The 55,586-nt window shown below is 63.0% G+C and carries 57 protein-coding genes (2 of these 57 only partly in view); 20 read left to right on the forward strand and 37 right to left on the reverse strand.

The features are described 5' to 3' along the window. The 13 genes from ACE3PP_RS01720 to ACE3PP_RS01780 form a co-directional block, all read right to left on the reverse strand. A protein-coding gene (locus ACE3PP_RS01720) for a C69 family dipeptidase (protein ID WP_374377446.1) crosses the window boundary here: on the reverse strand, window positions 1-462 show its 5' portion. The gene continues 966 nt to the left of window position 1, outside the view; 462 of the gene's 1,428 nt are visible here — the first part of the coding sequence; its start codon is at window positions 460-462; the stop codon falls past the left edge of the window. Between the two features lie 38 nt (window positions 463-500). Continuing rightward, entirely contained in the window at window positions 501-1,397 is an 897-nt protein-coding gene (locus ACE3PP_RS01725; RefSeq protein WP_374377447.1) for a bifunctional 5,10-methylenetetrahydrofolate dehydrogenase/5,10-methenyltetrahydrofolate cyclohydrolase, read from the reverse strand. Window positions 1,398-1,579: 182 nt separating this feature from the next. Next, window positions 1,580-2,242 (reverse strand): transaldolase family protein, encoded by a 663-nt coding sequence (locus ACE3PP_RS01730; RefSeq protein WP_374377448.1) that lies wholly within the window; start codon window positions 2,240-2,242, stop codon window positions 1,580-1,582. Then, window positions 2,239-3,183 carry a carbohydrate kinase gene (locus ACE3PP_RS01735; protein WP_374377449.1) on the reverse strand — a complete coding sequence of 315 codons (945 nt, stop codon included), beginning with the start codon at window positions 3,181-3,183 and terminating at the stop codon, window positions 2,239-2,241. Before ACE3PP_RS01735 ends, ACE3PP_RS01730 begins: the two co-directional genes overlap by 4 nt. 2 nt (window positions 3,184-3,185) lie before the next feature. Further along, window positions 3,186-4,034 carry a fumarylacetoacetate hydrolase family protein gene (locus ACE3PP_RS01740; RefSeq protein ID WP_374377450.1) on the reverse strand — a complete coding sequence of 283 codons (849 nt, stop codon included), beginning with the start codon at window positions 4,032-4,034 and terminating at the stop codon, window positions 3,186-3,188. Window positions 4,035-4,042: 8 nt separating this feature from the next. Further along, complete coding sequence (locus ACE3PP_RS01745; RefSeq protein WP_374377451.1) at window positions 4,043-4,786, reverse strand: SDR family oxidoreductase; 744 nt, start codon at window positions 4,784-4,786, stop codon at window positions 4,043-4,045. 29 nt (window positions 4,787-4,815) lie between these two features. Continuing rightward, window positions 4,816-5,868: an ABC transporter ATP-binding protein gene (locus ACE3PP_RS01750; protein WP_374377452.1), complete on the reverse strand. Its 1,053-nt coding sequence runs from the start codon at window positions 5,866-5,868 to the stop codon at window positions 4,816-4,818. A 5-nt stretch (window positions 5,869-5,873) separates the two neighbouring features. Further along, window positions 5,874-6,914, reverse strand: a complete 1,041-nt coding sequence (locus ACE3PP_RS01755) for a carbohydrate ABC transporter permease (protein WP_374377453.1) — start codon at window positions 6,912-6,914, stop codon at window positions 5,874-5,876. Next, entirely contained in the window at window positions 6,911-8,017 is a 1,107-nt protein-coding gene (locus ACE3PP_RS01760) for a carbohydrate ABC transporter permease (RefSeq protein ID WP_374377454.1), read from the reverse strand. The genes ACE3PP_RS01755 and ACE3PP_RS01760 overlap by 4 nt, the downstream gene beginning before the upstream one ends. A gap of 83 nt (window positions 8,018-8,100) precedes the next feature. After that, complete coding sequence (locus ACE3PP_RS01765) at window positions 8,101-9,588, reverse strand: ABC transporter substrate-binding protein (RefSeq protein WP_374377455.1); 1,488 nt, start codon at window positions 9,586-9,588, stop codon at window positions 8,101-8,103. A 124-nt stretch (window positions 9,589-9,712) separates the two neighbouring features. Further along, entirely contained in the window at window positions 9,713-10,534 is an 822-nt protein-coding gene (locus ACE3PP_RS01770; RefSeq protein ID WP_374377456.1) for an amidohydrolase, read from the reverse strand. Then, window positions 10,534-11,565 carry an aldo/keto reductase gene (locus tag ACE3PP_RS01775; RefSeq protein WP_374377457.1) on the reverse strand — a complete coding sequence of 344 codons (1,032 nt, stop codon included), beginning with the start codon at window positions 11,563-11,565 and terminating at the stop codon, window positions 10,534-10,536. Before ACE3PP_RS01775 ends, ACE3PP_RS01770 begins: the two co-directional genes overlap by 1 nt. Window positions 11,566-11,568: 3 nt before the next feature. Then, window positions 11,569-12,351 carry a GntR family transcriptional regulator gene (locus ACE3PP_RS01780; protein ID WP_374377458.1) on the reverse strand — a complete coding sequence of 261 codons (783 nt, stop codon included), beginning with the start codon at window positions 12,349-12,351 and terminating at the stop codon, window positions 11,569-11,571. 117 nt (window positions 12,352-12,468) lie between these two features. Here ACE3PP_RS01780 and ACE3PP_RS01785 point away from each other — a divergent pair, with 117 nt between their 5' ends. Continuing rightward, window positions 12,469-14,001: a UxaA family hydrolase gene (locus tag ACE3PP_RS01785; protein ID WP_374377459.1), complete on the forward strand. Its 1,533-nt coding sequence runs from the start codon at window positions 12,469-12,471 to the stop codon at window positions 13,999-14,001. Window positions 14,002-14,023: 22 nt separating this feature from the next. On the opposite strand, the gene ACE3PP_RS01790 is transcribed toward ACE3PP_RS01785, so the two are convergent. The 7 genes from ACE3PP_RS01790 to ACE3PP_RS01820 all read right to left on the reverse strand — a co-directional run bounded on the left by ACE3PP_RS01790 (window position 14,024) and on the right by ACE3PP_RS01820 (window position 21,549). Then, window positions 14,024-15,100 (reverse strand): BMP family protein, encoded by a 1,077-nt coding sequence (locus ACE3PP_RS01790; protein WP_374377460.1) that lies wholly within the window; start codon window positions 15,098-15,100, stop codon window positions 14,024-14,026. A gap of 134 nt (window positions 15,101-15,234) precedes the next feature. Continuing rightward, window positions 15,235-16,680, reverse strand: a complete 1,446-nt coding sequence (locus ACE3PP_RS01795) for an amidase (protein WP_374377461.1) — start codon at window positions 16,678-16,680, stop codon at window positions 15,235-15,237. Between the two features lie 6 nt (window positions 16,681-16,686). Next, the gene (locus ACE3PP_RS01800) at window positions 16,687-17,484 is read right to left on the reverse strand and encodes an ABC transporter ATP-binding protein (protein WP_374377462.1); all 798 of its coding nucleotides are present in this window, start codon (window positions 17,482-17,484) and stop codon (window positions 16,687-16,689) included. Then, the gene (locus ACE3PP_RS01805) at window positions 17,481-18,263 is read right to left on the reverse strand and encodes an ABC transporter permease (RefSeq protein ID WP_374377463.1); all 783 of its coding nucleotides are present in this window, start codon (window positions 18,261-18,263) and stop codon (window positions 17,481-17,483) included. The genes ACE3PP_RS01800 and ACE3PP_RS01805 overlap by 4 nt, the downstream gene beginning before the upstream one ends. Window positions 18,264-18,318: 55 nt before the next feature. After that, window positions 18,319-19,323, reverse strand: coding sequence for an ABC transporter substrate-binding protein (locus ACE3PP_RS01810; protein WP_374377464.1), 1,005 nt, complete (start codon window positions 19,321-19,323; stop codon window positions 18,319-18,321). A gap of 98 nt (window positions 19,324-19,421) precedes the next feature. After that, complete coding sequence (hisD, locus tag ACE3PP_RS01815) at window positions 19,422-20,747, reverse strand: histidinol dehydrogenase (RefSeq protein ID WP_374377465.1); 1,326 nt, start codon at window positions 20,745-20,747, stop codon at window positions 19,422-19,424. Window positions 20,748-20,781: 34 nt separating this feature from the next. Beyond that, entirely contained in the window at window positions 20,782-21,549 is a 768-nt protein-coding gene (locus ACE3PP_RS01820) for an SDR family NAD(P)-dependent oxidoreductase (protein WP_374377466.1), read from the reverse strand. Window positions 21,550-21,621: 72 nt separating this feature from the next. Between ACE3PP_RS01820 and ACE3PP_RS01825 the strand changes: the two genes are divergently transcribed. The 8 genes from ACE3PP_RS01825 to ACE3PP_RS01860 all read left to right on the forward strand — a co-directional run bounded on the left by ACE3PP_RS01825 (window position 21,622) and on the right by ACE3PP_RS01860 (window position 28,881). Further along, on the forward strand, window positions 21,622-22,917 hold the full coding sequence (locus ACE3PP_RS01825) for a hypothetical protein (protein WP_374377467.1): 1,296 nt from the start codon (window positions 21,622-21,624) through the stop codon (window positions 22,915-22,917). A gap of 112 nt (window positions 22,918-23,029) precedes the next feature. Next, window positions 23,030-23,476, forward strand: coding sequence for an Rrf2 family transcriptional regulator (locus ACE3PP_RS01830; protein WP_374377468.1), 447 nt, complete (start codon window positions 23,030-23,032; stop codon window positions 23,474-23,476). Window positions 23,477-23,595: 119 nt separating this feature from the next. Then, window positions 23,596-24,453 carry a sulfate ABC transporter permease subunit CysT gene (cysT, locus tag ACE3PP_RS01835; RefSeq protein WP_374377469.1) on the forward strand — a complete coding sequence of 286 codons (858 nt, stop codon included), beginning with the start codon at window positions 23,596-23,598 and terminating at the stop codon, window positions 24,451-24,453. After that, window positions 24,450-25,310, forward strand: a complete 861-nt coding sequence (gene cysW / locus ACE3PP_RS01840; RefSeq protein ID WP_374377470.1) for a sulfate ABC transporter permease subunit CysW — start codon at window positions 24,450-24,452, stop codon at window positions 25,308-25,310. The genes cysT and cysW overlap by 4 nt, the downstream gene beginning before the upstream one ends. Window positions 25,311-25,329: 19 nt before the next feature. Next, complete coding sequence (locus ACE3PP_RS01845; protein WP_374377471.1) at window positions 25,330-26,376, forward strand: sulfate/molybdate ABC transporter ATP-binding protein; 1,047 nt, start codon at window positions 25,330-25,332, stop codon at window positions 26,374-26,376. Beyond that, window positions 26,376-27,206, forward strand: a complete 831-nt coding sequence (locus ACE3PP_RS01850; RefSeq protein WP_374377472.1) for a sulfite exporter TauE/SafE family protein — start codon at window positions 26,376-26,378, stop codon at window positions 27,204-27,206. The genes ACE3PP_RS01845 and ACE3PP_RS01850 overlap by 1 nt, the downstream gene beginning before the upstream one ends. Window positions 27,207-27,219: 13 nt before the next feature. Then, on the forward strand, window positions 27,220-28,122 hold the full coding sequence (locus ACE3PP_RS01855) for a Gfo/Idh/MocA family protein (protein ID WP_374377473.1): 903 nt from the start codon (window positions 27,220-27,222) through the stop codon (window positions 28,120-28,122). A 12-nt stretch (window positions 28,123-28,134) separates the two neighbouring features. Next, window positions 28,135-28,881: an SDR family NAD(P)-dependent oxidoreductase gene (locus tag ACE3PP_RS01860; RefSeq protein WP_374377474.1), complete on the forward strand. Its 747-nt coding sequence runs from the start codon at window positions 28,135-28,137 to the stop codon at window positions 28,879-28,881. On the opposite strand, the gene ureG is transcribed toward ACE3PP_RS01860, so the two are convergent. The 7 genes from ureG to ACE3PP_RS01895 are packed head-to-tail and all read right to left on the reverse strand — an operon-like array spanning window position 28,878 to window position 33,865. Beyond that, window positions 28,878-29,534 (reverse strand): urease accessory protein UreG, encoded by a 657-nt coding sequence (gene ureG, locus ACE3PP_RS01865; protein ID WP_374377475.1) that lies wholly within the window; start codon window positions 29,532-29,534, stop codon window positions 28,878-28,880. The two genes, ACE3PP_RS01860 and ureG, sit on opposite strands and share 4 nt — an antisense overlap. Continuing rightward, window positions 29,531-30,292: an urease accessory protein UreF gene (locus ACE3PP_RS01870; RefSeq protein WP_374377476.1), complete on the reverse strand. Its 762-nt coding sequence runs from the start codon at window positions 30,290-30,292 to the stop codon at window positions 29,531-29,533. Before ACE3PP_RS01870 ends, ureG begins: the two co-directional genes overlap by 4 nt. Beyond that, window positions 30,219-30,695 carry an urease accessory protein UreE gene (locus ACE3PP_RS01875; RefSeq protein ID WP_374377477.1) on the reverse strand — a complete coding sequence of 159 codons (477 nt, stop codon included), beginning with the start codon at window positions 30,693-30,695 and terminating at the stop codon, window positions 30,219-30,221. Before ACE3PP_RS01875 ends, ACE3PP_RS01870 begins: the two co-directional genes overlap by 74 nt. Before the next feature lie 2 nt (window positions 30,696-30,697). Beyond that, on the reverse strand, window positions 30,698-32,407 hold the full coding sequence (ureC, locus tag ACE3PP_RS01880) for an urease subunit alpha (RefSeq protein WP_374377478.1): 1,710 nt from the start codon (window positions 32,405-32,407) through the stop codon (window positions 30,698-30,700). Next, the gene (locus ACE3PP_RS01885) at window positions 32,404-32,721 is read right to left on the reverse strand and encodes an urease subunit beta (protein WP_374377479.1); all 318 of its coding nucleotides are present in this window, start codon (window positions 32,719-32,721) and stop codon (window positions 32,404-32,406) included. Before ACE3PP_RS01885 ends, ureC begins: the two co-directional genes overlap by 4 nt. Before the next feature lie 10 nt (window positions 32,722-32,731). Next, window positions 32,732-33,034, reverse strand: a complete 303-nt coding sequence (locus ACE3PP_RS01890; RefSeq protein WP_374377480.1) for an urease subunit gamma — start codon at window positions 33,032-33,034, stop codon at window positions 32,732-32,734. A 12-nt stretch (window positions 33,035-33,046) separates the two neighbouring features. Then, on the reverse strand, window positions 33,047-33,865 hold the full coding sequence (locus ACE3PP_RS01895) for an urease accessory protein UreD (RefSeq protein ID WP_374377481.1): 819 nt from the start codon (window positions 33,863-33,865) through the stop codon (window positions 33,047-33,049). 263 nt (window positions 33,866-34,128) lie between these two features. Between ACE3PP_RS01895 and pncA the strand changes: the two genes are divergently transcribed. Further along, on the forward strand, window positions 34,129-34,746 hold the full coding sequence (pncA, locus tag ACE3PP_RS01900) for a bifunctional nicotinamidase/pyrazinamidase (protein ID WP_374377482.1): 618 nt from the start codon (window positions 34,129-34,131) through the stop codon (window positions 34,744-34,746). Here the strand turns inward: pncA and ACE3PP_RS01905 are convergent. Next, entirely contained in the window at window positions 34,743-35,294 is a 552-nt protein-coding gene (locus tag ACE3PP_RS01905; protein WP_374377483.1) for a chloramphenicol phosphotransferase CPT family protein, read from the reverse strand. The two genes, pncA and ACE3PP_RS01905, sit on opposite strands and share 4 nt — an antisense overlap. 213 nt (window positions 35,295-35,507) lie before the next feature. On the opposite strand from ACE3PP_RS01905, the gene ACE3PP_RS01910 reads away from it, so the two are divergent. The 7 genes from ACE3PP_RS01910 to ACE3PP_RS01940 are packed head-to-tail and all read left to right on the forward strand — an operon-like array spanning window position 35,508 to window position 43,113. Further along, a complete protein-coding gene (locus ACE3PP_RS01910) occupies window positions 35,508-36,350 on the forward strand; it encodes a xanthine dehydrogenase family protein subunit M (RefSeq protein WP_374377484.1) in 843 nt (280 codons plus the stop codon). Between the two features lie 4 nt (window positions 36,351-36,354). After that, on the forward strand, window positions 36,355-39,096 hold the full coding sequence (locus ACE3PP_RS01915) for a molybdopterin-dependent oxidoreductase (RefSeq protein WP_374377485.1): 2,742 nt from the start codon (window positions 36,355-36,357) through the stop codon (window positions 39,094-39,096). Continuing rightward, on the forward strand, window positions 39,093-40,613 hold the full coding sequence (locus tag ACE3PP_RS01920) for a 6-hydroxynicotinate reductase (protein ID WP_374377486.1): 1,521 nt from the start codon (window positions 39,093-39,095) through the stop codon (window positions 40,611-40,613). Before ACE3PP_RS01915 ends, ACE3PP_RS01920 begins: the two co-directional genes overlap by 4 nt. Next, complete coding sequence (locus ACE3PP_RS01925; protein ID WP_374377487.1) at window positions 40,610-41,512, forward strand: UPF0280 family protein; 903 nt, start codon at window positions 40,610-40,612, stop codon at window positions 41,510-41,512. Before ACE3PP_RS01920 ends, ACE3PP_RS01925 begins: the two co-directional genes overlap by 4 nt. Further along, the gene (locus ACE3PP_RS01930) at window positions 41,499-42,083 is read left to right on the forward strand and encodes an amino acid synthesis family protein (protein ID WP_374377488.1); all 585 of its coding nucleotides are present in this window, start codon (window positions 41,499-41,501) and stop codon (window positions 42,081-42,083) included. Before ACE3PP_RS01925 ends, ACE3PP_RS01930 begins: the two co-directional genes overlap by 14 nt. After that, window positions 42,080-42,664, forward strand: coding sequence for an amino acid synthesis family protein (locus ACE3PP_RS01935; RefSeq protein WP_374377489.1), 585 nt, complete (start codon window positions 42,080-42,082; stop codon window positions 42,662-42,664). The genes ACE3PP_RS01930 and ACE3PP_RS01935 overlap by 4 nt, the downstream gene beginning before the upstream one ends. Continuing rightward, window positions 42,664-43,113, forward strand: coding sequence for a MarR family winged helix-turn-helix transcriptional regulator (locus ACE3PP_RS01940; RefSeq protein WP_374377490.1), 450 nt, complete (start codon window positions 42,664-42,666; stop codon window positions 43,111-43,113). The genes ACE3PP_RS01935 and ACE3PP_RS01940 overlap by 1 nt, the downstream gene beginning before the upstream one ends. Before the next feature lie 152 nt (window positions 43,114-43,265). Here the strand turns inward: ACE3PP_RS01940 and ACE3PP_RS01945 are convergent, their stop codons facing one another. The 3 genes from ACE3PP_RS01945 to ACE3PP_RS01955 all read right to left on the reverse strand — a co-directional run bounded on the left by ACE3PP_RS01945 (window position 43,266) and on the right by ACE3PP_RS01955 (window position 45,947). Further along, window positions 43,266-43,799 carry a hypothetical protein gene (locus tag ACE3PP_RS01945; RefSeq protein WP_374377491.1) on the reverse strand — a complete coding sequence of 178 codons (534 nt, stop codon included), beginning with the start codon at window positions 43,797-43,799 and terminating at the stop codon, window positions 43,266-43,268. A 142-nt stretch (window positions 43,800-43,941) separates the two neighbouring features. After that, window positions 43,942-44,709, reverse strand: coding sequence for a hypothetical protein (locus ACE3PP_RS01950; protein ID WP_374377492.1), 768 nt, complete (start codon window positions 44,707-44,709; stop codon window positions 43,942-43,944). A gap of 29 nt (window positions 44,710-44,738) precedes the next feature. Continuing rightward, window positions 44,739-45,947 (reverse strand): Enamidase, encoded by a 1,209-nt coding sequence (locus tag ACE3PP_RS01955; protein ID WP_374377493.1) that lies wholly within the window; start codon window positions 45,945-45,947, stop codon window positions 44,739-44,741. A gap of 177 nt (window positions 45,948-46,124) precedes the next feature. On the opposite strand from ACE3PP_RS01955, the gene modA reads away from it, so the two are divergent. From modA to modC, 3 genes are read left to right on the forward strand one after another with little or no spacing between them, the layout of a single operon-like run. Then, entirely contained in the window at window positions 46,125-46,910 is a 786-nt protein-coding gene (modA, locus tag ACE3PP_RS01960) for a molybdate ABC transporter substrate-binding protein (RefSeq protein WP_374377494.1), read from the forward strand. A gap of 5 nt (window positions 46,911-46,915) precedes the next feature. Next, entirely contained in the window at window positions 46,916-47,617 is a 702-nt protein-coding gene (gene modB, locus ACE3PP_RS01965; protein WP_374377495.1) for a molybdate ABC transporter permease subunit, read from the forward strand. Next, window positions 47,607-48,704: a molybdenum ABC transporter ATP-binding protein gene (gene modC, locus ACE3PP_RS01970; RefSeq protein ID WP_374377496.1), complete on the forward strand. Its 1,098-nt coding sequence runs from the start codon at window positions 47,607-47,609 to the stop codon at window positions 48,702-48,704. Before modB ends, modC begins: the two co-directional genes overlap by 11 nt. Here the strand turns inward: modC and ACE3PP_RS01975 are convergent. The 6 genes from ACE3PP_RS01975 to ACE3PP_RS02000 all read right to left on the reverse strand — a co-directional run. Continuing rightward, a complete protein-coding gene (locus ACE3PP_RS01975) occupies window positions 48,701-49,111 on the reverse strand; it encodes a carboxymuconolactone decarboxylase family protein (RefSeq protein ID WP_374377497.1) in 411 nt (136 codons plus the stop codon). The two genes, modC and ACE3PP_RS01975, sit on opposite strands and share 4 nt — an antisense overlap. A 19-nt stretch (window positions 49,112-49,130) precedes the next feature. After that, window positions 49,131-50,630, reverse strand: coding sequence for a sugar ABC transporter ATP-binding protein (locus tag ACE3PP_RS01980; protein WP_374377498.1), 1,500 nt, complete (start codon window positions 50,628-50,630; stop codon window positions 49,131-49,133). Window positions 50,631-50,634: 4 nt separating this feature from the next. Further along, window positions 50,635-51,678, reverse strand: coding sequence for a hypothetical protein (locus tag ACE3PP_RS01985; protein ID WP_374377499.1), 1,044 nt, complete (start codon window positions 51,676-51,678; stop codon window positions 50,635-50,637). Then, window positions 51,675-53,798 carry an ABC transporter permease gene (locus tag ACE3PP_RS01990; protein ID WP_374377500.1) on the reverse strand — a complete coding sequence of 708 codons (2,124 nt, stop codon included), beginning with the start codon at window positions 53,796-53,798 and terminating at the stop codon, window positions 51,675-51,677. The genes ACE3PP_RS01985 and ACE3PP_RS01990 overlap by 4 nt, the downstream gene beginning before the upstream one ends. Window positions 53,799-53,870: 72 nt before the next feature. Beyond that, the gene (locus tag ACE3PP_RS01995; protein WP_374377501.1) at window positions 53,871-54,887 is read right to left on the reverse strand and encodes a sugar ABC transporter substrate-binding protein; all 1,017 of its coding nucleotides are present in this window, start codon (window positions 54,885-54,887) and stop codon (window positions 53,871-53,873) included. A 35-nt stretch (window positions 54,888-54,922) separates the two neighbouring features. Then, on the reverse strand, window positions 54,923-55,586 hold the 3' portion of the coding sequence (locus ACE3PP_RS02000) for an ABC transporter permease (RefSeq protein ID WP_374377502.1). The gene runs 317 nt beyond the window's last position; only the last 664 of its 981 coding nucleotides appear in the window; its start codon lies beyond the right edge, outside the window; its stop codon occupies window positions 54,923-54,925.

Consider the following 55,586-nt stretch of genomic DNA (forward strand, 5'->3'; position numbering starts at 1 on the left):
ATCAGCATAACCATGACGCGCGATGAGATCGCCGATGATCGCCACACCTTCGCGGGCCGAGCGCGCGCGTTCCAGCACGATGCGCGCCAGATCGCTGTAGTTGGGCCCGGTCTGATCCTTGGGCGTCAGCGCGATGAGCTCGTCGCGTGAGGTCGACCAGATATCGCGCACAGCAACGCCATGCTCGTTCAAGCCGCCATTGGTGAGCGGTGCTGGCACGCCAAGATAATAGGAATAGCTGACGCGGATATTGCGCGCCGTCTCGGCCACTTGCGGGATTTCGCTAAGGACACCGGGGAGATCCGCCTGCGGCGTCACGCCGACCGTGATCGTCGCACCGGCCTCATATTGTTGGCGCGGCACAATTTCCAGCCAATGGCTCGACGGCTCGTCCCCATAACCGGCAAGATACGCCAGCCCATCCGCCGTCAGATTCTTGCCGATATAGAGTCCGTAGCTCATCGTGCCCCCTGCCCCAGTACAGCGCGGAGTGAACGCTGCTACTGCGCCTGGGGTCCGAACAGGCTTTCGTAATGCTTCTTCTGCCGCGTGGCACCGATGACGGCGTTGCGCATGAGCACCGCAACCGTGACCGGGCCGACACCGCCAGGGACCGGTGTGATCCAACCGGCGATCTGCGAGACGGAGGCAAAGTCGACATCGCCCACGACCTTGGTCGAACCGTCCGGCAGCGTGATCTGGTTGATGCCGATATCGATGACGGCAGCACCCGGTTTCACCATTTCCGCATTGATGAGGCCCGGCTTGCCGACGGCGACGAACAGCGCATCGGCGCGGCGGCTGTGGACCGACAGGTTGCGGGTCATGTGATGGCACACGGTCACGGTGGCACCCTCGGCCATCAGCAGGAAGGCGATCGGCTTGCCGACGATTTCGGAATGGCCGACGACCACGACTTCGAGGCCGGCCAGGCTGAGGCCCGTATGCCGCAGCAACTCGACCGAGGCCATCGCCGTACAGGGGCCAAGCTCCAGTTCGTTGTAGACGATGTTGCCGATCGAGGCGGGATGCATGCCTTCGACATCCTTCAGCGGATGGATGGCACCCTGCAATTGCTTGATCGACAGATGCTGCGGCACCGGTCGCTGCAGGATGATGCCGGTGACGCGCGGATCAGCATTCATCCCGTGGATCGTCGCCAGCAATTGCTCCTGCTGGATGTTGGCCGGGAAATGCAGCTCCTCGAACTGGATATCGGCCTTCTCGGCGGTACGCTTCTGATTGCGCACATAGAGTTGCACGGCGCTGACATCACCCACTGAGATCGAGCAGAGCTTCGGCGCCCAGCCGCTCGCTTTGAGGTCGGCGACCTGGACGCGGGTCTGCACCAGCATGGTCTCGGCGACCTCGCGACCGTTCAGCAATGCATTCGACATGAAATCCGGATCCAGACTGTGACAAGAACTGAAGCAGCTTTTAGCCGCGCCGGGGGGCAAAGTCCATGCGGCACCCCGGGGTCATCGGCAAGCCTGACCACGCATTCAATTTTTGAATGCCTGTTCAGCCCCAGAGCGACCAGCGAGGGCGATTCCGGGTCAATTCCGGGTCGATTCCGGCTCTATTTCAGGGTGTTTTCGGCGGCCTTCATGAAATCGGCTGCCGCCCCATCACTTTGCGGGTCGATTCCCACCGCGGCGGCCAGCGCCGGGGTCAGGGTGAAGGTGTCGAAGCCGCGCGCGGTCAGCGTCTCGAGCTGATCGAGCGAACGGATGCTGGCGACGAGGACGCGGAGATTGCCCTGGCGCGCCGCGATCGACTGCATCGCGTCGAGCCTGCCATCGGCATCGATGCCGGCATCGAGCATGCGCCCGTAATAGGGTGCCACATAATGTGCACCGATCGAGGCGGCGAGCATCGTCTGATGGGCGGTATAGCAGGCGGTGATGGTAACTGGCACACCGTCGCGGCAGAGAGTTGCCGCCGCTTCGAAACCAGCCGCAGTCGCCGGTACCTTCACGGTGACACCGTGCCAGAGATGGCGAAGCGCCTTGCCACTCGCCAGCAGTCCGGCCGCATCGTGACCGGTCGCCTGCAATTGCAACTCGCCGATGCCCAATTCGCGCACAAGGCCCACGATTTCGGCTGCGGTCGGAAGATCGACGCGCCCGCCGGCCTTGGAGAGGATGAGCGGGTTGGTGGTGACGCCGTGCAGCCAGCCGCGCGCGAGCCCGACGCGCCAATCGGCGGCGGTGGCGCTGTCGATAAAGAGGCGGTAGGTCATGCCAGCTCCTTGAGGTCGGCAGCATGCGGCAGATCGGCACCGCGCCTGCTGCAGGTAATGGCGGCAGCCCGCGCCCCGCAGGATAGCAAACTGCGCAGCGCATCGGAATCGAGATCCGCTGCTTCAGCACTCCCCAGCGCGTCATGCTTTTCGAGCCAGGCAAGGGTCGCCGCCTGGAACGTATCCCCGGCCCCGACCGTATCGACGACATTGACATGGATGCCGGGCACCGCTGCGCTGACGCCGTGACCCGTGAAAGCGACCGCGCCCTCGGCACCCCGAGTCATGATGACGAGACGTACCCCGCGCCGCGTCCAATCGGCGGCGAGGCTCTCGATAGATTGCCTGGGATAGAGCAGCTCGGCATCCTCGGAACTGAGCTTCAAGAGATGCGCCGTGCCCGTGAGCGAGGCAATGCGCGCACGCCAGACATCCAGGTCAGGCTCGATCGAGGGACGAATATTGGGATCGTAGGAGATGAAACGCCGATCGCGCTCGCGCTTCACCAGCGCGACGAGGCTGCTCGCGGTGGGTTCGGTTGCGGTCGAATAGGAGCCGATATGAATGGCGCGGATCGCCGCCGGCAATTGCGTGGGCAGATCGCCCATTTCCAGCGAGCGATCGGCGGTGCCGCCGGTATAGAAGGCGTAGGAAGCACTGCCGCTCTTGTCGAGTTCGACCATCGCCAGCGTCGAGTTGCGCGACGTCGGCACGATGAGGCTGGTATCGACACGCTCCTGCTGCAGGAAGGCAAGAATGCGGCGGCCGAAGAGGTCGGTCGAGTTCTTGGTGAAATAGCCCACCTGCCGCCCGAGCCGGGCGAGACCGACGGCGACATTCAAGGGCGAGCCACCGACCCTTCCATCCAAGCGGATGGTGGCCGGGCCGTCGGTCGGAACGGAGAAACAGTCGAAGAGCGCGTCGCCGCAGGATAGAAACATCGTCAGGGCGTCGCAATGACCTGCTGGCGCTGCTCGCCCAGCCCCTCGATGCCGAGGCGCATCACCTGGCCCGCCTTGAGATAGATCGGATTGGGCTTTTGACCCAAGCCGACGCCCGGCGGCGTGCCGGTGGAGATCACATCGCCCGACTGCAGGCTCATGAATTGCGAGATGTAATGCACCAGATGGGCAACACCGAAGATCATCGTCTTGGTGGAGCCGTTCTGATAGCGCTTCGTATCGACGTCGAGCCACATCGCGAGGTTCTGCGGGTCCTTGACCTCATCGCGCGTCACCAGCCACGGACCGGTCGGGCCGAACGTATCGGCCGATTTGCCTTTGACCCATTGGCCGCCGCGCTCGGTCTGGAAGGCGCGTTCGGAGACGTCGTTGATAACGCAATAGCCGGCGACATAGGACAGCGCGTCCTTCTCGGCCACATAGCGCGCCTCGCGCCCGATGACAACGCCGAGTTCAACCTCCCAATCCGTCTTTTCAGAGTTGCGCGGGATCATGACATTGTCATTGGGCCCGCACACGGCGCTGGTCGCCTTCATGAAAAGGATCGGCTCCTTGGGCGGTTCAGCGCCAGTCTCCTTGGCATGGTCGGAGTAGTTGAGACCGACGCAGATGAACTTGCCGATCTGGCCCACGCAGGCGCCATAGCGCACCGGGCCCTCGACCAGCGGCAGGGTCGCCGGATCGATCTTGGCAAGGCGGGCCAGGCTGTCGTCCGACAGAACGGCGCCGGCAATGTCCGGCACATGTTGGGAGAGGTCGCGGATCTGGCCGTTCTTGTCGAGCAGGCCCGGTTTCTCGGCGCCCTTGGCGCCGTAACGCAGCAATTTCATCGAATGCCTCAGATATTTGTCCAACCGCCATCGACGGCCAGAGCCACGCCGGTCATCAAAGCAGATTCGTCGCCGGCAAGAAAGACCGCCGCAGCGGCAATTTCCTCCGGCGTGCCCAGACGCCCCATCGGTTGACGGGCGATGAAGGCGGCGCGGGCGGTGTCATAATCACCGAGCGCCCGCATCCGGTCCTGAAGGGAAGGACTTTCGACCGTCCCCGGGCAGATCGCATTGCAGCGAATGCCCTTGGTGACGAAATCCGCCGCCACGGATTTCGTGAGCCCGATGACGGCGGCCTTGCTGGCGCCATAGGCGAAACGGTTGGGAACCGCGATCATCGACGAGGCGACGGAGGCCATGTTGACGATCGAACCCCGGCCCCGCTCCAACATGCCGGGGAGCGCCGCGCGAATGGTGCGATACATGGATTTCACGTTGAGATCGAAGCTGAAATCCCAATCCTTCTCGGCGCAATCGAGAATGGTGCCGTGATGGACGAAACCAGCGCAGTTGAAGAGAATGTCGACTGCCCCCACCTTGGCGACACAATCGGCCACCGCCTCACTCTTCGTCACATCGAGGACCGACGTGGTGATGCCTGGTACGCCACTGAGATTCTTCAATCCATCGGCGGAAATGTCGGTGGCGAGAACGATCGCGCCTTCCGCCGCGAAGGCGCGGGCGGTGGCGGCGCCGATCCCCTGCCCCGCTGCCGTCACCAGGGCACGCTTCCCCTTAAGCCTGTCACTCATCTTTCATGATTCCGTTTGTTAGGTGATTTTCATTGGCGAATGCGATGCCCGGAACGGGCGTCAAAGAGGAACAGGCGATCGTCATCGAAGGCAATGGCGGCGTTCAGTCCGACCTCGGCAGCGAAATCCTTGGCGGCCTTCACCGTTACCATGCCGCCCTCGGTCTTGACCGTGACCAAGGTGTGATCGCCGATCAATTCGGTCGCGTAGATGTTGCCACCGATACGCCCGCCCCCGGCATCGACGATGCGACAATCTTCCGGCCGGATGCCGAGCCTTGCATCGGCACAATCTGCGGCACTTTCGACGGGGATACGTTGTGCGCCGATCGCGAAGGTACCGCCCGACAGAGCGCCGCTGAGCAAATTCATCGGCGGCGCACCAATGAATTGGGCAACAAAGAGATTGGCGGGATCGTTGTAGATGCGGGCCGGCGCGTCGAGCTGCTGCAAGGCGCCACCTTCGAGCAGGGCGACGCGATGCGCCAGCGTCATCGCTTCCACTTGATCATGCGTCACATAGATGGTGGTGATGCCCAGCTGGTGCTGCATATGCTTCAATTCCGCGCGCATATGGCCGCGCAGCTTGGCATCGAGATTGGAAAGCGGTTCGTCCATCAGGAAGACAGCCGGTCGGCGCACCATCGCGCGCGCCAGGGCCACACGCTGACGCTGGCCGCCGGAGAGCTGGCGCGGATATCGTTCGAGATAGGGCGTCAACTGCACCTGATCGGCCACGTCGCGGATGCGCGCATCCATCTCGGCGCGCGGAGTCCTGCGGATCTTCAGCGGATAGCCGATATTCTCGGCGACCGTCTTGTGCGGATAGAGCGCATAGGATTGGAACACCATCGCCACGTCCCGATTCTTCGGCAGCACATGGGTCACGTCGCGATTGTTGATGAGGATGCGGCCGCTGGAAACCGTTTCCAGACCCGCCACCATGCGCAGCGCCGTGGTCTTGCCGGAGCCGGACGCCCCCAGCAGCACGAGAAACTCCCCCTCCTTCACAGTGAGGTTGAGTTCGTGCAGCACCTGCACGGGACCGAAAGTCTTGGCGACACGCTCGAGAACGACCGTCATCTTGGCTAGCCCTTGACCGCCCCGAGGAGCAGGCCCTTGGAAATGAACCGTTGCAGGAAGAAGGTGAGGCAAATGACCGGCAGGATCATGATGATGATCAGCACGCTCATATACCACCATTGCGGACCGCGCGTCGCATTTTGCGCCGCGACGAGAAGCGGGATGGTCTGCGCCTTCACCGTGGAGAGGAAGAGCGCCAGCAGATATTCGTTCCAGGCGAGAATGAAAACGAGGAGCGCCGTCGCCACTAGGCCGGGCTTGGCGAGTGGCAACACGATCTCGAAGAAAGTGCGCAGCTTGCTGGCGCCATCGAGTTCGGCTGATTCCTCCAAATCGCGCGGGATGCTGACGAAGAAATCGTACATCAGCCAGACGACGATCGGCAGGTTGATGGTCGTGTAGGTGAGGATGAGGGCCGCATGGGTATCGAGCAGGCCCACCTGCTGGAACATGACATAGACCGGAATGGCGGAGACGACCGGCGGCATGATGCGCTGCGAGATCATCCAGAAAAGGATGTCGCCATTGCCGAGGACCGGCGACGGCACCGGCCGCGCAGCGCGAAGACCCAGAAAGAAGAGCGCCAGCGCAATCGCCAACGCAAGGCGCCAATCGACGCCGCCCCAGGCCACGGAGACGATGGCCAAGGTCGCCGCCAGGATGAAGACAAGGATGGCGAGGATCGACGGGCGGAACTTCATGCGCGACAGGGCATAGGCCGCCATCGTGCCGGTCAGCATGGCGAGCGCTGTCGAGATGGTCGCGGTGATGAGTGAATTGCCATAGGGGCGGAACGTGTCGCGGCCGAGATCGACGAAGATATAGCGCCAGGCATGCAGCGATGGCTCGAAGTCGATGAAAGGCAGATAGAATGGACCGTCGGAAACCTGGATCGGCAGCTTTACCGACGTGACAAGCAGCCAGTAGAGCGGGAAGAGGACAACGAGGGACCAGAAGATGAGCGCCCCATAGACGATGATAGCCGTGGCCGGCGCCATGCTGCCGAGGCGGCGCGGTTCGAACAGGGAGAGACGCGGCGCGGTCATGCCCGGGCCCGCCGTTGCGGTTCGACGACGAAATTGAAGAACGAGACGCAAGCCACCGTCGAGAGGAAGAGCAGCATGTAGGCGATCGCTGCCGAGCCGCCGAGGTTGAGCGCCCGCCATTCGATGAAAGCGTGAAGCGTCAGCGATTCCGACGCGATGCCCGGCCCGCCATTGGTGAGCACGTTGGGAAGGTCGACCAGCTTGAAGGCCTCGATCACCCGGATGAGAACCACGGTCGCGGCAACCGGCGAGACGGACGGCCAGGTAATGTCGCGGAAGATCTGCAATGCCGAGGCGCCATCGAGTTCTGCCGCCTCCACCTCATCGCGCGGCTGGCTTTCAAAGGCGGCCAGCATGATGATGAAGATGAAGGGGATCCATTGCCAGGAATCGCCGGCAATGACGACGAGGCGCGCCGTCCACGGATTGGAGGCCCAGGCGAAATCGCCGAAACCCAGGACACGCCAAAGCGGGGCGAACGGTCCCTGCGTCATATCCGCCAGCATACGGAAGGTGTAGGCGATGCCGACGGGCGTCACCATGAGGGGAATGAAGAAGGTGACGCGGAAGAAGGTGCGGCCGCGAATCTTCTGGGCACAGGCAAACGCAAGCGCCGTGCCGAGGACGAATTGCAGTGCGACGCCCAGCAGGACATAAAAGATGGTCGTGGAAAGTGAGCCGATCTGCCCCTTCTCACCGATGGTCGACGCAAAGAGAAGAATGATGCCGGCGAGGAGACCGCCTGAAATGAGGCGCCCGATCGAACCGAAAAAGGTGACGTGGCCACGGGTCACGTAGCGGCGGAAGCCAAGCGCCAGCAAGGCCACCCCTGCCGCAGCCAAGAGATAGCTGAGGAAAGACCAGCCGGCGAAAGTGCCGAGGAAATGGAATTGCTCGGAGCCGAAGAGCAGCTTCTTGAAATTGAGCCAGCCGATGAACTTGATCTCGTAGCCGCTGGCGCCGAGCTTGAAACGCGAAAGCGCCAACCAGGCGGAGATGACCAGCGGAAAGATCGAAAAGACAAGAATGAGCAGCACGGCGGGAAGGATGAAGATCCGTCCGCTGTGGCGATCGAGCCAGTCCGTCAAACCAGGAGAGATCATGGTGAATTGTTCTACGAGATCCAGAGGGAAGCAAGCGGGGCGAACACCGGGATTTCCCCAGTGCCCGCCCCACTGCGAGGCTGTTACTTGGCGCCGATCGTATTCCTGTAGGCGGCCAATTGTTCGTCCTTGCCGAGTTCCTCGGTGATCTCGTTCCAGCCGTCGCTGATTGCCTTCATCGTTGCCGGGATGTCGAGTTCGCCAGCGAGATAGCGGGCAATCGCCGTGTCCAACACGACTTGCTGATAGCGCTGGTTTTGCGGGATGCGCAGGTCAAGGACCATGTTGGGCGAATTGAGGCTCTGCTCGATGGCGCCCAGATAATCCTTGGCCGCCTGCTCGCTCATGCCCGCCTTGACCCAATTGTCGAGGTTCTTGAACTGCGACAGGCGATAGGGATTAAAGCCGGTGGCGCCGATGGTGACATCGACATTGGATTGCGCCGGCTGGCTCATATAGGAGAAGAAGGCGTAGGCCGCCTCCTTCACCTTCGGGTCAGCCTTGACGTTGATACCGCCCGACCAGCCGCCGAAGGCCGCGAACGGCGCGTGGTTGACGCCGTCGATCGCATAGAGGCAGGTCTCGGCCGAGCAATCGGCGAGCTTGCCGCTGGCGCGGTCGAGCACCTTCTTCGAGCCCGGCAGGATGACGGCGCCGACCTTGTCGACGACCTTCGATTTCTCCTTGTCGATGGCCAGCGTGCCGATATCGCCCCAATCGACGGTGAGCGCGCATTGCCCGGTGGTGAAAAGGGTCCTGGTATCGCCGACGTCGAGGTTGATCTCATCCTTCGGCGCATATTTGGTGGTCTCGCCGTAGATGCGTAGCGCCTCGGCAAAGGCGTCGTTGTTGTAGAGCGGTTCGAAGCTCTCGGTATCGAAGAAGGCGCCCTGGCCGGTGCCCTTCGACTGGATGAAGGCCGAAGCGATCGAGGTGATGAGCCAGAAGGATTGCGCGTTGCGCTTCTTGGCGATGCAGGAACCGTAATCCGGCTTGCCGTCGCCATTGAGGTCCTTGCCGTTGGCGGCCGCCGCAAAGGCCAGGTAATCGTCCCAGGTCTGCGGGGCCTTGAGGCCCAGTTCCTTGGCGACGTCCGTGCGGTAATAGGCGATCTGGAAATCGCCATCCAACGTCAGCATGTAGGTCTTGCCGTTGAACTTCTGCGAAAACTCGCGGAAGAACGGGGCGATGTCATCACTCTCCAATGCCGTGTCGGCGGCGACCTTGTCGGTTAGATCCTCGATAAGGCCCGGCGTCACATAATCGACCATCCATTGCGGGGCGAAGACACCGGCATCGACCGAATTGGTACCCGAAGTCCAGTCGGTCAGAAGCTTCTGATAGAGGTCTGAATAGGGCACTGTGATGACGTTGATCTTAGCACCGGTCAGCTTTTCGAAATCCGGCGCGCGGCGCTGCAGCGGTTCGGCGATCTGCGGGCCGGTAAAGGTCATGATGTTGACGGTGACGCCGTCATAGGGACCGGCCAGGGCCGGTGCCGCATAAGCCAGTGCCAGCACACTCGCCGCACCGGCCAGGCTACGCAAGGCGATCGTCTTCATTCCACTCATGGCTTCCTCCTGTTTGTGAATTCCTTGTCCTACTCCCGGTCTCGCCCTTTTTAGATCGGACGTTCGCTGCCGGGTCGTCTTCACTTTCATACGCGGGGTCGAATGCCTGCCTTTTCCGATGGTTTCAAAGTCGATAGAACGCGGCGGCCGTGCCGCCGAAGATTTGCGCGGCGACGGCTTGCGGCACGATCATTTCGGCAACGGCGCGCCACAAATCGTAGCCGCCCGCCAGATTGACGACCGGCCAGTCGGACCCCCACATCACGCGGGCCGGACCAAAGCTTTCGAGAAGATGCGCCGCATAGGGTGTCAGCGTCTTCACCGACCAACCGCCCATCGCTTCATTAGCAAGGCCGGACAGCTTGCAGAACGCATTCGTCGTCCGCGCCAGCGTCGTGATGCCGGTGGCCCAGGGCTCCATCGCATGGTCGCGGATGGCTGGCTTCAAGCCGTGATCGATGACGGCACGGAGGGCCGGATAGCGATCAAAGAGGCGGCGGAAATTGTCGATATGATGCGGGAAGCCGAGGGCATCGAAGGTGAGGTCGAGATCGATCAGCGCCTGATAAGCCCATTGCACATCGGCGCGGTGCATCCAGTCAGGATCGGCGATGTCCTGGATCATGGGGCGGACGCCAGCGAATTTCCGGTGCTTCGACCAGCGCCCCAGGTGATGGCGCTGCGCCTTGTCCTCGAAATCGATCCAGCCCACCACCTTGCCGATCCAGGGCGTGGCGTCAGCGAGGCCGAGGAGATATTCAGTCTCCTCCACGCTGGGTGCGGCCTGCACCAGAACCGTGCAATCGATGCCATGCTTGCGACGGAGAAGCTCGAAATCCGCCGGCAGGAAATCGCGCCGCAGCGGCTCCAGCGCATCGCTCGATTCCATCCAGCCGCAATCGCCACGGGCGACGCGCCAGAAATGCTGATGCGCATCGATCTGCATCAGCGTCCCTCCGGCACGGGTGCATCAGCGTGGATGAAACCCGCTTTCTTGAGATCGGCCCAGAGTGCCTCTGGAATGACGGCCGCCAGCGTGCGCTGGTTGAGGGCGACTTCCTCCGGCCGGCTCGCCCCGGGGATGACGCTGACCACGGCCGGATGGACCAGCGGAAAGCGCAAGGCTGCCTCGACCAGTTTCACGCCGTGGCGTGCCACGATGCGTTCGATGCCGGCGACGCGGTCGAGAATTTGTTCGGGCGCCGGATCGTAATTGTAGAAGGCGCCGGGCTTGGCGCCGCTCGCCAGGATGCCGGAATTGTAGGCACCGCCGATGACGATGCCGATGCCGCGCGCCGTGCACAGCGGCAGGAAGGAGGTGAGCGCCTCCTGTTCCAGGAGCGTGTAGCGGCCGGCGAGCAGGAAGAGGTCGAAATCGCCCTGGCGGGCCAGCATCTCGCACACTTCCCATTCATTGACGCCGGCGCCGAAGGCCTTGATGACACCCTCGTCGCGGAGCCGCACCAGGGCCCGGTAGCCGCCTTGCATCAGCTCGGCCACCTTGGCATCGCGGGCGGCGGCACTCTTGTGGTTGAAGATGTCGATATCATGCACGAACAGGATATCGATGCGGTCGAGGCCGAGGCGTTCGAGCGATGCTTCGAGCGAGCGCAGGATGCCGTCATGGGTATAGTCGTAGATCTCGCGGCGCGAGGGTGTTGCAAAGAACTTGCCGATGCCGGTGCGGCGCTCAGGCGGGCAGGCTTCGAGCAAGCGGCCGACCTTGGTGGAGAGCACATAGGAATCGCGCGGCTTCCCGCGCAGGAAATGATTGAGCCTCGTTTCGGAAAGCCCCAGCCCATAGAGCGGTGCTGTGTCGATATAGCGGATGCCGGCATCCCAGGCGGCGGCGCAGGTCGCCTGCGCCTCTTCCTCGGAAAGCGCACGATAGAGATTGCCGAGCGGCGCTGTGCCGAAGCCCAACTCGGTAAAGGCCAGCGACGCGCCGGAAGGCGCCTTGAACATGCGCTGCTTCATCCTTCAGGTCCCTGACTTCTTGCGTCGCGTGCCGGTTTTGCCCGGCGGGCGTTTCTTTATCGTTTCGACGGGTGCGGTTGAATCGGCGAAGACCTCCGGCCTGTTCGCGGCGAAAGCCAGCAATTCCTCCATCACCTCGTCGAGATGGGCAATCATGGCCGCCGCTGCCGCCTTGCCGTCGCCGGCCTCCAGCGCCGCCACCACCGCCTCATGCTCCTTGTAGGTGACCGACTGACGCCGCTTGGTGGCCAGCAACTGGCGGATGCGGTCGAGGCCCTTGCGGGCGCTGTCGACGGTTGCCTTCACCCGCTCGAAACCGAGAGCGGAGAAAAGCAGTTCGTGAAAGGCGATATCGAGGGCATGAAAGCCCGCCCGGTCGCCCGCCGCCGTCGCCGCCTTCTGGTAGCGGAGGTTACGTTTGAGGAGGTCGAGTGTCGCCGGATCGATCACCGGTGCCAGCGCCCGCACCGCTTCCGCTTCCAAGGCGCGGCGCAGGAAGAGATTCTCGCGCACGTCGGCAAGGCGGATGCGGGCGACGCTGGTGCCGCTTTGGGGGCGGATCTCGACCAGCCCTTCGGCCTGCAGGCGCGAGAGCGCCTCGGAGACGGGGAAACGGGAAACGCCGAGCCGTTCACAGAGGGCCTGCTTGTCGAGCACCTCGCCCGGCTGCAGCTCGAGGGAGACGATCGCCTGGCGCAGCGCATCGACAACACGGTCGGTGGCACCGCCGCGCGTCGCGCCGCGCACGTCTTCCAGAAACGCATAGGATTCCGCTTTGAGATTCATGCTAACATGTTAGAATGAAGAAATGGAAACGCAACACCCTTTTTGCCCCCCTGTTGAGCGTCGCCGACTTCCTGTAGTTTTTGCGCCGCAACAGCCTTTGCCCAGCCTGGAAAGATCATGAAGCTCGTCGACAGCGAACCCCGCACCATCCGCCTCTCGCCCAAGGACAATGTCGTCGTCGCGGTCGATGAAATCGCGGCGGGCGCCACGGCTGCGGGCGGCATCGTGGCGGCGGCGCGGATCACCCGCGGCCACAAGATGGCCGTTGCCGAGATTGCGACCGGCGCGGCGGTGCTGAAATTCGGCCAGATCATCGGCTTTGCCAAGGAACCGATCCGCCCTGGCGATTGGGTGCATGAGCACAATGCGGGCATGGCCGATTTCGAGCGCGATTATGCTTTCTCGGCCAACGCCCGCAACGACGAATTGCTGCCGCCGGAGGCGCGCGCCACCTTCCAGGGCTATCGGCGCGCCAACGGACGCGCGGGGACCCGCAACTATATCGGTATCCTCACCTCGGTGAATTGTTCGGCATCAGTCGCGCGCTTCATGGCGGAGGCCGTGACGCGCTCCGGCATCCTCGCCCAATATCCCAATGTCGACGGCATCATCCCCTTCGTCCACGGCACCGGCTGCGGCATGGCGGCGAAAGGCGAAGGCTTCGACATTCTCAACCGCACGCAATGGGGCTATGCCACCAATCCCAACATCGCCGCCGTCCTGCTGGTCGGATTGGGCTGCGAGGTGTTCCAGATCGCGCGCATGAAGGAACTCTACAACATCGCAGAGAGCGATACGTTCCGCTCCATGACCATCCAGGATACCGGCGGCACCCGGAAAACGATCGAGGCCGGCGTCGCTGCGATCAAGGAAATGCTGCCCAAGGCCAATGCCGTCACGCGCGAAACGATCTCCGCCTCCGAACTCATCCTCGCGCTGCAATGCGGTGGATCGGACGGTTATTCCGGCATCACCGCCAATCCAGCGCTGGGTGCCGCCGTCGACAATCTGGTCCGCCACGGCGGCACCGGCATCCTTTCGGAGACGCCGGAAATCTACGGCGCCGAGCATCTGCTGACACGCCGCGCCGTCAACCGGGCCGTGGGCGAGAAGCTGGTCGCCCGCATCAAATGGTGGGAAGCCTATGCGGCCAGAAACGGCGGCGAGATGAACAACAATCCCTCGCCCGGCAACAAGGCCGGCGGCCTCACCACCATCCTGGAAAAGTCGCTGGGCGCTGCCGCCAAGGGCGGCACCACCAACCTCACCGCCGTCTATGAATATGCCGAGCCCGTCACCGCCAAGGGCTTCGTCTTCATGGACACGCCAGGCTACGATCCCGTTTCGGCAACAGGCCAGGTCGCGGGCGGTGCCAATATACTCTGCTTCACCACCGGCCGCGGCTCGGCCTATGGCTGCAAGCCGACGCCATCGATCAAGCTCGCCACCAACACGCCGATGTATGAGCGCATGGTCGAGGATATGGACATCAATTGCGGTGACATCCTGGACGGTGTCAGCGTGGCCGACAAGGGTAAGGAAATCTTCGATCTCATCCTGCGCGTGGCGTCGGGCGAGAAATCGAAATCCGAGCAGCTCGGCTATGGCGACAACGAATTCGTCCCCTGGCAGATCGGCGCCACGATGTGAGGAGCGGGTGCCGGGTCCGCAGTTAAGGCGCCGTGACCGAACTCATCAAGGCGCGAACCGCGGCCGCCTCCCAGACCGGCGCGATCTTCAGCCTGCCATCGATGATCTGCTGACGTATGTCGCTGACAGCGGCCCAGACATTCGCCGGTATATGGCTCGTCTTCAGGAGGCGGACTGAATCGTCGGCGAGTTGGATCGCGTACGGGTGGGTTCCGAACTTGTCGGCCTTCAGATCCTCGACCATCGCCGCATAGACCGGCTCGAGATTCCAGACGACCGAGGAAAGCAGGTGCCCCTTGTCGATCGACGATTTGTCGCCGATTACATCGATGAACCAGACATTGCCGCCGGCCGTCGATTTTTTCGTCTCGACCGATTGCAGCATGCCGAAACTGGCGCCGTCGCCCTGGCCGAAGATCACGTCGGCCCCTGCGCCGATGATGGAATCCGTGACGCGGCGACCGCCGGGCGCATCGGCATAGGCGGCCGGGCCAATGACGGCGTAGAGGATTTTGACGCCCGCCTTGGTCGCCTTGACCCCTTGTGCAAAAGCCGCCGATTGGGAATTCCATGCTGGCGGCTCGCCAGAGACGACGATGCCGACAGTTTTCGTCCGCGTCGTCTTTGCTGCCAGCACGCCGGCGAGATAGGCGCCTTCATGGCCGCTCAACGTATAGTCGGCAACGGCGCCCGCCTTGCTGTCGCTGGGGCGGTCGACGATGGCAACGGGTACGTCCTTGTCCGCGCCCACTTCAACAGCCGCCGCGTTATAGCCGCTGGCATGAGCGATGATGAGGCTGGCGCCGTCATCGGCAAGTTCGCGCAGAGTTGGATGCACGTCACCGTAACCAAGCCCGGTTGCCGGCATGAAACTGAGGCCCATCTTCTCGGCGACGGCTTTGGCGGCGTCGAAACCCTGCTGGTTCCAACCGAAATCGGTGGGGTCTTCGGGTGTCAGGATAGCGAGCTTCTTCACGTCGCGCGCCACCGCAGATTGAGCGGTGAGGCCGAAGCTGATGGCAACAACAAGGGCCGATACGGACAAGGCAAGACAAGTTTGGCCCATCCCTGTCCGGGCGCTCACTCCAGCCTTCGTCATTGTCTTTCTTCTCCTGGACATTCCGACTGAATGGACAGCGACAAATCAACGGCCATCAAGCTAGCGATCTCAGAATGCCCCGAGACATATCTACACGTCCAGTATGCAATTACGTCAAAGCGAGGGGTTCGGATTTATGTGCCGGCAAGCCGTCGCAGCAGCGGCGACTGCGCAAATGCGCATGCAGCCTCGATCTCAGCTGCGAGAGCGAGAAGAAAATCATCCCTTCCCAGTGCGCCGCAGAGCTGGATACCGACCGGCAATCCCTCTGACGATTGCAGGATCGGCACCGTGATTGCCGGTTCGCCGGTCACGTTATAGGTCGCCGTGAAGGGTGAAAAGCGCAGCATCCGCGCGACATGCAGATCGACATCGTCATGGTCGGTTGGAAAGGTGCCGAGCGTCGGTGCCGGACCAGCCAAGGACGGCGTCAGCAGCACGTCGACATCGTCCCAAAGGAGCGCCATGTTCCGCGCAAAATTCTGTCCGGCACGGATGCTCGCCACATATTCCGCCGCACCCATCTGTCGACCTGCCTCAGCCGCCGCCAGATTGATGCGCTCCATTTCATCATCCCGCGGGCCGCGACCGAGAATGGCACGGAGTTCGGCGGCATCGGCTGCCGCCTGGGCGCAGACCTGGGCACGATACACTTGGCGCGGAACGGCAAGATCATGCTCGGCAATCGGCAGCGCAATCGGCGCCACGTGATGACCGAGATCCTTGAGGAGATTGGCTGCCGTTTCGAGTGCCGCCAACGCTTCCGGCGCCAATTCGACATCGTCGAGGTGCTGGTGATTGACGCCGATGCGCAGGCGCGGTCGTCGCTGGGCAAGGGCCGTGAGAAAGCCACCGGCCGGCGGCGTCGGTGCACCATAAGGCGCACCGGCATCCGAACCGTAGACGAGATCGAGCACCGCCGCCGTATCGCGAACCGACCGGCTGACGACACCTTCGCTGACCAGACCGGCATAAATATCGGCATGGGCCGGGCCTTGCGGGAGACTGCCGCGCGAAGGCTTCAGCCCGACGAGACCGCAAGCAGCGGCCGGAATGCGGATCGAGCCGGCACCGTCGGTTGCATGGGCCAGCGGCACCATGCCAGCAGCGACGGCCGCCGCCGAACCGCCAGATGAGCCACCCGTCGAATGAGCGAGATGCCAGGGGTTGCGGCTGGGGCCGAACATGTCGGGTTCGGTCGTCACGTTGAAACCGAGTTCCGGCAGATTGGTCTTGCCGAGGATGCGCAGGCCGCCCTTCTTGAAACGCGTGGTGAGCGTGTCGTCGATGTCGACCGCCGGTAGTTCTGCGAGATAGCGGCAAGCGCCCGTCGTCCGGACGCCTTGCAATGCGCCGCCGATATCCTTCAACAGGAAGGGAACACCATGAAACGGCGCCGCCGGATCGGCGTTGGCATCTGCCGGCGTGAGAAAGAGATCGACGATGGCGTTCGTTTCCGGATTGGCAGCGGCGATCACGTCGCGGGCGGCGGCGAGGACCTCGTCGGCGGAAACCTCGCGGCGGCGGATGAGATCGGCGAGGCCGAGACCGTCATGGCGAAGATAGTCTGCGCGGTTCATGGTGCGTCAGACCAGGGCGTCGCCCAGCGCCGCGATGGCGATGGATTCGGCGCGGATTTCCGAGAGTACATCGCGCTGCAAGCGCGCGAATTCCGGCGAGCCGGTCATGTCGTAGGTGCGCGGGCGCGGCAGGTCGATCGGGATGATGCGCTTGATGCGCCCCGGCCGGTTCGACATGACGGCAACGCGGTCGGACATATAGACCGCTTCTTCGACATCATGGGTCACGAACAGCACCGTCAGGCGATGCTGTTCCCAGATGCGGGCCAGCAGTTCCTGCATATGATGGCGCGTCAAGGCATCGAGTGCGCCGAAGGGCTCGTCCATCAGCAGCATGTTCGGGCGATAGGAGAGAGCGCGCGCGATGGCGACACGCTGCTTCATGCCGCCCGAAAGCTCGCTCGGGAACCGGTCGGCGAAGCCGTCGAGCCCCACCAGCGAGAGATGCGAGCGCGCGATCTCACGCGCGTCCTTGCGCGATTTGCCGGCCGCCAGCAGAGCAAATTCGACATTGCCGAGCGTGGTGAGCCAGGGGAGCAGCGTGTAGCTCTGAAAGACGACGCCCCGGTCGAGACCAGGCCCCTGGATCGGCCGGCCATCGAGCGTCAGATCGCCGAGATCATGGCTTTCGAGTCCGGCGACGATGGAGAGCAAAGTCGACTTGCCGCAGCCGGAAGTGCCGACCAGCGAAACGAATTCATTCTCGCCGATGACGAGATCGACGCCATCAAGGGCGACCACGTCGCCGCGGTCGCCACGGAAGGTCTTGCCCAACCCCGAGATGACAAGCTTCGGCGTGTTCATCGCTGCACCCGCAGATAACGGAAGAGCTTGCGATAGGCCCATTTCATGGCCTGGTCGGTGGCAAGGCCGAGGACGCCCAGCAACAGAAGGTAGCCGAAGATCGTGTCGGTCTGGAAAAAGCGCTGGGCCGTGGTGATGCGGTAGCCGAGGCCGGACGTGGCGGCGACAAGCTCGGCCACCACCAGCCAGGTCCAGGCCCACCCCAAGCTGATGCGCATCGAATCCCAGATGGCGGGCATGGCCGAGGGTAGGATGATGCGCATGAGGATGCGCCATTCCGGCATCTGCAGCGTGCGGCCGAGATTGATGAAATCGCGCGGCACGGATTTGACATTGTCCATCACCAGCAGGACCTGCTGGAAGAAGGTGCCGATGAAGATGATCAGGAATTTCTGCGCGTCGCCCGTACCGGTCCACAGGATGGTGAGCGGCACGAAGGCCACCACCGGCATGTAGCGGATGAAATCGACCAGCGGCTCGATCGCCGCCTCCCAGGCACGATAGGAGCCGATGAGAATGCCGATCGGCAGCGCGAAGATGGTCGAAATCAGAAAGCCGAGCGAGATGCGGTAGACGCTGACGATCAAATCGTCGACCAGCTTGCCACTCACCGCCAGTTCCTGCAAGCGCAGGAGCACCATTTTCGGCGATGGCAGGAAGAGCTGGGTCACCAGACCCGTCTCAGTGACACCCCACCACAACAGGCCGAGTACCAAGAAGACCAGAATCGCAATCGTGAGGAAGCGCCGTCCGGAGACGGTAGCGGTCAATGAGAACATGGGAGATGACGGTACCGGGGGAGCGGATCGCTCCTGTTGCTCCCCCGGCATCGACTTAGAGCGCTTCGACGAAACGGGTGTCGATCAGCTTGGCGAGATCGACATCCTTCGAGAGCAGGCCGGCTTCGGTCGCGGCCTTCTTCACTTCCGGCACCACCTTCTTCACGAAGTCGCCGGTCAGTTGGGTCTTGTTCTCGGCGACGGTGAAGTACTTCACGCCGTCGAAGGCAGTCGCCAATTCTTCCGGTTTGGCACCAACGGCTTCCGAGATGATGGCACGGCCACCGGCAGTGTCGGCGTTGTAGTCGGCCAAGGCCGCATCCCAGGCCTTGAGGAGCGCCAGCACCTGGCCCGGCTTCTCGGCGAGGAAGTCCTCGCGCACGACAAAGACGTCGGAGATGAGGCCCGGATTCTCGCCAGCCGAATACAGCATCTTCACCTTGTTGTTCTGCTGCATGGCGAGCGTGAGATAAGGCTCGTAGGTGACGGCGACCGGCACCTTGCCGGCGATGAGGGCCGAACCCGCGTCGGAGGCCGGCATCGGCACCTTCTCGACGTCGTTCAAGGTCATGCCGTTCTGCGACAGCGCGTAGTTGAGGAGGATGTGGCTGGTGGTGCCTTCCTCGAACGCGACCTGCTTGCCCTTGAGATCGGCGACCGAGGCGATCGAGCCGTCGGTGATCATGGCATCGGCCGTCATCGAGACGTCGAGCAGCGCAATGATCTTGATCGGCAGACCCGCGGCGGCAAAGGCCATCGCAGTATGCGTCGCGATGTTGCCGCACTGGACCTGGCCGGCGGCGAGCGCCGCATTGAGATCGGCATCGGTGTTGAAGTTCACGACTTCAACATCGGCGAGGCCCGCATTCTTGAAGAGGCCCTTCTTCGCGGCGATGTGCCACTGGCCATAACCCAGCCACGGCTCGATCGCCATCTTGATGGCGCCTTCTTCCGGCGTGGTCGGAATCGATTGCGCGAACGCGGCCTTGGCAAGGCTGCCGGCAGCCAAGGTGGCGGCGCCGGCCTTGAGGACCTGACGGCGGTTCGGTGTCCAGTTCATGTGATTGCTCCCTATCCCAAAAATGTTTCCCCGATCAGGCGGCGATAGTGATGGCCGCCTGGGCATTCGTCAAGCAAATGACCGCCCCGCAAATGAGCCTATTTCTTCAGCAAAGCTGTGCGGATTTCGGACACCGCATTGGCATGGGCGTCGAACCCTTCATAGGTCGCCAGCACCCGTGCATGCTTGGCAAGCTGCGGGTAGCCGACTGAGGTCACATAGCCCACCGAGATGCGCTTCATGAAGTCGAAGACCGAAAGTGGCGAATGGGTCATGGCGCCGCGGCTGGTCGGCAGCACGGCATTCGGTCCCAGCACGAAATTGCCAAGCGTCACCGGCGTATGCTTGCCGAGCAACACTTCGCCGGCATTCTCGATGCGGCCGAGATAGGCAAACGGTTCGTCCGAGAGGATCTCCAGATGCTCCGGCGCGTAATCGTTGATGAAGGCCATCGCCGCATCCACGTCGGGGGTCAGCACGATGCCGCCGCTGCGACCGGAAAGGACCGTCGACGAAAAGTTGACGCGCTGCTCGCTCATCTTTGCCCAATAATCGGGCAGCGCCTTGAGAGCCTCGTCGGCAACCTTCCGGCTGGGCGTCACCAGATAGGCCGATGAATCCGGGCCGTGTTCTGCCTCGACCAGCAGATCGAGGGCAGCAAGCGCGCCATCGACAGTCTCGTCGGCGAAGATGATGGATTCACTGGGACCGGCGGGAATGCCGGGATCGATCACATCGGAAAGTAGCCGCTTGGCGGCCACGACATAGGGGCTGCCCGGTCCCAAGACCTTGGCGCATTTCGGCACCGTCTGGGTGCCGTAGGCGACGGCGGCAATGCCCTGGGCACCGCCGCATTTATAGACCTTCTCCACACCGGCAAGGCGCGCTGCGACCAAAGTCGCCGCATCGATCTTGCCATCGGGACCGGGCGGCGTGATGACACAGACTTCCTTCACACCGGCAACAACCGCCGGAATCGTCGTCATCATCACGACGCTGGGGAACGAGCCCTTGCCGCGCGGCACATAGCAGGCAACCGACGGGATGGGGCGGAAGCGATCGCCCGCGAAGGCGCCGGGGCGCATCTCGTGCAGCCACATCTCTTCCGGCTTCTGGTCGGAATGGAACTTGCGGATGTTTTCGACCGCAAATTCGATGGCGGCGATCACTTCGGGCTCGACCGACTTGAAGGCGGCGTCAAAATCGGCCTTGGTGGCGGCGATCTCATCCGGCTTCACCGGCGATTTGTCGAATTCGTTGGCATAGCGCGCCAGCGCCACATCGCCTTCGGTCCGCACCGCCTCGATGATGGGTCGGACGCGCTCGAGAAAGGCGCCGAGATCGGCTTCGCTGCGCTTCAAGAGATTGGCACGGTCGGCAGCGCTGAGGCGCGCGAGCTCGTGCAGATTGACGCTGCGGGACATTGCAGCTTCTCCATTCGGTCAAATTGTTCGGAAGTCAGATCGAGGCAAGATAGCCACCGTCGACCGGCATGTAAATTCCGGTGACATAGGAAGCGGCGTCCGAGGAGAGGAAAATCGCCGCACCCACCAGATCGTCGAGCTTGCCGAAGCGCTGGAGCGGGATCTTTTGCAGCATGGCGGCGGCCCAACCCTCGTTCTGGTAGAAGACGTCGGTGAGTGCCGTTCGGAAATAGCCGGGGCCCAAGCTGTTGACGCGAATGCCGAGCGGCGCCCATTCGGCCGACAAGGCTCGCGTCATGCCGAGAAGACCACTTTTCGACGAGCCGTAGGGCACTGCCGTCGGCACGCCGATCTCGGAGGTGAGCGAGCACATGTTGAGGATGGAGCCGCCCTGCCCGCCGGCCCGCATCACCTTCGCCGCGGCCTGCGCGCAGAAAAACGCACCCTTCAAATTGGTATCGAGGATGCGATCCCACAATTCTTCGTCGACATCGAGGGATGGACGGACCTCCTCCATCCCGGCATTGTTCACAAGGATGTCGAGGCCTCCCAATGCCTTGGCGGCAGCGTCAACGCCGTGACGGCAACTGGCTGCGTCGGCGACATCCATCGCGATGGCGGCACCTTTCCCGGCAAGTCCCGCCACCGTGTCCTTGAGGCCGTCTTCGTGGCGTGCGCTTACGGCGACCGAGGCACCTGCCTGCGAGAGGCCGATCGCGATGGCTTGGCCGATGCCGCGGCTGGCGCCCGTCACCAGGGCACGCTTGCCAGCGAGGCTGAAGCGGGAAAGATCGACTTGCATAGGACACTCACGCTAGATATCGAGGCTGCCGCAGCATAACCGAAAAGACCCCGCAGAAAAGACTGGCCTGCCATGCCGACCACCGCCCTTTCCCAGACCGCCGCGGCCCGTGCCAAGGCGAAAGCCGGCGACCTCAAAGGGGCGGGCGAGATCATCGCCGCTCTGCTCAAGGAGAAGTTCGGGCTGGCGGCCAGCGACATCCGCATCAATGTCGATATCTACAGCCTCAACTCCCTCAATGGCTTCTTCGCCGCCGATGGGCGCTCCTTCTTCTTCAAATTCCACCAGGAGGAAAATGAGGAGGCGATGGCCGGCGAATATTACCGTGCCGGCCTGCTGGCCGAGGCCGGCCTCCCCGTCGACCAGCCGCTTCACGTGTCGACCGAACCCGGCGAACAGATCCTGGTCTATCGGCGGCGCGAGGACCGGCGCTTTGCGGATGTCCTGAAAGAGCTCGATTTCAGCACGGATCAGGCCGCCATCGACCGCGCGGTTGCCGCCGAACGGCGCCTCAATGAAGAGCTGATGGCAGTCTATCGCCGCACCCTGCACCCGATCACAGCCGCGCAATCGGCGGCCGAGCCAATCCATCGCTTGTTTCATGCGCGCCTCATTGACGCCGATCGCCCGGGTGTCATCGGCGGTCGTTTCGGCAGCTTCTATCGCGATCAGATGTTCGCGCTGCCGGGCGAGACGTTGGCGTGGGACGAGTTGCAGCATCTGCGGTTCGAGGTGAACGGCGTGCGCTATCGCCACAGCCTCGGCGAACTCTTTGCCGAAGCGTTCGTGCGGCTGGAGCCGACACGGCTTGCCGAAAGCGGTGGCGTCACCGCTCATGGCGACGCGCACAATGCCAATGTATGGTACGAAGAAGCCGGCGATGCGGCGCGGCTGGCGATGTTCGACCCCGCCTTTGCCGGCCGCCACGTGCCGGCGCTGCTCGCCGAAGTGAAGACGACCTTCCACAACATCTTTGCGCATCCGCTCTGGCTGTACGATGCACCGACAGCTGCCGAAACATTTACAGCGCGCGTCAAGCGCATGGGCGACGTGCTGCATGTCGAAACCGATTGGCGGCCGAGCCCGGTGCGCCTTGCCTTGCTGGAAGCGAAACGCGACCTTCTCTGGCAGCCGCTGCTGGGTGAGCTCGCGGCGCGCCACATGCTGCCGGTCGATTGGCGCCGGATCGTACAGCTCGCCTTGTTCCTGTGCCCGACCCTGGTCATGAACCTGCGGGCCGGCGCTGGGAGCCACAATCCGACCAGTTCAGCGATCGGCCTCGCGACGGCGGTTGCGATGGGCAGCGCACCTGTATCCGGTGGGGACGCAGGACTACTTTCATCGTTTCTTGACCGACTCACACATTAACCGGTCAAATCCGGTCCGGGTTGGGATGGCCGCGATGGACACGGTTTCGTGTCAGATGCTTGACATTTCTGCCTTTCCTTATATTCTCTAGTTACCCTATAGAGATTTTAGAATGCTGTCGCAAAAAGCCAAATACGCCATGCGCGCCTTGCTCTATCTCGCCAAGGCAAAATCGGATGAACCGGTCGGGATTGCCGAAATCGCCTCCAAACAGGCGGTGCCCCGCAAGTTTCTGGAACTCATCCTCCTCGAGCTCAAAAGAAACGGCTTTGTCCAGAGTTTCCGCGGCAAACATGGCGGCTACGCGCTGGCCAAATCGCCAGAGGAAATCCGGTTCGGCGAGGTCATCCGCCTGATCGACGGCCCCCTGGCCGCCCTCCCCTGCGCCAGTCTCACCGCCTATCGGCGCTGCAGCGATTGCGAAGACGAGGCGACCTGCGTCATCCGCCGCGTGCTGAAACAGGTGCGGGACGCCTCTTCCGGGATTCTCGACCGGACCAGCCTGTCCGACGTTCTCGACGGGCAGATGGGCGAGATGGTCATGGGTGACGGGATCTAGCTGGCCGCACAGGCGATATTTCACACCAGAACAACGTATTTACACCGTCAAACAGATAAATATATAGATTGCCTTGAATGGCCGGGCGGCCGATCGGGTCGCGGACATCAAGGTGTGGCATGAGTGGTCGAACGGGAACATTGGGAAGCTGGAAAAAGCCCAGCGTGCTGCCGGGCTTTGGCCTGACCCTGGGCTATGCCCTGTTCTATCTGGGCGTCATTGTGCTGCTGCCGCTCGCGGCCCTCATCCTGCGGCCGACGGAATTGGGCCTCGCCGGATTCTTCGAAACGGTCACGACGCCCCGGGTCCTGGCCTCTCTCAAGGTGAGCTTCGGGACTGCTGCCATTGCGGCCCTCATCAACGGCATCTTCGGGCTGATCATCGCCTGGGTTTTGGTGCGCTATTCCTTTCCGGGAAAGCGCCTGATCGATGCCTTCGTCGACCTGCCCTTCGCGCTGCCGACAGCCGTTGCCGGCATTGCGCTGACCACCCTCTATGCGCCCAATGGCTGGGTCGGCTCCCTGCTGACGCCGCTCGGCATCAAGGTGGCCTTTACGCCGCTCGGTATCGTCATCGCCCTCATCTTCATCGGCCTCCCGTTCGTGGTGCGGACGGTGCAGCCGGTGCTGCAGGATTTCGAGCCCGAACTGGAAGAGGCGTCGGCGAGCCTCGGCGCCTCGCGCCTTCAGGTCTTCTTCCTGGTCATCCTGCCGTCGATCATGCCTGCGCTGCTGACTGGTGTGGCCCTCGCCTTTGCCCGCGCCGTCGGTGAATACGGATCGGTCATCTTCATTGCCGGCAATATGCCGATGAAGTCCGAGATTGCGCCGCTCCTCATCGTCAGCAAGCTGGAGCAGTTCGACTATGCCGGCGCCGCGGCCATTGCCGTCGTGATGCTGGCCATCTCCTTCACCATGTTGCTGATCCTCAACATGATCCAGCGCTGGGCGCGCCGACACGAGGATCGTTCACGATGAGTGCTGAAAACGGCACCAACAAGCTGACGCTGCGCGATCCGGCGATTGTGCGCTGGGGTCTCATTGCCCTGTCGTTGGGCTTCATCGCGCTGGTTCTGTTCCTGCCGCTGATCCTGGTCTTCCTCGAAGCCTTGCGGCACGGCTTGAAGGCTTATTTCGATGCCGTCACCGAAGTGGATGCGCGCTCGGCGATTCTGCTGACCCTGCAGGTGGCGGCAATTGCCGTGCCGCTCAACGTTGTGTTCGGGCTGGCCGGCGCCTGGGCCATCGCCAAATTCGAATTCCGCGGCAAGAGTCTGCTGCTGACCCTGGTCGACCTGCCCTTTTCGGTGTCGCCGGTCATCTCCGGCCTCATCTACGTGCTGCTTTATGGCGCCCACGGCTGGTTCGGCCCGACGCTCGATGCGTGGGGTATCAAGCTCATCTTCAACGTTGCTGGCCTGGTGCTGGCGACGATCTTCGTGACCTTCCCCTTCGTCGCGCGCGAGCTCATTCCCTTGATGCAGGAACAAGGCACCGAGGAAGAGGAAGCGGCAATCTCGCTCGGCGCCAGCGGTTGGCAGACATTCCGCCTTGTCACCCTGCCCAATGTGGCCTGGGGTTTGCTCTATGGCGTGCTGCTGTGCAATGCGCGCGCTATGGGCGAATTCGGCGCTGTTTCGGTTGTGTCGGGCCATATCCGCGGTCAGACCAACACGATGCCGCTTCATGTCGAGATCCTCTACAACGAATATGATTTCGTCGGCGCCTTCGCCGTCGCATCGCTTCTCGCGCTTTTGGCCCTGGTGACATTGGCCGCAAAATCCTTCCTCGAATGGCGCTATGGCGACCGGCTCAGCGCCGGCCGAGCCCATTGACGCGTGCTGGAGACAGATCATGAGCTTGCAGGCACAAGGCATTCACAAGACGTTCGGCACCTTCACGGCGCTGGGTGGCGTCGATCTTCAGATCGCCAAGGGCGAATTCGTGGCCCTCCTTGGCCCGTCGGGCTCCGGCAAGACGACCTTGCTGCGCATCCTCGCTGGCCTCGACGCGCAGGACCAAGGCGCGGTCTTGTTCGACGATGAGGACATGAGCGGGAAAGAACTGCGCGAACGCCGTGTCGGCTTCGTCTTTCAGCATTACGCGCTCTTCAAGCATATGACAGTCGCCGAGAATATCGGCTTCGGCCTGCGCGTGCGACCGCGCGAAAGTCGACCGAGCAAGGCGGAGATCAAATCGCGCGTCGATGAACTCCTGCGTCTGGTGCAGCTCGACCGGCTGGGCGACCGCTATCCGAGCCAGCTGTCGGGCGGCCAGCGCCAACGCGTGGCACTGGCCCGGGCACTTGCCATCGAACCCTCGGTTCTGCTCCTCGACGAGCCGTTCGGCGCGCTCGACGCCAAGGTGCGCAAGGAATTGCGGCGCTGGCTGCGGCGGCTGCACGACACGATGCAGTTGACCAGCATCTTCGTGACGCACGACCAGGAAGAGGCGCTGGAACTCGCCGACAAGGTCGTCGTCATGAACAATGGCCGCATCGAACAGGTGGGAAGCCCCGAAGAGGTCTACCACCGACCGCAGACCGCCTTCGTCTATGAATTCCTGGGCGGCGCCAACCGCGTCCCGTGCGAGGTCCGCAACGGCATCATCCGTGTCGCCGGGACCGACTTGCCCGCACAGGACAATCCGGGCCCCGACGGCAAGGGTATCGCCTATGTCCGCCCCGACGAGATCATTCTGCGCGACGCCGGCGCACCGGGTGTGCCCGGCATCGTCCAACATGTTTTCCGGGCCAGCCCCCTGCCGCGGGTCGAGGTTCAGATGCAGGACACGTCCATTTCCCTTGACGTAACTTTGCCAGACGATAGCTTCGGCGCGGTTCTGGCAAAGGGACAGCGGGTGGCGTTGAGCTTCACCAAGTTCAACGTGCTCCAGGGATAATGCTGCAAACGACACTCTCTCTCGGCGAAATTGGCGCTCTCATCGGACTTCTGGCCCTGGCGGGCTGCGGTTCCGGCTTTCTGGCCGGGCTTCTCGGCGTGGGCGGCGGCATCGTCGTGGTGCCGGCCCTGTTTCAGGTGCTGACGGCCTTCGACGTGCCACTCGACCTGCGCATGCATATCGCCGTCGGCACGTCTTTGGGTTCCATCGTGCCGACCTCGATCATTTCGCTGCGGGCTCATCACAAGCGCGGCGGGGTCGATTGGCAGCTGCTGCGGCAATGGGCGCCGTGGATCGCGCTCGGCGTCATCGGTGGCTCCGTCATCGCCAGCGACGTGCGCGGCAGCACGCTGACGCTCATCTTCGCCGTCATGAGCCTGATCGTCGCCAGCTATCTGGCGATCGGGCGAGCCGATTATCATCTCACCGACAAACTGCCGGGCACGCCCATCAAGCAACTGATCTGCCTGTTCATCGGCGGTGTGTCGGCGATGATGGGGATCGGCGGCGGCAGCCTGTCCGTACCGACCATGACGCTCTGCTCCTATCCGATCCGCCGGGCGGTCGCGACCGCCTCCGCCATCGGGCTGATCATCGCCGTTCCGGGAACGCTCACCTTCATCGTCACCGGCCTCAACGAAGCCGGCCTGCCCTTTGGGTCGCTGGGTTTCGTGAACATCATCGCCGTGCTGGCCCTGGTGCCCTCCTCCCTCATCTTCGCGCCGATCGGCGCAAAGGTCGCCCATACCCTTCCGCAGATCGTGCTGCGGCGCTGCTTCGCCGGCTTCCTGCTGCTGACCTCGCTGCGCATGTTCTATTCTCTTCTCTGAAAGACCCTCGATCATGAAAACGCATGCGATCGGCATCATCGGGCTCGGTGTCATGGGCCGGGAAATGGCCGAGATGCTGGCGGATCACCCACGATTCACGGTCGTTGCCGGATTCGATCCGGCGCGCCCCGATGTTCCCTTCCCGCTTCTCGGCAATGAAGCCGAGGTTGTGAACGCCAAGAATGTCGACGCCATCTACACGGCCACGCCGCCCGCCTTTCACGAAGACATCGTGCGGCTGGCAGTGGCGGCTAGGAAGCCGTTTCTGTGCGAGAAGCCGCTGGCACACACGATTGCCTCGGCCCGCAGCAGCTGCGAGATCGTGGCAAGCGCCGGTATTCCGGCAGCCGTCAATTTCTCCTATGCCGCACGGGGTGTTGCCGTTCAGCTCGCCCGCGTGGTGAAGGGTGGCGGGATCGGCACGGTGCAAGGCGCGCATCTTCGCGTTCGTTTCGGCCGCTGGCCGCGTTCGTGGCAATCGGGCGCCGGTGCCTGGCTTGCCGGCCCCGCTGAGGGTGGCTTCACCCGTGAGGTCGTGTCCCACTTCGTCTTCCTCGCCAACCGGCTGTTCGGCGCCGGCCGATTGACACAGTGCGCGGTCGAACGCGGCAGCGCCGGCACCGAGACCAAGCTCACCGCCACCATCGCCTATCCAGAGCTCAACTTCACGATCGATGCCGGTATCGGCGGCGACCGCGATGACGACAACCGGTTCCAGGTGACAGGCAGCCGGGGTGAAATATCGATCGTCGATTGGAGCTTGCTCGAGTATGCCGGCGATGCGGGCCCAAGCCTTCCCGCCACTTCGCAGCTCGATGCCCTGGCCGACATGCTGGACGGCAAGCCACATCAGTTGGCGAGCTTTGCCGAAGGGCTGGCTGTGGCCGAACTGATCGAAGAAATGCTGGCACGTTAAGGGGAGGAACCCATGCAGATCGATTTCACGGGGCGCAAAGTCATCGTCACGGGTGGCAGTCGCGGCATCGGCCGGTCAATCGCCCTTGCCTTCGCCGAGGCTGGCGCCGACATATCGATCTGCGCTCGGGGTGCCGAGACACTGCAGCAGACGCGCCAGGAGATTGCCAAGACCGGACGCCAAGTCCACGCTGCAACGGTAGACCTCGGCGATGCCCAGGCGATTGCCACCTATATTGCCGATGCAGCCAGAACATTGGGCGGGGTCGATGTGCTCGTGAGCAATGCATCGGGCATCGACAACAGTGCCGATGCCTGGGCCGACTGCTTTTCGGTGGATGTCATGGCGGCGGTCCGCGCCACGGCTGCGGCCGAGCCTTTCCTTGCTGCCGCGAAGGGCAGCGTCATCTTCATCTCGTCCATTTCCGGGATGATGCCGTCGGCGGAGAGCCCGGCCTATGCCGCCGCCAAGGCAGCTTTGATCAACTTCACGACGTCCGAGGCTTTGCGCCTTGCGCCGAAGGAAGTTCGGGTCAATGGCATTGCGCCCGGCTCGATCGATTTTCCGGGCGGCTTCTGGGATCGCTGCCGCCGCGACACGCCAGAGGTCTATGCGCAGGTTCAGGCGAGCATTCCATTCGGCCGCTATGGGCGCCCGGGGGAAATCGCCAACGCCGCCTTGTTCCTGGCGTCTCCGCTTGCCAGTTGGGTGACGGGGCAGACGCTGGTGGTCGATGGCGGCCAGGTGCTGCGCGGCTAGCTCCAGTCCAGCAGCGGCGCCAGCGCGTCGACGAAGCGGGTCTTGCGTTTCGGCAGGCCTGCCAGCTCCAGGATCAATTCGATGATCCGCTCCAATCCCGTCCCCTCGCGCATATTGGTAAAGACGAACGGCTTGCCCTTGCGCTGCGCTTCGGCATCGCGCGCCATCACATCGAGATCGGCATGGACGACCGGCGCCACATCGATCTTGTTGATGACGAGAATGTCCGAGCGGGTGATGCCCGGACCACCCTTGCGCGGAATCTTGTCGCCCGCCGAGACATCGATGACATAAATGGTGAGATCGGCAAGCTCAGGCGAGAACGTCGCACTGAGATTGTCGCCACCGGATTCGACGAACAGCATTTCCAAATCCGGAAAGCGCCCCACCAGATCGTCGACCGCCGCTAGGTTGATCGACGCATCTTCGCGAATGGCCGTGTGCGGGCAACCGCCCGTCTCGACCCCGGCGATGCGGGCAGTGGGCAGGACGCCGGCACGCGTCAGGAACTTTGCGTCCTCACTGGTATAGATGTCGTTGGTGATGACGGCGATCTCATATTCCTGGGCAAGACAGCGGCAAAGACGTTCGAGCATCGCCGTCTTGCCGGAGCCGACCGGGCCGCCGATACCGATACGGATGGGGAGCGTCATGAGCGGAACAACCTCGTATATTGGGTTTCGTGATGCATGCTGGACCAATCGACGGCAAGGGCACTGCCGCCGAGATCGTCGCGTGAGAGACGGCGCAAATGCGCAGCATAGTCCCGCACGCGCGGCTCCAGTTCGGCAATGACGCGCAGACCGTCGCTCTGCCCCAAAGGGACGAGCCGCACGCCGGCCGATATCAAATTGGCAACAAGAGCGGTGAGGTAGGCTTCGAGAACCGTCGCTTCATCAATTGTCGCGACGGCGGCAACCGTGCCGACGGCGACCGGATAGGAAATTGCCTCGACACGCCCCAGTTCCTTCACGGCAGTCGTCGCGGCCAAGGCCGGCCAGCCGGCGGTTATCGCCTTCAGAAAGGCGCTGCCCTGCGCCGTGCTCTCCAAAGCGGTTTCCCGCGTGCCTCGTAACGCGGCGGAAAGAGTGGCGATCTCGGTCAGTAGGGCACCATCGGCAGCAGCCGCGGCACGATAGGCGGCGACCAGGAAAATCCCGTCATTCCGACCGGCACCGAAGCGCAAAATTCCATCGACCCATGTGCCGAGCGTATCGGCATTGCGGACGAAGCCAGCCTCGACGACATACTCGATGCCGTGGGAGTAGCTGTAGGCGCCGACCGGGAAGGCCGGCGATAGCCATGTCAGCAAGCGCATCACGGCACCTGCGCCGGTATCAATGCGAATGTGTGTGCGGTCCATGTTCATGGCCGTAAGCGCCGCCTTCGGGATGAAATGGTGCTTCGACACGCGTCAACTCCGCCCCCAGCCCCCGGAGCATGGCGTGAAGGACGGCGTCATCGACCAGGCGCAGGCGCAGCGGCTCGACGATCTCGGCCGCCGTATGCCGGTTGCCGACATGCCAGGCCAGGCGTGCAAGATGCGTGGCGTCGCGTGCGACGGCTTCCAGCAGCATTTCCGGCGCAGCGATCACCCGGATGAATCCATGCCCCATCAGTTGCAGGCCGTCGCCATCCGCCAATCGCACCGGCCGTTCAAGGTCCAGAAGGAAGGGGCGCCCGGCATCATCGGTCAAACGGATACGCCGGCGATTGCGATCTGCGTAGATGAGTGTGACCGTGCCCACTTCCTGGCCCCTGGGCCAGAAGGTGGCGGGAATGACGGCCGTCGCGCGGAGCAGTTCCGGTTCCATGATCAATACAGAAAGTAACGTTGCGCCATGGGAAGCTCCGTGGCCGGCTCGCAGGTCAGAAGGCGACCGTCGGCGCGCACTTCATAGGTCTCGGCATCGACCTCGATCGATGGCATGGCGTCGTTGAGGACCATGTCGCGCTTGGTGACGTTCCGCGTATTGGCAACGGCCACCAACCGCCGTTCCAGGCCGAGGCTGCGACCGATATCGAGCTTCAACGCAGCGGGGCTCACGAAGGTGATGGCCGATTCCTTCAGGGCGCGCCCGAAGGCGCCGAACATGGGCCGGTAGTGAACGGGCTGCGGCGTCGGGATCGAGGCATTCGGATCGCCCATGGGCGCCGCAATGATGGTACCGCACTTCACCACCATATCCGGCTTGACGCCGAAGAAGGCCGGCTTCCACAGAACGATATCGGCGAGCTTTCCCACAGCGATCGAGCCGATTTCATGTGCCATGCCCTGGGCCAGGGCCGGATTGATCGTATATTTGGCGAGATAGCGCTTCACCCGATTGTTGTCATTCTCCGCCGGGTCGCCGGCAAGACTGCCGAACTGCGCCTTCATCTTGTGCGCCGTCTGCCAAGTGCGGATGATCACTTCGCCCACGCGCCCCATCGCCTGGCTGTCGGACGACATCATGCTGATGGCACCCATGTCATGCAGCAGATCCTCGGCGGCGATGGTCTCGCGGCGGATGCGGCTTTCGGCGAAAGCGACGTCTTCGGGAATGCGCGCATCGAGGTGATGGCAGACCATCAGCATGTCGAGATGCTCGTCGAGCGTGTTCTGCGTGAACGGTCGCGTCGGATTGGTCGATGACGGCAGCACATTGGCGAGGCTGCACAATTTGATGATGTCCGGCGCATGGCCGCCACCGGCACCTTCGGTGTGATAGGCGTGGATGATCCGGTCCTTGAAGGCCGCCACCGTTCGCTCGACGAAACCGGACTCATTCAGCGTATCCGTATGAATGGCAACCTGGACATCCATCGCGTCGGCGACACTGAGACAATTGTCGATGGCGGCCGGCGTCGTTCCCCAATCCTCGTGCAGCTTCAGGCCGCACACGCCCGCCTCGACCATCTCGACCAGCGCCTGGGGTTTCGACGCATTGCCTTTGCCGAGAAGGCCGATATTGACCGGCACCCCTTCCAGCGCCTGCAACATACGGCCGATATGCCAGGGTCCCGGCGTGCAGGTGGTGGCAGCCGTCCCCTCCGCCGGCCCCGTCCCGCCGCCGATCATGGTCGTCACACCGGCATTGATCGCTTCTTCTGCCTGCTGCGGGCAGATCCAGTGGATGTGGGAATCGACGCCGCCTGCCGTGGCGATCCGCCCTTCACCGGCAATGATCTCGGTGCCCGGCCCGATGATGATGTCGACGCCGGGTTGCGTATCCGGATTGCCGGCCTTGCCGATTGCGGCGATGCGACCGTCCTTCAGCGCGAGATCGGCTTTGACGATGCCCCAATGATCGATGATGACGACATTGGTGATGACTGTGTCGACTGCGCCTTCGGCACGCGAGCGCTGCGACTGCGCCATGCCGTCGCGGATCGACTTGCCGCCGCCGAACTTCGCCTCTTCACCGGGAATGGCGAAATCCCGTTCGATCTCGATCACCAGATTGGTGTCCGCCAGGCGCACCCGGTCGCCGGTGGTCGGTCCGTAGGTGAGTGCGTAGGTGCGCCGGTCCATGCGATAGGTCATGCCGAGGCCTCCAGCTTGCCGTCGACGAGACCGCCGAATCCGTGAATGATGCGCGCGCCGCCGATGGCGACAAGGCCGACATCGCGGCTCTGCCCCGGTTCGAACCGCACCGAGGCGCCGGCCGGAATGTCGAGCCGATAACCGCGCGCCGCTTCCCGATCGAAGCTAAGTGCCGTATTTGTCTCGAAGAAATGAAAATGGCTGCCGACCTGAATGGGCCGGTCGCCGGTATTGGCGACGCGCAGCCGCACTGTCGGTCGACCGTCGTTCAACAATATCTGGCCGCCCTTGGGCATCACTTCGCCTGGAATCATGATTGCCCTCTCAGCGGATCGGTTGATGGACGGTGACGAGCTTGACGCCGTCGGGAAAAGTCGCCTCGACCTGCACCTCGTGCAGCATCTCGGGGATGCCGGCCATCACCTGATCGCGGCCGAGCACCGTGGCGCCGTCGCGCATGAGGTCGGCCACCGACCGGCCGTCGCGGGCACCTTCGACGATATAGTCGGAGATCAGCGCAATGGCTTCCGGATAATTGAGCTTCACGCCCCGCTCCAGGCGCCGTCGCGCCACCATCGCGGCCATCGAGATGAGGAGCTTATCCTTCTCGCGTGGCGTCAATCGCATGTTCCAAGGTCCTCATTGATGCCAGAAGGTCGGCAGGTTGGCGGGCAGGCCGCGCCTTTCGCGCAAGCCCATCCAGATCGCGGCGAAACTGGGACGGATATCGGCAGCATCCGCCGCGAGCCAGCGCACGACCAGCAACTCGTTGACCAGAGTCGCTGCCGCCCGTAGCGGTACATTGAGCGTCGCAAGCTTGGCGCGCACGAAATCGAGCGCCGCCGCTAGATTGCTGCCGGCATGCACAAGCATGGCACTGGCGCGGGCACCGGCGAGGGCGGCGGGGTGATCGAGGGCGGCGGCGACATCTTCATCGGCGGCCTGAAAGGTATCGGCCCAGAGCAGCTTGCCATCGCGCGAGACCCGCCAACCGTCGCGCACCAGGCCGCCGCTCAACTTTTCGCCGCGCGCCTGACGGCCGAAGACGAGAATTTCGCCGGCGATGGCAGCACTGGTCGTTTCAAGGTGGAGCTCGGTGCGCCGGTTCAGCCGAGACCCACGGAACAGAATGGTCTCCTGCGGCAGCCATTCGAGCCAGCCGTCGGCGCCAACCTTCAGGGTCACATTGATGGCGGTGTCGGCGCCGGTTGAACGATAGATTTTTTCGGCCGCCTGCCCGATCGCCATCAAGCCGGCGCCCGGCCCGACATTGACCGAAAGATCCAGCCGGTCACCGCCAGTAAACCCGCCGCAGGTAGCGGTGATCGCCGAGACCGGCAACCCCATATCAGGGCAGTGCGGGAACAGCGCCCGCAGCGGCGCTCGCTGGTCGAGATGCGTAAGGCGCGTCTCCGCCGGCGACGCTCCGGCAAACCCGATATCGAGGCTGCCTTTCATCGCCCGACCTACCTCCTTCAAGCATGCGCCGACGACCCGCAAAGCCGCGCGGGAGATCCAGGTATCGCAAGAGCGGTGCCATTGGCGAATTCTATAGATTCGGGGCCTTCGGCGGCCTTCTGCGCGCCCGCTGCGCAAATTTTGAGCAGCCCCGCCCCTTCGACTGCCCAAAAATCTAGCGCCTTGGCGGGGCTACGCTCTCTCCTCTAAAATCTTTGCGAATGATGCCGGCACGGATCAGCCGCAAGAAACGGAGAAGCCACTTGGCCGCAACAAGCCGCGAGAATGACGCACTCATCATCATAGACCTGCAGAACGATTTTTGTCCCGGCGGCGCATTGGCAGTCTCCGGCGGAGACGAGATCGTGCCGCTGGTCAATCGGATGATTGCTGCGCATGACCATGTCGTCCTCACCCAGGATTGGCATCCGTCCGGGCATTCGAGTTTTGCCAGCAGCCACGCGGGCAAAGAGCCCTTCGGCAGCATCAACCTTGCCTATGGTTCACAGACCCTGTGGCCGGACCATTGCGTACAGGGGAGCCGTGGGGCCGAGTTTCATGCCGGCCTTGCCTGGACCAAGGCCGAACTGGTCATCCGCAAGGGCTTCCGCACAGGGATCGACAGCTACTCCGCCTTCTACGAAAACGATCGCACGACACCCACAGGGCTTGCCGGATATCTGCGGGAGAGAGGGTTGGACAGGCTGACCTTGGTTGGCCTTGCCACCGATTTCTGCGTGGCCTATTCCGCGCTCGACGCAAGGCGCCTGGGCTTCGAGGTGGTCGTGGAGCTGGATGCCTGCCGTGGCATCGATCTCGGCGGCTCATTGCAGGCAGCACTTGCCGACATGCGGGCGGCCGGCGTGAGTTTTGCCGCCTAAAGTCCAAAACGCTCCTTGATCACCGCAGCCGCCTCCGCCGCGCTGACATGCGACGTATCGATCTCCAAATCATAGCGGCGGCCTTTGTGGACGCGATCGAATTGCCACCGGGCGAGGCCGATCAAACGGTCACCGCGGGCCCGCTCCCTGGCTTCGATGATCTCAAGGGGTGCCATCACGCCGACCCAGTAGACTTGGTATGGGGCCAGCAAGCGGCGGTACTCGGCCGGCTCGTCCTCCAACATGACATCGTCGACAATGAGATCGTTGCCGCTCGCCGCCAAGGCCGCAATGGCATGGCGCATCCCGTCAAGCAACCGGGCGCCGACCGGACCCGTTTCAATCGACACGGAAAGCTGGCCATCAGACTCGCCGCTGATGAAGCGAAACCCGTCGGGATGGTCGAAATAGGCGGGCGGCAGCATTTCGCAAAAGACATCCATCGAGACGTTCAGGAAGGGCGTCGAGGCCATTTCCTGCAGGGCCCGGGCGATTGACGTCTTCCCGACGCTGCCAACGCCATTGAGGATCAAAATGCGCGCCGTCATGGTCTCACTTGTGGGGAAAATTCACTGAATGGCGCCGGCTGGCGGGAGAAGTGCAGCATTCTTCGGGGCATTCGACACTCGGCGCAACCCCGTTCTGCCCCCAACCTGCTGATCGAAGATACTTGACGCTGGGGTCGGTCGGCGGGAAAATCATTTGCATACAAATGAATTCGCCGGCCCCGAACCGGCTGTCTGGAGCCCTGGTCCCGATCCATGTTTTTGCAACCGGCATCATTGTCGGCAGCCATCGACCTGCTGGCGCAACAAGGCGGCAAGCTGCTGGCCGGCGGCACGGATTTCTTTCCGGCTCTCGGTCAGGGCGTCGAACCGCGCCCGATCATTGACATCTCGCAACTCCCGGAACTCGGTCGCATCGAAGTCGGGAAGGAGAGCATTCGGCTCGGCGCTGGCGTTACCTGGAGCGCTGTCGCCTCCGCCCTTCTGCCTCCCGGTTTTGACGGACTGAAAGCAGCGGCCCGTGAGATCGGCTCCATCCAGATCCAGAACAGGGGCACGATCGGCGGCAATCTCTGCAATGCTTCGCCGGCAGCAGACTCAGTTCCGCCGCTGCTCACACTCGATGCCGAAGTCGAGATCGCCTCGCCGCGTGGGTCGCGGACATTGCCGCTTGCCGATTTCATCCTTGGGAACCGGCGGACAGCCCTTGCGGCCGACGAGATCGTCACGGCTATTCTCGTTCCAGCCAACCGGGGCGACTTCACCAGCCATTTCGTCAAGCTGGGATCGCGTCGCTATCTGGTGATCTCGATCGTCATGATCGCCGTCGCCTTGTCGCGTGCCGCCGACGGGGCGATCGCGGAGGCGCGTGTGGCGGTCGGCTCTTGCTCCGCCGTTGCGCAAAGACTGCCGCTGCTCGAAGCCTCGCTCATCGGTTGCCGCTCAGTCAGCGACATTGCCAAGAACGTCCTGCCGCAACATCTCGGCACCCTGTCACCGATCGACGATGTCCGTGCCAGCGCGACCTATCGGCGTGACGCAGCAGCGACCTTGGTCCGGCGCGCCGTGCAGGATTGCTTCGTCAAGGCGAAAGGCTGAGGGGATGGAAGAAAAGGCCGCCATCCCCTTCACGCTCAACGGCCGCAAGATCGCCGTCGCGGTGGCGGCCGAGCGCCGCCTCAGCAATGTGCTGCGGGACGATCTCGGTCTTTTCGGTACCAAGGTGGGATGCGACGCCGGCGATTGCGGCGCCTGTTCGGTGCTGGTCGACGGGGCACCGGTCTGCGCCTGCCTTGTCGCTGTCGGCCAGGTCGCTGGGCACGAGGTCGCAACCATTGAAGGACTTTCCGAACGGCCGCAGGTGAGCCGGCTGCAACAATCCTTCCTGCGGCACGGCGCTGCGCAATGCGGCATCTGCACGCCCGGCATGCTGGTCGCGGCAAGCGCCCTGCTTGAGAAGAACCCGAAGCCCACCGAGACCGAGGTAAAGGATGCGCTGGGCGGCGTCCTTTGCCGTTGCACCGGATATCGCAAAATCATCGCCGCCGTGCTCGATGCCGGCACTGTGTCACCGGCGCGGGACTTGCCCGGCGCGGGTGCTGCGGTCGGCGCCCGCATCGACCGGCTCGATGGCGCGCGCAAGATAAACGGCACCGATCAATTCGGCGCCGACGGGCATGAAAGCGGCGCCCTGCTCCTCCGCGCCATTCGCGCCCCCTACCATCATGCTCGCTTCGATTTCGGCGATCTTGCCGCCTATCAGCGTTTGCATCCGGGTATCCGGCGCATCTTCACGGCGGCCGATGCGCCGGGCGTCAATTGCTACGGCGTCATCCCGCCTTTTGCCGACCAGCCGGTCTTTGCCGTCAGCGAGACCCGATTCAAGGGCGAGGCGGTGGCGGCAATTGTGGGTGAAGCAAAGGTCATTGAAGCCCTCGATCTCAGCCGCTTCCCCGTCACCTGGCATGAACTCCCCTCGGTCCTCGACCTCGACCGCGCGCTCGACCCGGCGGCACCGCAATTGCACAGCGGTCGCGCCGGCAATCTGCTGGTCAAGGGCTGGGTCAAGCGCGGGGATGTCGACGGTGCCCTCGCCCATGCTGACGCGATCGTCGAAGGCACCTTCGAGACCGGCTTCGTTGAACATGCCTATATCGAACCCGAAGCCGGCATCGCGCGACGCATCGGCGACCGGATCGAAATCCAGGCCTGCACCCAATCGCCCTATATGGACCGCGACGATGTGGCCAAGATCCTGGGGCTGTCTCCGGATGCCGTCCGGATCATTCCGACCGCCGTGGGCGGTGGCTTCGGCTCCAAACTCGATCTCTCGGTCCAGCCCTTCATCGCGGTCGCCGCCTGGCATCTCAACGAACCGGTGCGCATGGTCTATACGCGCAGCGAATCGATCGCCACCACGACCAAACGGCACCCCGGCCGCATGCACGTCCGCGTGGGCGTGGGCAAAGATGGCCGGCTAGTCGGCCTCGATTTCGCCGGCGATTTCAATACCGGCGCCTACGCTTCCTGGGGCCCGACCGTTGCGAACCGCGTGCCGGTCCATGCCTCCGGTCCCTATTATGTGCCGAACTACCGGGCGGCGACCCGGGCCATTCATACGCATGCCGTGCCGGCCGGTGCCTTTCGCGGCTTCGGCGTGCCGCAGGCGGCAATCGCGCAGGAGCAGCTTTACGACCAACTGGCCGAGAAGCTTGGGCTCGACAAGCTCGACTTCCGCCTGCTGAATGCGCTGGGTCCCGATCAGCCGACCGTGACCGGGCAGGTGCTCGGTGCCGGCACCGGCATCCGCGCTTGCTTTGCAGCCCTCAAACCGCATTGGACGCGCGCACGGGCAGACGCCGCGGCGGCCAATGCGACACCTTCCGTCATCCGCCGCGGAGTCGGAATCGCCGGCATGTGGTATGGCTGCGGCAACACCTCGCTCCCCAACCCCTCGACCATCCGCCTCGGCCTCAAGCCCGACGGGCGCTTGAGCCTCCACCAGGGTGCCGTCGATATCGGGCAAGGGTCCAACACCGTCATCACACAGCTCTGCGCCGATGCGCTCGGCGCACCCATCGCGCGTTTCGATCTCATCTCGGCCGATACCGATGTGACGCCGGATTGCGGCAAGACCTCCGCCTCGCGCCAGACCTTCGTGACGGGCAAGGCCGCGACATTGGCCGGTGCCGCGCTGCGCCGCCAGATCCTGCGCCTCGCCAATGCGGGCGAGGATGCGAAACTCGTCTTTGAAGGAACCCGCCTCCTCGTTGAGGATCGCGGCATCGCGCATCCGATCGATCTGGCGGGGCTACCCATCGACGCGCGCGGCTATGTGCTCGCCGCCGAGGAGACCTTCGACCCACCGACCAGCCCGCTCGATGCCGACGGCCAGGGCAACCCTTACGCCGTCTATGGCTTCGGTGCGCATCTGGTCGAGCTTGCCGTCGATACCGAGCTCGGCGCGGTCGAACTCATCAAAATCACGGCCGCCCATGACGTCGGCCGCGCCGTCAACCCGACGCTGATCGAAGGCCAGATTGAAGGCGGCATCGCGCAAGGGATCGGCCTTGCGCTGATGGAGGAGTTCCATCCGGGCAAGGGCGAGAATTTGCACGATTACCTCATCCCCACGATCGGCGACGTGCCGCCGGTGGAATCGATCCTGATCGAAGACCAAAGCCCGGTCGGCCCCTTCGGCGCCAAAGGGATCGGCGAGCAAGCCCTGATCCCCACGGCGCCTGCCATCCTCAACGCCATTGCCGATGCGACCGGCGTGCGCCTCGCCCGTGTGCCGGCAACACCCGACCGCATCCGCGCCGCAATCAAGGAGGCCGCGCGATGAGCGAAACCCGACAAGCGGCGGCCGTCGACGTCGCCGTCGGCCCGAAGGTGGTCGATGGCAAGATCCGCTGCGATGCCTGCCCGGTCCTCTGCTACATCCGCGACGGCGCCAGCGGCGCCTGCGACCGCTACGCCAACAAGGGCGGCGAGCTCATCCGGGTCGATCCGCACATCCTGCTAGATCATGCCGTGGCCGATGGCCAGGCCTTGGTGCCGTTTGGCGCCGGGTCGCAAGCGTGGGACGGCGACGTGCTCCATGCCGGCAATACCTTCGTGACCGCGATTGGCGCCGGCACGACTTACCCTGACTATAAGCCCGCCCCCTTCATCGTCGCGTCGGCCATCGATGGCGTCGACATGGTGACGGTGGTGACGGAAGGCATCTTCAGCTATTGCGGCGTGAAGATCAAAATCGATACCGACCGGTTCCTGGGGCCGGAACAGGCGGCCGTGCGTGCCGATGGCGAGGCCGTCGGCCACGTCACGACCGGCGAGTATGGGTCGCAGATGCTGTCGCTGGGCGGCGTCCATCATCTGACCGGCGGATCGAAGAAGGAAGGCCGAGTCACCTGCGACACGCTTCTTGCCCTCTGCAACCGGCAGGCGGTCGAACTCACCATCGACGGCGGCGCCACAATCATCGTCGAGGCCGGCAAGGCACCCATCGTCAATGGCGTTCAGGAAGAGCGCATGCGGGTGGGTTGCGGCTCGGCCACCATCGGCATGTTCGCCAAGCAATGGGAAGGCAAGGTCGATGAGGTGGTCGTGGTCGACGATCACATCACCGGCGTGCTCTCGGAGCATCAGGCCGGCAAGCTGCTCGGCATTCCCGACACGGGCATCAAGATGCGCGGCCGCCGCTCGACGCCGGGCCGCTATTTCCAGGTGGCCGAACCCGGCACCGGTTGGGGCGGGACCGATATTTCCGATCCGCTCGCCATCCTGCAGCCATTCGACCCCAAGGTGGCACGCCCCGGTCTTACCATGCTGATGGTGAGCACGACCGGCGAGCATGCCGCCTATTACGTCCTCGACGATCACCTGCAGCCGATCGAGCATGATCTGCCGCAGCCGCTCAAGGATTCCGTCGCGCGCATCAAGGAGAATTGCGAACCGGCCCTCTCGACTGTTCTCTTCATGGGCGGTGCCGGTGGATCTTTGCGCGCCGGCGTCACGGAAAACCCCGTGCGCCTCACCCAGTCGGTGAAGCAGGCCCTCACCCATGTCACGTGCGGCGGCGCCCCGGCCTATGTCTGGCCCGGTGGCGGCATCACGCTGATGGTCGACGTGACGCTGCTGCCGCAGAATGCCTTTGGCTACGTGCCGACGCCGGCCCTGGTGGCGCCGATCGAATTCACGCTGCGGCTCGAGGATTACGCCAACCTCGGCGGGCATATGGATCATGTGCGCCGCCTCGGCGATCTCGGCACCGACGGGCAAGCACGCCAGAAGGTCGGCCGCCATGCCGAGGTGCCCTGGCCGCTCACCTTCCACGGCCGCACGGGCAGGCCCACATGAGCAAGCGTCAGCAGGCGGGCTTCCTGCCCGATGGCCGCCGCCTGCATCTGCAGGATGGGCCGATCGACCTTATTCTGCAGGCGGACGGGACTGCCGGCGCGATCAAGGCCGCCTACGATGCCGCCTGCGAGCGCTTCACGACCCTGCTTGACGAGCTTTGCGCCGAACTGCCGCTTCTCCGCGCGCAGCTTGCACCGGGAAGCACGCTGCCCGCTGGAACCGTTGCCCGGCGCATGGTCGAGGCGGCCCGGCCCTATGCGGACAAGCATTTCATAACACCGATGGTCGCCGTGGCGGGCGCCGGGGCCGAGGCGATCCTCAAGGCAATGACCGGCGCCGCCGATCTCGCCCGTGCCTATGTCAACAATGGCGGCGACATCGCCCTTCACCTGGGCCCCGGCACGCGCTTCGAAATCGGCATGGTCGACCGCCCGGACCAACCGCGCCTTTTCGGCAAGCTGGCACTTGGCCCTGCGGATGGTGTCGGCGGCATTGCCACCAGCGGCCGCCACGGCCGCAGCTTCTCGCTCGGCATCGCCGATGCGGTCACGGTCCTGGCCGCCGATGCGCCGATGGCCGATGCCGCGGCGACGATGATCGCCAACGCGGTCGATCTTCCCAACCATCCCGGCATTCTGCGCGTCCCGGCGGACTCGCTGCAGCCGGACAGCGATCTCGGCCCCCGTCTCGTCACGCGCTCGGTTGCTGCCCTGCGCAAGGCGGAGATCGACCGCGCCCTCGCCCGCGGCGAACGTTTCGCCCGCGAGCTCCTCCAACAGAACCTTATCGTCGCCGCAGCCCTGCATCTTTCCGGCGCGACGCGATTGGTCCATGCTGCCCCCGGATTGATGACGACCATCAAGCAAGCCAAGGATATCGAAACCCATGCCGCAAGTTGAGATCCGCAAGCGCCTCATCTCGGTCGAGGAGATTTTCCACGAAGGCGGTCCGCGCGCCACCTCGCCTTTGAAGCGCGTCTCGGCCATCGCCGTCATCCGCAATCCCTTCGCCGGAAAATATGTCGAGGACATCGCCGGCTTCATGGATGATTTGAAACCGCTGGGCCTGGCTATGGCGCGCGACATGCTGGCGGCACTCGGTGGTGACCCCAAGATCGTCGAAGGCTATGGCAAGGGCGCCATCGCCGGCGCCAATGGCGAAGCAGAGCATGCCGCGCTCTGGCATGTGCCTGGCGGTTATGCGATGCGCGAGATCCTGGGCGACACCAAAGCCATCGTGCCATCGACCAAGAAGGTGGGTGGACCGGGCACGCGTCTCGACGTGCCGGTGACGCATATCAACGCTTCCTATGTGCGCAGTCATTTCGATGCGGTGGAAGTGGGCCTCAACGACGCGCCGCGCGCCGACGAGTTGCTGCTGGCCCTGGTGATGACCACCGGGCCCCGCATCCATGCGCGCGTGGGCGGGCTCAAGGCCAGCGAAATCAAGGGAGAGGATGGATTGCGATGAAAGCCGAGATCCGAAAGATCGTCACCTTCGTCGAGGAGACCCATCGCGAGATGGACAAGGGCATCAATCCGCCCACCCGCCGCGCGGCGGCTGTGGCCGTCATCGCCAATCCCTTTGCCGGCAAATATGTCGATGATCTGACGCCGCTCATGGATATCGGTGAGGAACTGGGCGCCTTGCTCGCCGCAAAGGCGGTGGCGGCACTCGGCATCGACGGCGCCAAGGCCGAAAGTTATGGCAAGGCTGCGGCGGTGGGCGAAAATGGCGAGCTGGAACATGCCGCCGCCATCCTGCACCCGAAGATGGGAACACCGGTCAGGAAAGTGCTGGAGAAAGGCGCGGCTCTCATCCCCTCCTCCAAGAAGCGGGGTGGCCTGGGTTGCGTGCTCGATGTGCCGCTCGGGCACAAGGACGCGGCCTATGTGCGCAGCCATTTCGACGGCATGGAGGTGCAGATCAACGACGCGCCGCGCGCCAACGAGATCATGGTGGCCGTCGCCGTGACCGACAGCGGCCGGCCATTGCCGCGCGTCGGCGGTCTCACCAAGGATCAGATCAAGGGCGAGGACGGGTTGCGCTGATGGCCAGTTCGCCGCGCGAGAAATCGGCCGATGCCGGCAGTGCCTATGCGCTCGATGAACAGATCGGATTCATCCTGCGCAAGGTCAGCCAGCGCCATACGTCGATCTTTGCGGCGGCCTTCGGCAACGATCTGACGCCACCGCAATGGGCGGTGCTCGCCAAGCTCCACGAAAGCGGCCCGACCTCGCAGAACCAGCTGGGCCGCCTGGTGGCGCTCGACGCCGCCACCAACAAGGGCGTCGTCGACCGCCTGGCGACGCGCGGCCTCACCGAAACCAGCCCCGACCCCGCCGACGCCCGTCGCGTCCTTGTCGCCCTGACCGATGCGGGCCGCAAGGAAGTCGAACGCGGCTTTCCCATTGCCGCCGCCATCACGGAAGAAACCCTGGCCCCGCTAGATGCCACCCAACGCGCACAACTGATCGCGCTGCTGAAGGCGTTGAGCTAGAAAGCCAAATTTGGGCAAAACTAACTGTAAAGCAAGAAAGCGATCAAACAGCACTCTGATCTACTAGCAGGCTCTTTGGTGCCAAAATTACGCCATAATGGCGCAAAGTAACTTGGTCAACTTCACTCATACAAAGCTTTAGATACCCTGATTCAGCGGTGTGTTCGCGGTTTTCTTTGGCGCTGTTTGGCCGCATTGTCTATGGCCTCGCATACTATTTTTGTTAGCTCGCTAGGCCATCCTCTGTTTAGCGGAGGCAACTCGCCGAATTCTCTGAGGTATTTTTCCAGAAGCTTCGCCTCAAGATTCATCCCGTCCTGTCCCTTGTGGATTTCGATTCTAATCTCCTTACTCGGAACGCTTGGCTGTGGGCGGTGCGTGGAGCTGCGCAAGCTCGCGGGTGCATGCAATACCTGAAACCATCCGGGATATTTATTCGGTGTTTGGAAGTCTTGGCCCCTAACTTTCAGTCGCGCAGCTATCCCATCCTTACTCTTCCCACTCCCGCCGATATATAAAACTCCATCTGCATCAGTACCCATCAGACGCCTTATTTTTCGTGCTTTTTTGCCCCGCGCGTTATACCAGCAGATTCTGTACGCGCCAGATATCACCTCCTTCTTCTTTAGCTCCCGGAAGTGTTTATGCAGCTCGTCAAGAGAATAGGTTTTTTTCGTCTTTGACATTGTCCATCCATTTTTCCACCTGCGCTGGACGCGAGACCCGAGTTTCAACAAGCAGTCTAGTGGCGATGGTCAGTCTAATTCTGCGCCATAATGGCGCAGAATTAGACTGACAAAAGGAAGCGAGATGAACTCTGGAGCTTTGTTAAGAACTAAGTTCTAACAGCAATTTGTCACCCATTTCTTCTACAGTATTGAAATCAGCGATTAGCTGAATGTGAAAGGGTACCCATTTGTTGCCACTACGCACTGAATGACGCATCAGGGGCATGAACCTTACTAGCTCTTGCTGTTGGTTCGACAGGCGCTCCAGTTCGACTACATCTCCGTGGATAGCGGCTTCTGTAATTTTTCGCTCAAACTCCTGATAGGCAGCAACCTTGTCGTGTGGGATTGCATGAGGCGGAATATACAATGGTATCTTGTGTGCTAGTGCATCGCGAAAATCTGTAAGGTACTCTAGCCAGCTGTCGCGAGTTGCAATGAATGTCTGAAACTCGTCGCTCATGCTGCGCCGAACATGAGTATTGTGGGCACGGAACCCTATCTCTTTGTCGGTGATTTGGTCGCCTCTGCGATTTAATGGTCGCCCCTTTTCACTCACCCACACCCAAGCGAGATTGTCGATTGCACCAAAAGCATTCATTATGAATGCTTGAAGATTGATCATTGCATCGTAGCGTTGCTCTTGAACTGGCTCACCGATGTGTGCTGGCGGCAATATTCGATATACATTCTCGATGCAACGCGAGAGCGTCATCATTCGCCGAGCAAAGCCGTGCTTACCAAAATCGGCCGCTAACTCATTGGCATATCGATGAGACGTGTAAGCCTCGACTAGCTTTCCACGTTTATCAATTACCTCACCGTACGCCACAGCCAGTTTGGCTATTTGCTCTTCCGAATAAGCCATCAGATTGCTCTAGCGTCTCCAGATATTTCCTACCCCAACTTCCCCTTCACCAAATCTGGAATCTTCGTCGCCGGTGGCGTGTTGCGGCTTCTTTGGATGCGGGGGATGCCGTCGATCACCACCATGCCGACGCCGGGCAGGTCGCCGAGGCGCACCGATTCCAGCAGGTCCTTCCCCGCCGAATGCTGCGCCTTGTCGAGGAAGACGAAGTCCGCGGCCATCCCCTTTTCGATGAGGCCGGTATCCAGCTTGCGCATACGCGTCGTGTTGCCGGTCGCGAAGCAGAAGGCGATCTCGGCCGGCACGTCGCCGAGCGACGACAGCATCGAGACCATGCGCAGGATGCCGAGCGGCTGCACGCCGGAACCTGCCGGCGCATCGGTGCCCAGGATCACGCGCTCCAGCTGGTTCATCTCGCGCGCCGTGCGCAGTGTGAAGAGGGCGGCGCGTTCATTGCCGTTATGGACGATTTCCAGCCCGCGCTTGCAGCCCTCGCAGATGCAGCGGATCTGGCTGTCCGGCAGGGCCGTATGTCCGCCATTGATGTGGCCGACCACGTCGGCGTCGACTTCGAGCACGACATCCTTGTCGATGAGGCCGGAACCGGGGATGGAAGGACCACCTGTATGGATGGTTGATTGGATACCGTATTTGCGGGCCCAACTTGCCATCTTGTGCGCCGTCGGCCCATCCTTCACACCACCCAGGCCAATCTCGCCGAGAAGCTTCACGCCAGCTTCGGCGAGGTCCTTGAAATCCTGCTCCGTCATGCCGGGCTCGATCACCGGCGCGCCGCCATGCAGCTTCACCCCGCCGGGGCGGAAGGCCGCATAGGCCCGCTGGTGGAAGATCGCCATCGCCTTGAGGCCAACGATATCCTTGGGCCGGCCCGGCATATGCACTTCACCCGCCGAGATCATGGTGGTGACACCGCCATGCAGCGATGAATCGATCCAGCCGATCTGGTTCTGCCGGGGCGTCCAGTCGCCGGCGACCGGGTGCACATGGCTGTCGATGAGACCCGGCGCCAGTGCCACACCTTGCGCGTCGATGACCGTGTCGGCGCCCTCGAGATCCAGATCCTTGGCGTTTCCGATGGCGCTGATCTTGCCGTTCTCGACCAGGACCGCATCACCGGAAAGGATCGGGTTCTTGAGGTCGCCGCTCAGGATCAGACCGATATTGCGGATCGCGAGCCGCGCTGGGCCGGCGGCCCCGGCAGGTGCGTCATGCGCCATGTTCGTTTCCCTCAAGTCTTTTGAATTAAACAGATATCCGGCCGAGCCATCATAGGACGGCGACGCGATCAAAGTCACGTGAAAGGGCAGTGGATCGGCTTTGACGCGCCTGCCTTTTTCGATATATACGGATGAACACAACGACTCCAATGCAACGATCTTTTCGGGGAGCCATCCATGATCGCCTTGCTGACCCGCCGCTCGCTCATCGCCGCGGCCCTTGCCCTCTCGACCATTGTCGCTGCACCCTTCGCGGCCCATGCCGATGACAAGATCATCGTCTTCGCCGCGGCAAGCCTCAAAGGCCCGCTCGACGATGCCGCCGCTGCCTTCAAAGCGGCCAAGGGCGGCGATATCGCCATCTCCTATGCCGGCAGCTCGGCGCTGGCCAAGCAGATCGAGGGTGGCGCTCCGGCCGATCTCTTCATTTCGGCCGATCTCGACTGGATGGACCATGTCGAGAAGGCAAAGCAGGTGAAAGACGGCACGCGCAGCAACTGGCTCGGCAATACGCTGGTCCTGGTCGGCCCGGCCGACAGCGCGGCAAGCCTCAAGATCGCGCCGGGCTTCGATCTCGCCGGTGCGCTTGGCGACGGCAAGCTCGCCATGGCCGACGTGAAGGCCGTGCCGGCCGGCAAGTACGGCAAGGCCTCGCTTGAAAAGCTGGGTGTGTGGGCAGCCGTCGAACCGAAGGTCGCCCAAGCCGAGAACGTCCGCGCAGCCCTGGCACTGGTCGCAGCCGGCGAAGCGCCGTTCGGCATCGTCTACCAGACGGACGCCACGGCCGAACCCAAGGTGAAGGTGATCGACACTTTCCCGGAGGACTCGCACAAGCCGATCATCTATCCTATCGCCCAGTTGACCGGATCGAAGGCGCCGCTCGCCGCTGACTTCCTTGCCTATCTGAAGTCGCCGGAAGCAACCGCCCTCTTCGAGAAGGCCGGTTTCAAAATCCTGAAGTAGGTTTCGTGCTGTCGCTGACCCCGGAAGAACTCGTTGCGATCCATCTCAGCCTGAAGATCGCCCTAGTGGCCACGGCGGCATCGTTGCCGCCGGGCCTGCTGGTGGCTTGGGCTTTGGCGCGGCGGGACTTCTGGGGGAAGACATTGGTGAACGGCCTCGTTCATCTGCCGCTCATCCTGCCGCCGGTCGTGACCGGCTATCTCCTTCTTCTGCTGATGGGCCGCAAGGGGCCGATCGGCTCGATCCTCGATCAATGGTTCGGGATCGTCTTCGCCTTTCGCTGGACCGGTGCGGCGCTCGCCGCCGGCATCATGGGCTTCCCGCTCCTCGTGCGCGCCATCCGGCTGTCGATCGAACTCATCGACCGCCGGCTTGAAGAAGCGGCGACGACCCTCGGCGCTTCACCTTTTTGGGTCTTCCTGACCGTCACCGTGCCGCTAGCGCTGCCTGGCATCATCGCCGGCGCCATCCTTGCGTTCGGCAAGGCTTTGGGCGAGTTCGGCGCCACCATCACTTTCGTCTCGAACATACCGGGCGAAACACAGACCATCCCCACCGCCATCTACACCTACACCAATGTTCCGGGCGGTGAAGGTGCCGCCATGCGACTGGTTGTCATCTCCGTCGTCATTTCGATGGGCGCCCTGATCCTGTCGGAATTGCTCGCACGACGCATCGCCAGAAGGGTGGTGGGCGATGAGCGTTGAACTGAGCCTCCGTCACCGACAGGGCAGTTTTGAACTCGCCGCCGATTTTGCGACCGGCGCCGGCATCACCGCCCTCTTCGGTCGCTCCGGTTCCGGCAAGACCAGCCTCATCAACATGATCGCCGGTTTGACGCGGCCGGATTCGGGGCGGATCAGCGTCAACGGCCGCATCCTCTTCGACCGCGCAGCCGGTATCGATCTCCCCGCCCATCGCCGCCGGGTCGGCTATGTGTTCCAGGAGGCACGGCTTTTTCCGCATCTCACCGTGCGGCAAAATCTCGGCTATGCCGGCCTCTTTTCCAGGAAGCGCGATGGCGCCAGCTTCGATCAAGTCGTTCAGCTGCTCGGCATCGGCCACCTTCTGGCGCGCCGCCCCTTGCATCTTTCCGGCGGCGAGAAGCAGCGCGTCGCCATCGGTCGCGCGCTGCTCGCGGCGCCGGACATCCTCCTGATGGACGAGCCCTTGGCCTCGCTCGACGAGGACCGCAAGGGCGAAATCCTCCCCTATCTCGAACGCCTGCGCGACGAATCCTTGGTGCCGATCATCTACGTCACCCATTCGGTGCCGGAAATTGCGCGCCTTGCCACGTCGGTTGTTCTCATTGCCGACGGCAAGACCATCGCCAGCGGCACCGCCTCCGAGATTCTGGGGCGGCTCGACCTGCTCCCCTTCACCGCGCAGGATGAAAGTGGCGCCGGCGCCCTGGTCGAAGCCTCGATCGCCCGCCACGATGTTGCCGACCAGCTGACCGTCCTTACCTCACCGCTCGGCGAGTTGCGCATCCCGGCGCTGGGCGCTGCGGTCGGCACGCATCTGCGTCTGCAGATCAAGGCGCGCGATGTGATGCTGAGCCTCAGCCACCCCACCGATATCAGCGCCCTCAATATCGTACCCTGCCGCATCCAGGGTCTCAGCGAGGATGAGAGCGGCATGGTCAATGTCGATCTCGAACATGACGGCGCCCATTTCCTGGCGCGCGTCACGCCGAAATCGACGCGGCATCTGGCGCTGGAGCCGGGCAAGGAAATCTATGCCGTGATCAAATCGGTCGCCTTCGACCGCCGCCACATCGGCGCCTGGCGTTAAGACTTCACCTCGAATTCCGGATCGAGCGGGATCTGCATCGCCGTCACCAGATGGTTGGTCTGCGCGGCAAGGCCGATGATCGCCATCAGTTCGGCCTGCTGCTCATCCGTCATGCCCTTGGCGCGCGCCGCGGCCATATGCGAATGGACGCAATATGAGCAGGAATTGGCGGTCGAGACGGCGATATAGATCATCTCCTTGGTGAGCGGGTCGATTGAGCTCGGCTTCGCCATCACCGTCTTGATCTGCTCCCAAATGCGTTTCATCAGCTCCGGGCTGTTGCTAAGGCCGCGCCAGATATTGTTGATGAAGTCCGACTTCCGGGTGGCACGGATATCGTCGAAAACCGCCTTCACGGCCGGATTCTTCTCGGCTTCGGCGATGCTCGGCATTTTTACGGTGGCCATGTTGCGCTCCTTGCAAAATTCAGTGAACGGCCGCGTACATGATCCGCTCCTCCGTTGCGTCGGTCGGCGAGAATTCCTCGACGATGCGACCCTGGCGGCAGACCAGGATACGGTCGGACAGGTTCATGATTTCCGGCAGGTAGGATGAAATCACCACCACGGCCAGGCCCTGATCGGCCAGCCGGTTGATGAGTTGATGGATCTCGGCAATGGCGCCGACATCGACGCCGCGCGTCGGCTCGTCGAAGATGATGATGCGCGGTTGCTGGACCAGACCCTTGCCGATCACGACCTTCTGCTGGTTGCCGCCGGACAGCTCGACCACGCGCGCATTGTCGTTGATCGCCTTGATATTGAGCGTCCCGCGCCATTCTTCCGCCAGCGCATGCATCTCGCGCATCGAGACATAGGCGTTTTTCTCGCGTCCCGAGGCAAGGAGGCCGGAAAAGAGGTTCTCCGCGATCGACATCGTCTCGAAGAAGCCCTCGCTCTTTCTGTCTTCGGTGACGTAGACGATGCCGTCCTTGACCGCCTCGCGCGGCACGTAATAGCGCACGGGATTGCCGTCGAGATGCACCTCGCCGCCGCGCAGGAAGTTGCGCTTGTAGATGCCGGAGACGACCTTGAAAGTCTCGGTGCGGCCCGAGCCGATCAGGCCGAAAACGCCCGTGATCTGCCCTTCGAAGATCGAAAAGGAATTGTTGCGGACCACGGCGCCCATCGAAATATCCTCGACCGACAGGACCTTGTTGCCGGCCTTGCGCACCTTCGCTGCGTCCCGCGCCTTGCCATAGAGCTCATCGGACAAGGCCCGGCCCACCATAGCCCGGACGATCTTCTCGCGGTCGAAATTCTTGGCGTCATCCGTGATCACATGCTCGCCATCGCGCATGATGGTGATGCGGTCGGCATGCGCCAGCGCCTCCTCCAGCGCGTGACTGATGAAGACGATGGAGACGCCCCGGGCCTTAAGCCGTTGCATCAGCGCGAAGAAGTGGCGTTTCTCCTCGGGGGTCAGTGTCGCCGTCGGCTCGTCGAAGATGATTACTTCGGCATTGTGGTGAACGGCGCGCGCGATCTCGACCATCTGCCGCTTTGCGGCCCCCAGCGTCTCGACGACAGCGGTGGGATCGACCGGGAAGTTCAGCGACTGCAGGAACTGCTGGGCCGAAATATAGATGCCGCGCAAGCGGTTGAGGAACTTCTCCTCGCCGAGATAGAGGTTCTGCGCCACCGTCATCGAGGGGACCAGGCTCGTCTCCTGGAACACCATGGCGATGCCGTCCTGCAAGGCTTCGTGGGGCGAGGCGAACTTCACTGGCTTGCCGCGATAGAGCATTTCGCCGCTGGTGGCCTCGACGACCCCCGCCATAACCTTGGTGAGGGTCGATTTTCCGGCCCCGTTTTCGCCCAGAAGAGCGTGAATTTCCCCCCGAAAAAGCCCGAAATCAATGTTGCGAACCGCGGGTACGCCGCGATAGGCCTTGGTGATCTGTCGCATTTCGATGATCGGGTCCATCTCTCTACCCCTTCTGCGACATGGCGAGCAGCGCGTTGCCGCCCTTGGCGCCGACCCAGATGTAACCACCAAACTCGGCAACGCTGGTTACACCGTGGCGCGTGCCGTTGGCGCGGCTGTGATAGGAAGCCACGGGGCGGAAGTCGGCATCGAAGCGCGCCAGCAAGCCGTAGGAACGCGACGGCGCCCAGGGCTTGTGGACACCCATCGTCTTGATGCCGCCACATTGCAGCGGCTCGAGGAAACTCGCCCCCGACCCCAGTGCCGGCGCGATCCAATAGGGGCGCGGCACGCTGGCGATCATGTCGGCACGATAGGCATCCTCCTGCAGCACAAACTCGACCAGCCGGTTGCGCGGTGCAAAGAGGCACAGCCATGCCCCGCCCGCCTGCGCCGGAACGAGGCGCGCCGGATAGCCGGGCAGCTTTTCAACGAGCGGCCGTACGCCGGACGCGCCGATGCGCAGGAGCCGGTGCCGCCAGGCCTCGGCAACGATGACATCGGCGCCGGCAACGAGAAGGCCGCTGGGGAAAGCGAGGCCCCCGGCCAGCTTCTGCGCGGTGCCGGTCGCCAGGTCGAGGCGCCAGACCGAGCCGCTGGCGCCGCGCTGCATCAGATCGAGCTGCCAATCGCTTGGCCTGTTGGTGGACGAGCCATTGCAAAGGAAGAGCGAGCCCGGATCGCCGAAAGCGAGCGCCGTCAGAGAGCGCAGCTCGGCCGGCAGCGCGATCGCGCGCTGGTCGACGAGCAACTGGCCGTCATCGAGCGCCACGGCAAGATGCCCGCCGGGCGAGGAAGCCAAGGCACTGATCGCCGCCGGATAGCTCGCAACCAATTGCGCCGCCGGCTGGCCCGGCACCAGTTCGAGCAGATCGTTGCCGGAGGTGAAAAGAAGCCGCCCGCCATGCACGGTGAGATTGTCCGGCTGGGCAATCTCAAGCGCCGGATCGGCCTCCTCAAGCGCCGTGTTGGGACGAAAGGCACCGTCGAGTGGCGGGATCGTCACCGCCTTGCCGCGAAAGAGATCGAGGATGGGATCGAAGATCATTTCGCTCCTCCCCAATATGAGCGGATGCCGGTCCAGTTGGCATCGGCCTTCGGCAGTCGGAACCGGCCCACCCGGTTGTTGAGAATGCCGCCGACAAAAAGCGAGCCCTTATGTTCGCGCATCGACGTCACCATCGGGTGCGAAACGCCGGTGAGATCGCCCAATGTCTCGATGATCTGGCCGGTCTCGTCGAACTTGACGATGCCGCCCGTATTGATGTTGGGAAACAGCCATTCATCCTGCGGCAGACGCCGTGTCATGCGCTTGCGCATGGCGGGATGGCGCAGGGACAGATCGTAGCTCGGCGTCCGCATGCCGAGCCAGGCCATCCAATAGGTGCCGTCAGAGGCCCGGTTGATATTGTCGGGATAGCCCGGCATGTCCCTGATTACGCATTCGACCTGCCCCGCCTTCGGCCCGTCGAACCAATAGCGATGCACACGGCAGGCCCAGGATTCGGCGAAGAAGAGCGACTGCCCGTCATGGGCGATGCAGACGCCGTTGGCATAGAGGTAATTGTCGAGGAGCGTCGTCGTCTTCCCCGTCGCCGGATCGTAGCAAAGGAGGCGCCCCGTCGGCCGGCTTTCGATCGAATCCAGCGCCCAATCATGGGCATCGTAGCGCTTGGTGGAATCGGTGAAGAAGATCCGGCCATCGGGCGCCACGTCGCAGTCGTTCGGATCGCGCAGCCGCGCATCGTCGACGACCGAGGTCCAGCTGCGCCGCGTCTCGGCGGTGAGCTTGGTAACCACCCGATCGGGCGAAATGGAATAGAGGCCCATCGCACCGACGCAGGAAATGAGATTCCCGGCCTTGTCGAAGGCGAGCCCCAGCGGAAAGCCGCCTGTGTGGGCAAAGACTTCCGAGCGCTTATAGTCGGGCGCGAAGAAGCGCACGATCTCACCATGACGCGTGCCGCAATAAAGATTGTCTTCCTCGTCAAGGATGACGTCTTCGGGTCCTTCCAATTCGCCGAGGCCGATATAGTCGGTCTTGGCCAAACTGTTGTTGAGCGCATAGGGCGAGTCCGTGTTGGGCTCGGCCGACTGGGTATCGCCCATGCGGTGATAGATGGGCGCCACATAGACTTCGTTGAGTACCTTGTGCCGGTTCTTGAGCCAGCGAATATCGAGCGTCACGGCAACGGCGAGCATCAGGCCTAGCACCATCTGGTTGGTGCCGGTACCGAAGCCCAACCGAATAAGGCCGTTGGTCATGACGAGGACGATGACGGCGCCCATCAGCCCCTTGACGATCGAGCCGCGCCCACCGCCCAGACTGTTGCCGCCGACCACGGCGGCCGTCAGCGCCATGATTTCGAGATTGAGGCCGGTTCCGGGCCCAGCACCACTCAAGCGGCAGGCGAAGAGAAAGCCAGCGATGCCGCAGCAGATGCCGGATATGACATAGGTCATGAAGACGGTCTGGCGCACCTTGATGCCGGCATTGTGCGCCGACCGGCGCGACCCGCCCACCGCCAGCACATGCCAGCCGGGGCGCGAGCGCGTGAGCGCGATATGCGCAACGATGGCGATCACCGCTGCCACGATGACGCTGATGGCGATGCCGAAGACGGTGCCGTCGCCGATGAAATCCCAAAGGTCCGAGGTGACGTCGGAAAGCTGCACTTGAGAGGCGAAGCTCACCACCAGAATATCATAGACCGCGCGACCGATGATGAAGGTGACGAGGGTCGTCAGGAACGCGCGCAGGCGCACATAGCCGATCAGGAATCCGTTGACGGCGCCGAAGGCGATGCCGACGGAAACCGCGGCCAGCAGGGCGACCCACACCGGCAGATCGAATATGAAAAGCGCAGACACCGCCGCGAAGGCAGAAAGGGCGAAGATCGAACCCACGGACAGATCGATGCCGCCACCCAGCATGACGATGGTGAGGCCGGTGACGACGATCGAGAATTCGCCGAGTTGGCGCGTGGAATCGCTTAAGGAGGCCGGCTTGAAGAAGCCATTGATCGCGGTGCCGAAAGCCGCAACCGTCACGACCAAGGCCAGGAAGGGAATGGCACTGTCAGTCCAGCGTTTGGTCAGAATCTCGCCGATCAAATGATCGGGGATATAGTTGTAGCGCCAGCGCTGCAGCGTTTCCCGTAACGACATGAAGGTTCCTGAGTGATGAATGCGACAACGCGGCCGGCTCGGCATGCCGGCCGCGTTGTCTGTGCGTGACCGTTACTGCGCCGCGGCCTGCAGGGCTTTCAAGTCCCAGCAGGAAGTGGGCGTGAGGTCGGCCTTCGTCGTGGCCTTTTCCAGCGTGTAGATATAGGTCGACGCCGTGCCCGGCGCGACGCCGCTCTGCAGCAGGTATTTGATAATCGCGTTGATGTCGCGCGACTGGTTGTGGAGTTCGGTCATCACGACCGCGCTGAAGGTACCGTTCTCAAGCGCGTCGCAATCGACCTTCTCGCCACCGCCCGTGGTCACGAGCGCGATCTTGTCCTGCTTGCCGGCTTCGCGGATGGCAGCGGCCGTACCCGTCGCGTCGCCGTCCCAGAAGTCGATGATGGCGCAGAGATCCGGGAATTGCTGCAGCATCGTCGTGGTGACGTTGCGGGCTGTCGTTGCATCCCAGTTGGAGTCGGGTTTCGCCACGACCTTGAAATCCGGGTGCTTGTCCAGAACCTTCATGATGCCGGCATATTGATAGAGGCTCGACGCGTTGACCTGGTCGCCCTGGACGAGGCCGATCTGCTTCGATGAATTCTCACCGCAGGCCTTGATCGCCGCTTCGGCTTCAAGCTGGCCCAGACGGTCCCAGTCCGACCCGATGAAGGCATCGACCGGGTAGTTGACCGGGTTGTCGATGGCAACGACGTAGATGCCTTCCTTCTGCGCTTTTTTGAAGAGCTTGGCATAGGAGTTGAGGTCGGGCGAATGGACGACCAGCATCGCCGGCTTCGGCTCGGACGAAATCGCCTCGGTGATGGCCTGGGCGCCGGCTTCGATGCTCCAGTTCGGGTCGCGGGTTTCGAACACGCCGCCAAAGGCCTCGACTTCCTTCTTGAGATAGGCGGCCCAGCCTTGCGCCAGGTCGAAGCCCATCGCCATCGGGACCAGGATGACGCGCTTGTCCTTGAGCGCCGCCGCATAGGCAGCAGGGCCGGGATCTTCCTGCGCCAGGGCGACGCTGCTGAAGGAGACGGCCGCCAGGGCCGTCGCCGCGATGAAGGTCTTCGTCAGCTTGAACATGAGAGCACCTTTCCTGTCTGAACTTGCCGTTCTGCCTAGATATCGCCCTGTTGCGCCGTCTGTTCATCACGCGGATTGAGAACGCCGTCGATGATGATGGCGACGAGCAGGATCGTTGATTTGATGAGGTTCTGGTAGAGATTGGGAATATCAAGAATGGTCATGGCATTGAGCATGATGCCGATGAGCAGCGCGCCGACGATGACGTTGCGCATGCCGCCCTTGCCACCGGAGAGGCCGATGCCGCCGATGACCGCCACCAGCACGATGTCGTAGAGGAGCGTCGAGTTGACGACGCGGGTGTTGATGGAAAGCAGGCTGGAGGCGGTGAGAATTCCCGCCGTGAAAGCAATGAAGGCCGAGATCACATAGCGCAGCAACAGCATTGGCCGCACGGGTATGCCGATATTGCGCGCGGCCATCGGGTTATCGCCGGCGTAATAGACATAGCGCCCCCATTTGGTGAGGCGCAGAAACAGAAAGGCCGCAAAGGAGATCGCCGAAAAGAGAAAGACCTCGATCGGAATGCCGAGCCAGCGCGTTTTGCCGAGTAGTTCGATCCAATGCTGCGGCGGAACTGGGATGGCGTCCTGGGTGATGAGCTGGGAACGAACGAAGCCGAAGACGAAGGCGCCGCTCGCCAATGTGACGAAAATCGGCGGAACGTCGGCATAGGCAACCAGGAAGCCGTTGACGAGG

The organism is Dongia sp., from assembly GCF_041910485.1.
Classification (GTDB): Bacteria; Pseudomonadota; Alphaproteobacteria; order Dongiales; family Dongiaceae; genus Dongia.

Bases quoted from the DNA above. Each gene is read 5' to 3' on its own strand.
- modC (WP_374377496.1), top strand. From the start codon at position 47,607: ATGAGCGTTGAACTGAGCCTCCGTCACCGACAGGGCAGTTTTGAACTC.
- ACE3PP_RS01955 (WP_374377493.1), bottom strand. From the start codon at position 45,947: ATGGCGCATGACGCACCTGCCGGGGCCGCCGGCCCAGCGCGGCTCGCG.
- ACE3PP_RS01990 (WP_374377500.1), bottom strand. From the start codon at position 53,798: ATGTCGTTACGGGAAACGCTGCAGCGCTGGCGCTACAACTATATCCCC.
- hisD (WP_374377465.1), bottom strand. From the start codon at position 20,747: ATGTCCCGCAGCGTCAATCTGCACGAGCTCGCGCGCCTCAGCGCTGCC.
- ACE3PP_RS01860 (WP_374377474.1), top strand. From the start codon at position 28,135: ATGCAGATCGATTTCACGGGGCGCAAAGTCATCGTCACGGGTGGCAGT.
- ACE3PP_RS01755 (WP_374377453.1), bottom strand. From the start codon at position 6,914: ATGACCGCGCCGCGTCTCTCCCTGTTCGAACCGCGCCGCCTCGGCAGC.
- ACE3PP_RS01745 (WP_374377451.1), bottom strand. From the start codon at position 4,786: ATGAGTGACAGGCTTAAGGGGAAGCGTGCCCTGGTGACGGCAGCGGGG.
- ACE3PP_RS01930 (WP_374377488.1), top strand. From the start codon at position 41,499: ATGCCGCAAGTTGAGATCCGCAAGCGCCTCATCTCGGTCGAGGAGATT.
- ACE3PP_RS01805 (WP_374377463.1), bottom strand. From the start codon at position 18,263: ATGTTCTCATTGACCGCTACCGTCTCCGGACGGCGCTTCCTCACGATT.
- ACE3PP_RS01935 (WP_374377489.1), top strand. From the start codon at position 42,080: ATGAAAGCCGAGATCCGAAAGATCGTCACCTTCGTCGAGGAGACCCAT.
- ACE3PP_RS01725 (WP_374377447.1), bottom strand. From the start codon at position 1,397: ATGTCGAATGCATTGCTGAACGGTCGCGAGGTCGCCGAGACCATGCTG.
- ACE3PP_RS01905 (WP_374377483.1), bottom strand. From the start codon at position 35,294: ATGACGGCGCGCATTTTGATCCTCAATGGCGTTGGCAGCGTCGGGAAG.
- ACE3PP_RS01975 (WP_374377497.1), bottom strand. From the start codon at position 49,111: ATGGCCACCGTAAAAATGCCGAGCATCGCCGAAGCCGAGAAGAATCCG.
- ureG (WP_374377475.1), bottom strand. From the start codon at position 29,534: ATGACGCTCCCCATCCGTATCGGTATCGGCGGCCCGGTCGGCTCCGGC.
- ACE3PP_RS01800 (WP_374377462.1), bottom strand. From the start codon at position 17,484: ATGAACACGCCGAAGCTTGTCATCTCGGGGTTGGGCAAGACCTTCCGT.
- ACE3PP_RS01910 (WP_374377484.1), top strand. From the start codon at position 35,508: ATGTTTTTGCAACCGGCATCATTGTCGGCAGCCATCGACCTGCTGGCG.
- ACE3PP_RS01785 (WP_374377459.1), top strand. From the start codon at position 12,469: ATGAAGCTCGTCGACAGCGAACCCCGCACCATCCGCCTCTCGCCCAAG.
- ACE3PP_RS01830 (WP_374377468.1), top strand. From the start codon at position 23,030: ATGCTGTCGCAAAAAGCCAAATACGCCATGCGCGCCTTGCTCTATCTC.
- ACE3PP_RS01730 (WP_374377448.1), bottom strand. From the start codon at position 2,242: ATGACCTACCGCCTCTTTATCGACAGCGCCACCGCCGCCGATTGGCGC.
- ACE3PP_RS01810 (WP_374377464.1), bottom strand. From the start codon at position 19,323: ATGAACTGGACACCGAACCGCCGTCAGGTCCTCAAGGCCGGCGCCGCC.
- ACE3PP_RS01890 (WP_374377480.1), bottom strand. From the start codon at position 33,034: ATGCGATTGACGCCACGCGAGAAGGATAAGCTCCTCATCTCGATGGCC.
- ACE3PP_RS01790 (WP_374377460.1), bottom strand. From the start codon at position 15,100: ATGACGAAGGCTGGAGTGAGCGCCCGGACAGGGATGGGCCAAACTTGT.
- ACE3PP_RS01770 (WP_374377456.1), bottom strand. From the start codon at position 10,534: ATGCAGATCGATGCGCATCAGCATTTCTGGCGCGTCGCCCGTGGCGAT.
- ACE3PP_RS01940 (WP_374377490.1), top strand. From the start codon at position 42,664: ATGGCCAGTTCGCCGCGCGAGAAATCGGCCGATGCCGGCAGTGCCTAT.
- ACE3PP_RS01855 (WP_374377473.1), top strand. From the start codon at position 27,220: ATGAAAACGCATGCGATCGGCATCATCGGGCTCGGTGTCATGGGCCGG.
- ACE3PP_RS01775 (WP_374377457.1), bottom strand. From the start codon at position 11,565: ATGAAGCAGCGCATGTTCAAGGCGCCTTCCGGCGCGTCGCTGGCCTTT.
- ACE3PP_RS01915 (WP_374377485.1), top strand. From the start codon at position 36,355: ATGGAAGAAAAGGCCGCCATCCCCTTCACGCTCAACGGCCGCAAGATC.
- ACE3PP_RS01780 (WP_374377458.1), bottom strand. From the start codon at position 12,351: ATGAATCTCAAAGCGGAATCCTATGCGTTTCTGGAAGACGTGCGCGGC.
- ACE3PP_RS01950 (WP_374377492.1), bottom strand. From the start codon at position 44,709: ATGGCTTATTCGGAAGAGCAAATAGCCAAACTGGCTGTGGCGTACGGT.
- ACE3PP_RS01995 (WP_374377501.1), bottom strand. From the start codon at position 54,887: ATGTTCAAGCTGACGAAGACCTTCATCGCGGCGACGGCCCTGGCGGCC.
- ACE3PP_RS01945 (WP_374377491.1), bottom strand. From the start codon at position 43,799: ATGTCAAAGACGAAAAAAACCTATTCTCTTGACGAGCTGCATAAACAC.
- ACE3PP_RS01765 (WP_374377455.1), bottom strand. From the start codon at position 9,588: ATGAGTGGAATGAAGACGATCGCCTTGCGTAGCCTGGCCGGTGCGGCG.
- modA (WP_374377494.1), top strand. From the start codon at position 46,125: ATGATCGCCTTGCTGACCCGCCGCTCGCTCATCGCCGCGGCCCTTGCC.
- ACE3PP_RS01885 (WP_374377479.1), bottom strand. From the start codon at position 32,721: ATGATTCCAGGCGAAGTGATGCCCAAGGGCGGCCAGATATTGTTGAAC.
- ACE3PP_RS01845 (WP_374377471.1), top strand. From the start codon at position 25,330: ATGAGCTTGCAGGCACAAGGCATTCACAAGACGTTCGGCACCTTCACG.
- ACE3PP_RS01920 (WP_374377486.1), top strand. From the start codon at position 39,093: ATGAGCGAAACCCGACAAGCGGCGGCCGTCGACGTCGCCGTCGGCCCG.
- cysT (WP_374377469.1), top strand. From the start codon at position 23,596: ATGAGTGGTCGAACGGGAACATTGGGAAGCTGGAAAAAGCCCAGCGTG.
- ACE3PP_RS01735 (WP_374377449.1), bottom strand. From the start codon at position 3,183: ATGTTTCTATCCTGCGGCGACGCGCTCTTCGACTGTTTCTCCGTTCCG.
- ACE3PP_RS01795 (WP_374377461.1), bottom strand. From the start codon at position 16,680: ATGAACCGCGCAGACTATCTTCGCCATGACGGTCTCGGCCTCGCCGAT.
- ureC (WP_374377478.1), bottom strand. From the start codon at position 32,407: ATGACCTATCGCATGGACCGGCGCACCTACGCACTCACCTACGGACCG.
- ACE3PP_RS01985 (WP_374377499.1), bottom strand. From the start codon at position 51,678: ATGATCTTCGATCCCATCCTCGATCTCTTTCGCGGCAAGGCGGTGACG.
- cysW (WP_374377470.1), top strand. From the start codon at position 24,450: ATGAGTGCTGAAAACGGCACCAACAAGCTGACGCTGCGCGATCCGGCG.
- ACE3PP_RS01850 (WP_374377472.1), top strand. From the start codon at position 26,376: ATGCTGCAAACGACACTCTCTCTCGGCGAAATTGGCGCTCTCATCGGA.
- ACE3PP_RS01825 (WP_374377467.1), top strand. From the start codon at position 21,622: ATGCCGACCACCGCCCTTTCCCAGACCGCCGCGGCCCGTGCCAAGGCG.
- ACE3PP_RS01895 (WP_374377481.1), bottom strand. From the start codon at position 33,865: ATGAAAGGCAGCCTCGATATCGGGTTTGCCGGAGCGTCGCCGGCGGAG.
- ACE3PP_RS01750 (WP_374377452.1), bottom strand. From the start codon at position 5,868: ATGACGGTCGTTCTCGAGCGTGTCGCCAAGACTTTCGGTCCCGTGCAG.
- ACE3PP_RS01980 (WP_374377498.1), bottom strand. From the start codon at position 50,630: ATGGACCCGATCATCGAAATGCGACAGATCACCAAGGCCTATCGCGGC.
- ACE3PP_RS01740 (WP_374377450.1), bottom strand. From the start codon at position 4,034: ATGAAATTGCTGCGTTACGGCGCCAAGGGCGCCGAGAAACCGGGCCTG.
- ACE3PP_RS01820 (WP_374377466.1), bottom strand. From the start codon at position 21,549: ATGCAAGTCGATCTTTCCCGCTTCAGCCTCGCTGGCAAGCGTGCCCTG.
- ACE3PP_RS01760 (WP_374377454.1), bottom strand. From the start codon at position 8,017: ATGATCTCTCCTGGTTTGACGGACTGGCTCGATCGCCACAGCGGACGG.
- ACE3PP_RS01925 (WP_374377487.1), top strand. From the start codon at position 40,610: ATGAGCAAGCGTCAGCAGGCGGGCTTCCTGCCCGATGGCCGCCGCCTG.
- ACE3PP_RS01875 (WP_374377477.1), bottom strand. From the start codon at position 30,695: ATGGAACCGGAACTGCTCCGCGCGACGGCCGTCATTCCCGCCACCTTC.